The sequence below is a fragment of the Microbacterium sp. GXF0217 genome (assembly GCF_054798195.1).
Map to the genome: position 1 here is coordinate 447,217 of NZ_JBSJZG010000004.1, position 57,671 is coordinate 504,887.

The 57,671-nt window shown below is 68.5% G+C and carries 45 protein-coding genes (2 of these 45 only partly in view); 36 read left to right on the forward strand and 9 right to left on the reverse strand.

The window, feature by feature from the left end; all coding sequences use genetic code 11:
• The 25 genes from ACWAT3_RS11255 to ACWAT3_RS11375 all read left to right on the forward strand — a co-directional run.
• A protein-coding gene (locus ACWAT3_RS11255; protein WP_460798464.1) for an Ig-like domain-containing protein crosses the window boundary here: on the forward strand, positions 1 to 1,801 show its end. The gene continues 4,391 nt to the left of window position 1, outside the view; 1,801 of the gene's 6,192 nt are visible here — the last part of the coding sequence; its start codon lies off the left edge, out of view; its stop codon occupies positions 1,799 to 1,801.
• Positions 1,802 to 1,940: 139 nt separating this feature from the next.
• Positions 1,941 to 8,039, forward strand: coding sequence for an Ig-like domain-containing protein (locus tag ACWAT3_RS11260; protein ID WP_460798465.1), 6,099 nt, complete (start codon positions 1,941 to 1,943; stop codon positions 8,037 to 8,039).
• Between the two features lie 58 nt (positions 8,040 to 8,097).
• Positions 8,098 to 9,069 carry an AAA family ATPase gene (locus ACWAT3_RS11265; RefSeq protein ID WP_460798466.1) on the forward strand — a complete coding sequence of 324 codons (972 nt, stop codon included), beginning with the start codon at positions 8,098 to 8,100 and terminating at the stop codon, positions 9,067 to 9,069.
• Positions 9,069 to 10,331: a DUF58 domain-containing protein gene (locus tag ACWAT3_RS11270; protein ID WP_460798468.1), complete on the forward strand. Its 1,263-nt coding sequence runs from the start codon at positions 9,069 to 9,071 to the stop codon at positions 10,329 to 10,331. The genes ACWAT3_RS11265 and ACWAT3_RS11270 overlap by 1 nt, the downstream gene beginning before the upstream one ends.
• Positions 10,328 to 12,709 (forward strand): transglutaminase-like domain-containing protein, encoded by a 2,382-nt coding sequence (locus ACWAT3_RS11275; RefSeq protein WP_460798469.1) that lies wholly within the window; start codon positions 10,328 to 10,330, stop codon positions 12,707 to 12,709. Before ACWAT3_RS11270 ends, ACWAT3_RS11275 begins: the two co-directional genes overlap by 4 nt.
• Positions 12,706 to 14,073, forward strand: a complete 1,368-nt coding sequence (locus ACWAT3_RS11280; protein WP_460798470.1) for an RDD family protein — start codon at positions 12,706 to 12,708, stop codon at positions 14,071 to 14,073. The genes ACWAT3_RS11275 and ACWAT3_RS11280 overlap by 4 nt, the downstream gene beginning before the upstream one ends.
• A complete protein-coding gene (locus tag ACWAT3_RS11285; protein ID WP_460798472.1) occupies positions 14,070 to 14,885 on the forward strand; it encodes a PP2C family protein-serine/threonine phosphatase in 816 nt (271 codons plus the stop codon). The genes ACWAT3_RS11280 and ACWAT3_RS11285 overlap by 4 nt, the downstream gene beginning before the upstream one ends.
• On the forward strand, positions 14,882 to 16,426 hold the full coding sequence (locus tag ACWAT3_RS11290) for an FHA domain-containing protein (protein WP_460798473.1): 1,545 nt from the start codon (positions 14,882 to 14,884) through the stop codon (positions 16,424 to 16,426). Before ACWAT3_RS11285 ends, ACWAT3_RS11290 begins: the two co-directional genes overlap by 4 nt.
• A complete protein-coding gene (locus ACWAT3_RS11295) occupies positions 16,423 to 18,060 on the forward strand; it encodes a serine/threonine-protein kinase (protein ID WP_460798475.1) in 1,638 nt (545 codons plus the stop codon). Before ACWAT3_RS11290 ends, ACWAT3_RS11295 begins: the two co-directional genes overlap by 4 nt.
• 19 nt (positions 18,061 to 18,079) lie before the next feature.
• Positions 18,080 to 19,474, forward strand: a complete 1,395-nt coding sequence (locus tag ACWAT3_RS11300) for an RDD family protein (RefSeq protein WP_460798476.1) — start codon at positions 18,080 to 18,082, stop codon at positions 19,472 to 19,474.
• Between the two features lie 52 nt (positions 19,475 to 19,526).
• Complete coding sequence (locus ACWAT3_RS11305) at positions 19,527 to 24,044, forward strand: FtsK/SpoIIIE domain-containing protein (protein ID WP_460798477.1); 4,518 nt, start codon at positions 19,527 to 19,529, stop codon at positions 24,042 to 24,044.
• A 118-nt stretch (positions 24,045 to 24,162) separates the two neighbouring features.
• Positions 24,163 to 24,456 carry a WXG100 family type VII secretion target gene (locus ACWAT3_RS11310; protein ID WP_376178963.1) on the forward strand — a complete coding sequence of 98 codons (294 nt, stop codon included), beginning with the start codon at positions 24,163 to 24,165 and terminating at the stop codon, positions 24,454 to 24,456.
• A gap of 97 nt (positions 24,457 to 24,553) precedes the next feature.
• Positions 24,554 to 24,778, forward strand: coding sequence for a hypothetical protein (locus ACWAT3_RS11315; RefSeq protein ID WP_460798479.1), 225 nt, complete (start codon positions 24,554 to 24,556; stop codon positions 24,776 to 24,778).
• A gap of 10 nt (positions 24,779 to 24,788) precedes the next feature.
• Positions 24,789 to 26,492: a periplasmic substrate-binding domain-containing protein gene (locus ACWAT3_RS11320; protein ID WP_460798480.1), complete on the forward strand. Its 1,704-nt coding sequence runs from the start codon at positions 24,789 to 24,791 to the stop codon at positions 26,490 to 26,492.
• Entirely contained in the window at positions 26,489 to 26,920 is a 432-nt protein-coding gene (locus ACWAT3_RS11325) for a DUF6630 family protein (protein ID WP_460798481.1), read from the forward strand. The genes ACWAT3_RS11320 and ACWAT3_RS11325 overlap by 4 nt, the downstream gene beginning before the upstream one ends.
• A gap of 69 nt (positions 26,921 to 26,989) precedes the next feature.
• Entirely contained in the window at positions 26,990 to 27,694 is a 705-nt protein-coding gene (locus ACWAT3_RS11330; RefSeq protein ID WP_460798483.1) for a WXG100-like domain-containing protein, read from the forward strand.
• A gap of 2 nt (positions 27,695 to 27,696) precedes the next feature.
• Complete coding sequence (locus tag ACWAT3_RS11335) at positions 27,697 to 28,404, forward strand: hypothetical protein (RefSeq protein ID WP_460798484.1); 708 nt, start codon at positions 27,697 to 27,699, stop codon at positions 28,402 to 28,404.
• Entirely contained in the window at positions 28,401 to 29,582 is a 1,182-nt protein-coding gene (locus ACWAT3_RS11340; RefSeq protein WP_460798485.1) for a hypothetical protein, read from the forward strand. The genes ACWAT3_RS11335 and ACWAT3_RS11340 overlap by 4 nt, the downstream gene beginning before the upstream one ends.
• A 40-nt stretch (positions 29,583 to 29,622) precedes the next feature.
• Positions 29,623 to 30,489, forward strand: a complete 867-nt coding sequence (locus tag ACWAT3_RS11345) for a DUF1444 domain-containing protein (protein ID WP_460798486.1) — start codon at positions 29,623 to 29,625, stop codon at positions 30,487 to 30,489.
• Positions 30,490 to 30,575: 86 nt separating this feature from the next.
• A complete protein-coding gene (locus ACWAT3_RS11350) occupies positions 30,576 to 31,277 on the forward strand; it encodes a WXG100-like domain-containing protein (RefSeq protein ID WP_460798589.1) in 702 nt (233 codons plus the stop codon).
• Positions 31,278 to 31,280: 3 nt separating this feature from the next.
• Entirely contained in the window at positions 31,281 to 31,919 is a 639-nt protein-coding gene (locus ACWAT3_RS11355; RefSeq protein ID WP_460798488.1) for a hypothetical protein, read from the forward strand.
• Positions 31,920 to 32,013: 94 nt separating this feature from the next.
• Positions 32,014 to 32,712, forward strand: a complete 699-nt coding sequence (locus tag ACWAT3_RS11360) for a hypothetical protein (RefSeq protein ID WP_460798590.1) — start codon at positions 32,014 to 32,016, stop codon at positions 32,710 to 32,712.
• Positions 32,713 to 32,714: 2 nt separating this feature from the next.
• Positions 32,715 to 33,356: a DNA/RNA non-specific endonuclease gene (locus tag ACWAT3_RS11365; protein ID WP_460798489.1), complete on the forward strand. Its 642-nt coding sequence runs from the start codon at positions 32,715 to 32,717 to the stop codon at positions 33,354 to 33,356.
• A gap of 9 nt (positions 33,357 to 33,365) precedes the next feature.
• Positions 33,366 to 33,746: a hypothetical protein gene (locus ACWAT3_RS11370; protein WP_460798490.1), complete on the forward strand. Its 381-nt coding sequence runs from the start codon at positions 33,366 to 33,368 to the stop codon at positions 33,744 to 33,746.
• Between the two features lie 106 nt (positions 33,747 to 33,852).
• Complete coding sequence (locus ACWAT3_RS11375) at positions 33,853 to 34,572, forward strand: FHA domain-containing protein (protein WP_460798592.1); 720 nt, start codon at positions 33,853 to 33,855, stop codon at positions 34,570 to 34,572.
• A 22-nt stretch (positions 34,573 to 34,594) separates the two neighbouring features.
• Here ACWAT3_RS11375 and ACWAT3_RS11380 read toward each other — a convergent pair whose 3' ends face one another.
• Both ACWAT3_RS11380 and ACWAT3_RS11385 read right to left on the reverse strand, forming a co-directional pair.
• On the reverse strand, positions 34,595 to 35,065 hold the full coding sequence (locus tag ACWAT3_RS11380; RefSeq protein ID WP_460798492.1) for a recombinase family protein: 471 nt from the start codon (positions 35,063 to 35,065) through the stop codon (positions 34,595 to 34,597).
• A 43-nt stretch (positions 35,066 to 35,108) separates the two neighbouring features.
• Positions 35,109 to 36,098 carry a malate dehydrogenase gene (locus ACWAT3_RS11385; RefSeq protein ID WP_460798494.1) on the reverse strand — a complete coding sequence of 330 codons (990 nt, stop codon included), beginning with the start codon at positions 36,096 to 36,098 and terminating at the stop codon, positions 35,109 to 35,111.
• A 35-nt stretch (positions 36,099 to 36,133) separates the two neighbouring features.
• Here ACWAT3_RS11385 and ypfJ point away from each other — a divergent pair, with 35 nt between their 5' ends.
• Positions 36,134 to 37,021: a KPN_02809 family neutral zinc metallopeptidase gene (gene ypfJ / locus ACWAT3_RS11390; protein WP_460798495.1), complete on the forward strand. Its 888-nt coding sequence runs from the start codon at positions 36,134 to 36,136 to the stop codon at positions 37,019 to 37,021.
• Positions 37,022 to 37,076: 55 nt separating this feature from the next.
• Entirely contained in the window at positions 37,077 to 38,042 is a 966-nt protein-coding gene (gene pip, locus ACWAT3_RS11395; protein WP_460798497.1) for a prolyl aminopeptidase, read from the forward strand.
• 40 nt (positions 38,043 to 38,082) lie between these two features.
• Here pip and ACWAT3_RS11400 read toward each other — a convergent pair whose 3' ends face one another.
• Positions 38,083 to 39,819 (reverse strand): aldehyde dehydrogenase family protein, encoded by a 1,737-nt coding sequence (locus tag ACWAT3_RS11400; protein ID WP_460798498.1) that lies wholly within the window; start codon positions 39,817 to 39,819, stop codon positions 38,083 to 38,085.
• A 65-nt stretch (positions 39,820 to 39,884) separates the two neighbouring features.
• On the reverse strand, positions 39,885 to 40,151 hold the full coding sequence (locus tag ACWAT3_RS11405; RefSeq protein WP_460798500.1) for a glutaredoxin family protein: 267 nt from the start codon (positions 40,149 to 40,151) through the stop codon (positions 39,885 to 39,887).
• 81 nt (positions 40,152 to 40,232) lie between these two features.
• Between ACWAT3_RS11405 and ACWAT3_RS11410 the strand changes: the two genes are divergently transcribed.
• Positions 40,233 to 40,640: an SIP domain-containing protein gene (locus tag ACWAT3_RS11410; RefSeq protein ID WP_460798502.1), complete on the forward strand. Its 408-nt coding sequence runs from the start codon at positions 40,233 to 40,235 to the stop codon at positions 40,638 to 40,640.
• Between the two features lie 4 nt (positions 40,641 to 40,644).
• On the opposite strand, the gene ACWAT3_RS11415 is transcribed toward ACWAT3_RS11410, so the two are convergent.
• Positions 40,645 to 41,097, reverse strand: coding sequence for an adenylyltransferase/cytidyltransferase family protein (locus ACWAT3_RS11415; protein ID WP_460798503.1), 453 nt, complete (start codon positions 41,095 to 41,097; stop codon positions 40,645 to 40,647).
• Positions 41,098 to 41,247: 150 nt separating this feature from the next.
• Here ACWAT3_RS11415 and ACWAT3_RS11420 point away from each other — a divergent pair, with 150 nt between their 5' ends.
• Positions 41,248 to 42,486, forward strand: coding sequence for a glycosyltransferase (locus tag ACWAT3_RS11420; RefSeq protein ID WP_460798504.1), 1,239 nt, complete (start codon positions 41,248 to 41,250; stop codon positions 42,484 to 42,486).
• A gap of 181 nt (positions 42,487 to 42,667) precedes the next feature.
• The gene (locus ACWAT3_RS11425) at positions 42,668 to 44,185 is read left to right on the forward strand and encodes a hypothetical protein (protein ID WP_460798506.1); all 1,518 of its coding nucleotides are present in this window, start codon (positions 42,668 to 42,670) and stop codon (positions 44,183 to 44,185) included.
• Positions 44,186 to 44,232: 47 nt separating this feature from the next.
• Here the strand turns inward: ACWAT3_RS11425 and ACWAT3_RS11430 are convergent, their stop codons facing one another.
• Positions 44,233 to 45,165 carry a glycosyltransferase family 2 protein gene (locus tag ACWAT3_RS11430; protein WP_460798508.1) on the reverse strand — a complete coding sequence of 311 codons (933 nt, stop codon included), beginning with the start codon at positions 45,163 to 45,165 and terminating at the stop codon, positions 44,233 to 44,235.
• Complete coding sequence (locus ACWAT3_RS11435) at positions 45,162 to 46,181, reverse strand: glycosyltransferase family protein (protein ID WP_460798509.1); 1,020 nt, start codon at positions 46,179 to 46,181, stop codon at positions 45,162 to 45,164. The genes ACWAT3_RS11430 and ACWAT3_RS11435 overlap by 4 nt, the downstream gene beginning before the upstream one ends.
• 238 nt (positions 46,182 to 46,419) lie before the next feature.
• Here ACWAT3_RS11435 and ACWAT3_RS11440 point away from each other — a divergent pair, with 238 nt between their 5' ends.
• From ACWAT3_RS11440 to ACWAT3_RS11465, 6 genes are all read left to right on the forward strand, one after another.
• Positions 46,420 to 47,022: a CDP-alcohol phosphatidyltransferase family protein gene (locus ACWAT3_RS11440; protein ID WP_460798510.1), complete on the forward strand. Its 603-nt coding sequence runs from the start codon at positions 46,420 to 46,422 to the stop codon at positions 47,020 to 47,022.
• A complete protein-coding gene (locus tag ACWAT3_RS11445) occupies positions 47,019 to 47,933 on the forward strand; it encodes a glycosyltransferase family 2 protein (RefSeq protein ID WP_460798512.1) in 915 nt (304 codons plus the stop codon). Before ACWAT3_RS11440 ends, ACWAT3_RS11445 begins: the two co-directional genes overlap by 4 nt.
• Positions 47,926 to 48,789, forward strand: a complete 864-nt coding sequence (locus ACWAT3_RS11450) for an O-fucosyltransferase family protein (protein WP_460798513.1) — start codon at positions 47,926 to 47,928, stop codon at positions 48,787 to 48,789. Before ACWAT3_RS11445 ends, ACWAT3_RS11450 begins: the two co-directional genes overlap by 8 nt.
• Positions 48,786 to 49,739, forward strand: coding sequence for a DUF6492 family protein (locus tag ACWAT3_RS11455; RefSeq protein ID WP_460798514.1), 954 nt, complete (start codon positions 48,786 to 48,788; stop codon positions 49,737 to 49,739). Before ACWAT3_RS11450 ends, ACWAT3_RS11455 begins: the two co-directional genes overlap by 4 nt.
• Before the next feature lie 365 nt (positions 49,740 to 50,104).
• On the forward strand, positions 50,105 to 50,530 hold the full coding sequence (locus tag ACWAT3_RS11460; protein ID WP_460798516.1) for a DUF4352 domain-containing protein: 426 nt from the start codon (positions 50,105 to 50,107) through the stop codon (positions 50,528 to 50,530).
• Positions 50,531 to 50,542: 12 nt separating this feature from the next.
• Positions 50,543 to 55,210 (forward strand): PKD domain-containing protein, encoded by a 4,668-nt coding sequence (locus ACWAT3_RS11465; RefSeq protein WP_460798517.1) that lies wholly within the window; start codon positions 50,543 to 50,545, stop codon positions 55,208 to 55,210.
• A gap of 10 nt (positions 55,211 to 55,220) precedes the next feature.
• Here the strand turns inward: ACWAT3_RS11465 and ACWAT3_RS11470 are convergent, their stop codons facing one another.
• Together ACWAT3_RS11470 and ACWAT3_RS11475 are read right to left on the reverse strand one after the other, a co-directional pair.
• Positions 55,221 to 56,672: a lipopolysaccharide biosynthesis protein gene (locus ACWAT3_RS11470; RefSeq protein ID WP_460798519.1), complete on the reverse strand. Its 1,452-nt coding sequence runs from the start codon at positions 56,670 to 56,672 to the stop codon at positions 55,221 to 55,223.
• A protein-coding gene (locus tag ACWAT3_RS11475) for a Coenzyme F420 hydrogenase/dehydrogenase, beta subunit C-terminal domain (RefSeq protein ID WP_460798520.1) crosses the window boundary here: on the reverse strand, positions 56,669 to 57,671 show its 3' portion. It continues 200 nt past the right edge of the window; the window shows 1,003 of its 1,203 coding nt (coding positions 201-1,203); its start codon lies off the right edge, out of view; its stop codon occupies positions 56,669 to 56,671. Before ACWAT3_RS11475 ends, ACWAT3_RS11470 begins: the two co-directional genes overlap by 4 nt.

Genomic DNA, 57,671 nt, shown 5'->3' on the forward strand with positions numbered 1-57,671 from the left:
GGTCCGCTACCGCATCGGAGACGTGACCGAGGACCCCGATCGCGAGGTCGACGGTCAGATCGTGCTGAAGGTGCAGGGCGTTCCGGACGCTCCTGGCAAGCCGACGGTGTCCAGCGTCCAGGACCGCAAGGTCGTGCTGTCGTGGTCGCCCCCGGCGGACAACGGAGCGAAGATCACCGGGTACACCGTGCGCTCCGTGCAGGGGGATGCGTACGAGAAGCAGTGCTCCTCGACAACCTGCACCCTGGACGGGCTCACGAACAACGTGAAGTACCAGTTCGCGGTGACCGCCGCCAACCGGGTCGGCGACTCGGACCCGTCGCCGACGTCGGCCGAGGCGCGGCCCGACGCGCGTCCGGACACGCCGATCGCTCCCACGTTGACCTACGGCGACAAGCAGCTGAAGATCGCGTGGAAGACGCCGTCGACACCCGGCTCGCCGGTGCAGTACTACACGCTCGAACTCTCGGGCGGCATCGGCGCCGGGCAGAAGACCAACATCACCGGCAACTCGTACACCTGGACAGGGCTGGAGAACGGGTCGTCGTACACAGTGCGCGTCCAGGCGCACAATCTGGCTCCCGAGCCGTCGAGCTGGAGTCAGGATTCCCTTCCCGAGATCCCGTCTGGCCCGCCGTTCGCCCCGGCGGCACCGAACACGGCCGAACTCGAACCGGTCGGCGACCGCGCGCAGATGCAGGTGTCGTGGGTCGCGCCGAACAACAACGGTGACTCGATCGACAGCTATCAGCTACAGGTGCGCAACGGCACGAGCGTCGTGCAGACCATCGCCGTCGCCGCGGGCAAGACATCGCAGGCGGTCGTGGTCGATACATCCACAACGGCGTACACGTTCACGGTGCGTGCGGAGAACCGGTCGAGCTGGGGTGCGTGGAGCGAGGCATCGGCCCCGCGCCGCGCCGCGATCAAACCCGGCACTCCCGGCACTCCCGTGGTGACAGCCGGGGATTCGATCCTCACCGTTGACCCGACTTCGTATCGGCTCGCGGCGTCCGATCTGAACGGTGCCAGCGAGTCGGAGATGCGTTACCAGTACAGCCTCAACGGCGGCGGTTGGCAGGGAGACGTCAACGTCGATGCGGGGTTCCGCTGGAACGGTACGGAAATCCGCGGGCTGAGCAACGGCACGTCTTATACGCTACGAGTCCGTGCGGTCGCAGTGGTCGACGGCAAGAACTACGTCTCCGATCCTTCCGGGGCATCGGCCGGCGCGACGCCGTACGGCATCCCGCCGAAGCCGAATGCCTCGGCGAGCCGCAACGCCACATCGGTCACGGTGAGCTGGAGCGGCAACGGCAACAACGGCAGCGCTCTGGACGGCGCCAGGATCCGGATCGACGGCGGCGCGTGGCAGTCGGTCGGCGTCAGCGGCTCGAGGACCGTGGGCAACGGCTACTCCGAATCGCACAGCATCGAGGTCCAGGTGCACAACGCAGCCGGTTGGTCGGCGTCGGCGACGGCATCCGCGTCCTCGGGTGAGGCGCCGAAGCCGACCGCGCAGACCGTTCGCGGAACGCCGGGGTACTGGCCGGTGGGCTGGGGCGGCGACGGATCGTGCACGTCCGGCTCCTGCGCGTACATGGCCGTCAAGGTCGCGAACTTCCCCGCGGGCGACTACGCGCTGGTCTGTCATGACTCCGGCGGCAGCTGGGGCGGCAGCGTCAAGGTGCGCGTCGGGGCCAACGGCACGTTCGACGCCAAGTGCTTCTACGGCGTCCCGGGCAACAGGGTATGGGTGACCATCAAGGGCTGGGGGGATGCGGCCGCGACGAACTGGTAGTTGTGCACGCGCGCGCTGGGCACTTCTCCCCATCGAGCGCGTCCAGCATGCGCAGTTAGGATGTCCCGGTGCGACCTGTGGGCTGAGAACGGCCTCGCGCACCACGAGGTCTGATGCTGTCCCAGGGGGGGAACCGAGTATGAAGGTGCTGAGCTGGGTACGAGCGCGTCCGAAGACGCTTGCCTCAGCCGCCGCGGTCACCGCCGGTGTCGTGACGATCACGACGCTCGCCTTCGCCTATGACGGCAACCCGACGACCGAGGTCGATCTGAACGACGGCGGCGTATGGGTCACGAAGTCGTCGAACCTGCTCGTCGGGCACTTCAACAATGAGTCGACGGTGCTGGACGGCGGGCTGCGCACGACGGCGGAGAACTTCGACATCCTGCAGGACGAGTCCCACGTCATCGTGGTCAATCGCGAGGAGTCCACGGCTACCGCCGTCGACCCGGCGCACGTCGTTCTCGGTGACAGCACCGCGATTCCCGGTGGCGGCAAGGTCGACCTCGGCGCGAAGACCGTGGCGATCCTCGACCGCGATTCCGGTGACCTCTGGGTGGAACCTGTCGGCAGTCTCGCGGGTTTCGAGTTCGTCAGCGCGGACCCGGTGCTCGAGCTGGGACGTAACGCGGATGTCGTGGTCGGCGATGACGGCACGGTGTACGCGGTCGCGCCCGCGGATGCCAGCCTCTACACGGTTCCCGTCGATGCGCAGGGAGAAGCGCTCGAGCCGACGACCCAGTCCGTCGAGGGGCTGAAGAAGGACAGCACGCCGACGATCACCGCGGTCGGCGATGTGCCGATCATCCTCGATCCGCTGGAGGGCGTCATCACGACGCCCGGTGCATTCCGAACTCCGATCGAGGGGGCGGACACCGCGGTGCTGCAACAGGCGTCGCGAGCGGCCGAGACCGTGACGGTCGCGACCAGCACTGCTCTGCTCCAGGCACCGTTGGACGGCTCCGAGGTGCAGGTGGTCGAGGCGGGTGCCGAGGGCGAGCCTTCGGCGCCGGTGTCGTTGCTGGGGTGCTCGTACGGGGCGTGGTCGGGGTCCGGCGCCTTCGTGCGCGAGTGCCCGGGGGATTCCTCCGATCTGGTCGAGGGCATCCCGGATGTGAAGCCGGGGGCGAATCTCGCGTTCCGGGTGAATCGGGATGTCATCGTGCTGAACGACGCGGTCCAGGGTGCGGCGTGGGTCGTGACGGACAGCCTGCAGCAGGTGGACAACTGGAACGACATCACGCCGCCGGAGGGCGAGACCGAGGAGGAGGAGAACACCACCGAGGAGACGGTGGAGACCTCCCTGCCGGAGCGGAGCGAGCAGAACACGGTTCCGGTCGCCGAGGACGATTCGTTCGGGGTGCGTCCTGGTGGGACGACGTTCCTGCCGGTGCTGGACAACGACACGGATGCCGATGGGGATGTCCTCGTCGCGGCGGTGAAGGGCGATCAACCGTCGATCGGGGATGTGCAGCCGATCAACAACGGCAGCGCGCTGCAGATGGCGGTGCCGGAGGATGCGTCTGGGTCGGCGTCGTTCGTGTACGAGGTCGATGACGGTCGTGACGGCAAGGATACGGCGAGCGTGTCGGTGTCGGTGCACGACTGGAGTGTGAACTCTGCGCCGGAGCCGAAGCGGAAGAGCACGCTGGCGGTCGAGGCGGGCGGCACGGTGTCGTACAACGTGCTGCCGGACTGGATCGATCCGGACGGCGACGACGTCTACCTCCAGGAAGTCGTGCCGGCGAGCGGCGACGAGGTCGACTACACCACGGACGGCCAGATCACCTATCGGGCGGTGGCGTCCCCACCAGGACGCTACGAGGTCCAGGTCATCGTGGCCGACGGCTCGGGGGAGCAGGCCACCGGGACGCTCCAATTGGACGTGCGCCCGGTCGGCTCGACTCTGCCGAAGACCAACGCCGATCACATCGTGACGACCGTCGGTTCGCAGGTCACCGTCGCGCCGCTCAGCAACGACACCAGCTCCAGCCGCGAGCCGCTGCGCCTCACCCGTGTCGAAGAGCGCGCGGGCACGACGATCGTGCCCGACTACCCGAACAAGACCTTCACGTTCTCGGCACCCGCCGTCGGCGTGTACTACGTGCAGTACCACGTCACCGCCGGAGTTCCCGCGGCCGTCGGCATCGTGCGCATCGATGTCCGGGAACCCACGCAGGAGGACCTCGCTCCGATCGCCGTCCGCGATGTCGCCCTGCTGCCGACCGGTGGCGAAGCGCTGGTCGGCGTGCTGAACAACGACACGGACCCCGGTGGCGGCGTCCTCGTCGTGCAGTCGGTGACGGTCGAGCCTGGTAGCGGAGTCTCGGTCTCGGTCCTCAACCACGAGACCCTGCGCATCGGCGATCAGGGCGGGCTGGATGATCAGGTCCGCATCAAGTACCGCATCTCGAACGGCACGAAGACCGCCGAAGGTGACGTCGTCGTCATCCCCATTCCCGCACCGGACAAGCTGCTCCCGCCTGTGGCGAACGACGACACCGTGGTCGTCCGCGCCGGCGACGTGGTGACGATCCCGGTGCTCGACAACGACACGCACCCCAACGACCTCGCGATGCACGTCGAGCCGGAGCTGGTCGAGCCGTTCATCGATCCGGAGGACGGTGAGGCGTTCGTCTCGCAGGATGCGGTCCGCTTCCGGGCGGGGCCGGAGGCGAAGACGGTCTACGCCACGTACAACGTCGTGGATGAGAACGGTCAGGTCGATGCCGGATACATCACGATCCAGATCCTCGCCGTCGACGAGGAGACCAATGCGGCTCCGCGGCCGAGGGACGTCACGGCGCGCACGCTGAGCGGGACGACCGCGAACATCGCGATCCCGCTGGACGGCATCGACGCCGACGGCGACTCGGTGGAGCTGCTGGGTCTGGACTCGAATCCGAAGAAGGGTCTCGTCACGGTCGAGGCGAACTACCTCGTCTACGAGGCCTTCGAGGATTCCACCGGCGTCGACACCTTCACCTACAAGGTCCGCGACAAGCTCGGCAAGGAAGGCACGGCGACCGTCCACGTGGGCATCGCGCCCAGCGAAGAGGTCAATCAGTCGCCGTATGCGGTGAAGGATGCCGTGGTCGTCCGCCCCGGGCGTGAAGTGGCCGTGCCGGTGCTGGCGAACGACTCGGACCCGGAGGGCGACAAGGTCGCACTGGTGAAGAACGGCCTGACGCTGCCGGACAACGTGCCCGGGCTCGAAGCCAGGGTGTCGGGTGATCGCGTGCTCGTTCAGGCTCCGGATGCCGAGGTGGAGACGTCTCTGCAGTACACGATCGTCGACGAGCGCGGTGCCGAGGCCAAGGCCGTGGTCCAGATCACCGTGGACGAGGACGTCCCGCTGCTGTTCCCGATCGCTCGCGACGATCGCGTGAAGTCCACCGACATCACCGAGGAGGCGACGTTCGACGTCGATGTCCTCGCGAACGACGAGGATCCCGACGGCACGACGGATGCTCTGGATCTGGAGGTCGAGTCCGGCGCGACGGTGCTCGACGACCGCACGGTGCAGGTGACGATCGGCGAGTCGGCGCAGGTGATTCGATACACGATCACGGATGAGGACGGCCAGGAGAACGCGGCGTTCATCTTCGTGCCCGCGCGGTCCGAGGTTCCTCCCGTGATCGAGGCGGGCAAGGCGATCGAGGTCGTCAGCGGCGAGACCGTCGAGATCCCGCTGGCCGAGTACGTGACGGTGTCCGACGGTGGTCAGGTGGTGATCACGGAAGCGGAGAAGGTGAGTGCCGCCCACGCGAACGGTGCCAGCCTGATCAAGGACGAGCGGACGCTGGTCTATACGTCGGCGGACCGGTACTTCGGTTCAGATGCATTGTCGTTCGAAGTCACGGACGGCACAGGTCCCGATGATCCGGAGGGGACGAAGGCGACGCTGTCGATCCCGATCACGGTGCTGCCCCCGGCGAACCAGCCGCCGACGTTCACCGGCGGACAGCTCAACGTCGCCCCGGGTGAGTCCGCCGCAGAGATCGATCTCGCGGAGCTCGCCGATGACCCGGACCCGGAGGATCAGGGCAAGCTCTCGTTCGACTACGTGAGCGGCGCGACCGAGGGCATCTCGGCGCGCATGGAGGGCACGAAGCTGCTCGTCGAAGCATCCTCCAACACCCCCAAGGGCACCGTCGCATCCCTCGAGCTGCGGATCACGGACGGGAACACCGACCCGATCGACGGCGTCGTGAACGTGACCGTCACGGCGTCGACCCGCGACCTGCCGACCGCTGTCACCGATACGTTCGACGAGGTCGATCAAGGCGAGACGATCACCGTCCCTGTGCTGCAGAACGACTTCAACCCCTTCGCCGGAGAAGGAGACCTTCGACTCATCGCCGCCCTGCCGGAGAGCGGACAGGGACAGGCGGAGGTCGTCGGGGACGCCGTTGAGGTCACGGCGGACCCGGATTTCGTGGGGACGCTCACGGTCCGCTACCGCATCGGCGACATCACGGAGGATCCGGATCGTGAGGTCGACGGCAAGATCGTCCTCAAGGTGCAGGGCGTTCCGGACGCCCCCGGCAAGCCGACGGTGTCGAGCGTGCAGGACCGCAAGGTCGTGCTGTCGTGGTCGCCGCCGGCGAACAACGGCGCGAAGATCGACGGATACACGGTGCGCTCGGTGCAGGGCGATGCGTATGAGAAGCAGTGCTCCTCGACGACGTGCACGCTGGACGGTCTGACGAACAACGTGAAGTACCTGTTCCAGGTGACGGCGACGAACCGGGTCGGCGATTCCGATCCGTCTCCGTCGTCGGCGGAAGCGCGTCCGGATGCGCGGCCGGATACCCCGACGGCACCGACGCTCGTGTTCGGCGACAAGGAGCTGAAGATCGCGTGGAAGACGCCGTCGACGCCCGGGTCTCCGGTGCAGTACTACACGCTGGAGCTGTCGGGCGGTGTGGGTGCCGGTCAGAAGACCAACATCACGGGCAACAGCTACACGTGGACGGGGCTGGAGAACGGGTCGGAGTACACGGTCCGCATCCGCGCTCACAACCTGGCTCCTGAGCCGTCGAGTTGGAGCGGGTACTCGCTGGGCGAGATCCCGGCAGGCCCCCCACTGGCAGCAGCCGCACCCACGACGAGCCTGCTCTCGCCGGTGCCGCCTCGGGCGCAGATGCAGGTGGCGTGGGTCGCGCCGAACAACAACGGCGACGCGATCGACGGCTACCAGGTGCAGGTCATCCGCGGCACCGAGATCGTGCAGACGATCGCCGTCGGGGCGGGCAAGACGACGCAGGCTCTGCCGGTCGACACCTCGACGACGGCGTACACCTACAAGGTCCGAGCCCAGAACAAGGCGGGCTGGGGCGCGTGGTCGGATGCTTCGGCTCCGCGTCGGGCGGCGATCAAGCCGGACACCCCGCCGACGCCGAACGTGATCGACTACGGCGACTCGTACCTCGCCGTGGACCCGAACTCGTACCGCTTGGGCGAGGGCGGCCTCAACGGCGCCTCGACCTCGGAGACCGTCTACCAGTTCAACGTCAACGGCACCGGCTGGCAGAGCAACGCCAGCTGGGACGGCTCGAGAGTTTCCGGGCTCAACAACGGGACGGCCTATTCGATTCAGGTACGCGCTGTCGCGACCGTCGACGGTCAGGACTACGTCAGTGACCCGTCGGCGGCCTCGGCGGGCGTGACACCCTTCGGGCTTCCGCCGCAGCCGAACGCCGGCGCGCGGAACAACGGCACCACGGTGACCCTGAGCTGGAGCTCCAACGGCGACAACGGTGCAGCGATCACGACCGAGATCCGCGTCGACGGCGGCGGCTGGCAGTCGGTGGCGAACAGTGGCGAGACGACCACAGGCAGCGCCTACGCGACGACGCACTCGATCGACGTCCGCGTGACGAACAAGGCCGGGACATCTCCGGTCGCCTCGGCGTCTGCGCGCACGAATGACCCGCCGCCTCCGCCGAAGCCGGAAGCGTGGCTGTCGGCGGGTGCAACGGTGTCCGGATGCACCGCGGTGGGTGGCGGCTCGTGCCACAGATACACCCTCACGACCAACCAGCACTTCAAGGCGGGCGACTATAAGTTCGAATGCTGGGCGGGCGGCAAGTACTCGTCGAACAACAAGGGATTCTCGAAGTACATCCCGTCCGGCGGCAGCGTCGATCTCGTCTGCTACTCCGGGTTCTACTCCGACAAGTCAGTCAAGATCATCGGCGGCGACCCGCAGTGGGCCTACGGGACCTTCTGGTAGCCGCCGCAGCGCGACTCGCGATCCGACTTCATCACACAAACGAAAGAACCATTGACTCATGACGATGACCCCCGAACAGGCGGCCTGGTTCCAGGGCACCTTCCACCGCCTCGTCGACAACATCGACAAGGCGCTGCAGGGCAAGCGCGAGATCGTGAGCCTGGTGCTCGCCTCGATGCTCGCGGAGGGACACGTCCTCCTCGAGGACGCCCCTGGCACCGGCAAGACCAGCCTCGCCAAGGCCCTCGCGGCAACAGTGCAGGGCACGAGCGCGCGCATCCAGTTCACGCCGGACCTGCTGCCCTCCGACGTCACCGGCGTCACGATCTACGACCAGCAGGCGCACCGCTTCGAGTTCCACAAGGGCCCGATCTTCGCGTCGATCGTCCTGGCCGACGAGATCAACCGCGCGTCGCCCAAGACCCAGTCCGCCCTGCTGGAGGTCATGGAGGAGTCGCGGGTCACGGTCGACGGCGTCACCCACGAAGCCGGTCGTCCGTTCCTCGTGATCGCGACCCAGAACCCGGTCGAGCAGGCCGGAACCTACAAGCTCCCCGAGGCGCAGCTGGACCGCTTCCTCATCAAGACGTCGATCGGCTACCCCGACCTCGCGGTGACCGAGAGCATCCTGGCCGGGGCATCCGATCGCAACCCGTCTGCGAGCCTGTCGGCGATCATCACGACGAGCGCGGTGGCCGACATGGCGGACCTCGCCGCCACCGCCCACGTCGAGCCTGCGGTGCTGCGCTACGTCGCCGAGCTCACCGAGGCGACCCGCGATGACAAGAGCGTCCGCCTCGGCGTCTCGGTCCGCGGCGCGATCGCGATGGTCCGCATCGCGAAGGTGTGGGCCGCTGCTCACGGGCGCCACTACGTGCTTCCCGACGACATCAAGGCGCTCGCGCACGCGGTCTGGCAGCACCGTCTGCTGCTGGATGCCGAGGCCGAGTTCGCCGGCACGACCGCCGACGTCGTGGTCGCCCGCGCCCTCGAGTCGGTCGCCGCCCCGCAGGCGCGAACGGCGGCGTGATGACCGCGGAGACCCTCCCCGTCGACCCTTCGACGACCGCACGCGATGCCGGCTGGCGCGACATCGCGGCGATCGTCGGCGCGCGCGCGTGGACGCGTCTCCGCTTGATCCTCTCCGCCATCCGCCCGCTCGCCTGGGTGCTCATCGGCCTCGCGATCGGGCTCTGGATCATCGGCCAGACGTTCGGCTGGTGGGAGCTCACGGTCGCCGCGGTGATCATCGCCGTCACGGTGGCGCTGTGCGCGCTGTTCCTCATCGGGCGCACCGAGTACGACGTTGCTCTCGACCTCGCCCGCACCCGTGTCGTGGTGGGCGAGCGCGCCGTGGGTGCGCTGACGCTTGCGAACAACAGCGAACGCGCCATCCTCCCGTCGCGCGTGGTGCTGCCCGTCGGCTCCGGGCGCGGTGAGTTCGGCATCCAGCGCCTCGCGCCGGGGGAGCAGGCCGAAGAGCTCTTCGCGATCCCGACGCAGAAGCGCAGCGTCGTCGAGGTCGGCCCGGTCAGCGTCGTCCGCGGCGACCCGCTCGGCCTGTTCGAGCGCGCGCACAACCGCGACCAGCCGGTCGACCTGTACGTGCACCCGAAGACCGTGCTGTTCGACGGTCAGTCGCTCGGCTTCCTGCGCGACCTCGAGGGGATGCCGGCATCCGATCTGTCCCGCGACGACGTGTCCTTCCACGCGCTGCTGGAGTACCAGCCCGGTGACGACCTGCGTCACGTGCACTGGCGCTCCACGGCCCGCACCGGCGTCATGATGGTGCGCCAGTTCGAAGAGACCCGGCGATCGCACTTCGTGATCGGTCTGTCGTGCAACGCCGCGGAGTACGCCGAGGAGGAGGAGTTCGAGCGCGCCGTCTCGATGGCGGGGTCGGTGGGACTGCGCGCCCTGCGCGACTCGCAGCGCGTCGACCTGCGGGTGCAGGGCCGCGAGCTGCCAGCGGGCACCGGCAAGCAGCTCCTGGACTCCCTCTCGACCGTCGAGCAGTCCAAGCCCAAGGACGGCGGCATCACCCAGCTCGCCGGAGTCCTGTCCGCGACCATGGCGCTCGCAAGCTTCGTCGTGCTCGTCACGGGCTCGAAGACGCGCACCGAGGACCTCCGCGCGGCCTGCGCCCGCGTCCCGTTCGGTGCCCGCTCCCTGGCCATCGTGGTGGATCTCAAGGCCGAGACCCCGACCCTGAGGCGCATCGGCGATGCGGATGTCGTGACGGTCGCAGCGCTCGATCAGCTGCCCATCGCGCTGCAGAAGGTGCTCGCATGACCGCTCCCGAACCCCTCGCGCCCCGACGGCTGATCGTCGATCTCACGGCGTCCGCGCTCCTCCTCGGCGTCGCCGTCGTGGGGTTCTGGCCCACGTTCGCCGGACCCAGCTACCTCCCGGCGGCCATCGGCGCGGTTCTCATCGGCCTCGGCATCGCGGCTGTCAGCGCATGGCGCCGCTGGGGCATCCTGATCATCGCCGGCCTGACGCTCGCGGCGTACTTCGTCTTCGGCGGCGCGCTCGCACTGCCGTACACGACGATCGCCGGATTCATCCCGACCATCGACACGCTGCAGCGCCTCGCGGTCGGCACGATCACCTCGTGGAAGCAGCTGCTGACCACGGTCGCTCCGGTGGCGGCATCCGACGGGCACCTGATCGTGCCGTTCCTCCTGCTGCTGGTCACGAGCGTGCTCACCGGCTCGCTCGCCCTGCGGCTGCGCCACGGCGGCTGGGCGCTGATCCCGGCCGGCGTCGCGGTGATCTTCGGCATCGCGCTGGGCGTGCCGTCGCCGGCTGCCCCGGTCGCGCAGGGCGCCGTGTTCGCCCTCGTCAGCGTCGGCTGGCTGTCGCTGCGCCAGATCTGGTCCCCGCAGAACGCCGCGGTGTCCGTGAGCGAGATCGATCCGGCGCGCGCATCGCACATGCGCTGGCGTCGGGTCGGTGCCGGAGCAGCGGTCCTCGTCGTCGCCGCGGGTGCGGGTGTCGCGACGAGCGCGATCGCCCAGCCGTACGAGCCACGGCACGTCTTCCGCGACACGATCATCCCGCCGTTCGACATCCGCGAGTACCCCAGCCCGCTGCAGTCCTACCGGAAGGTCGTCCGCGACGACAGCGAGCACACGCTCTTCACCGTCCAGGGGCTGCCGGAGGGGTCACGGGTCCGGCTCGCCGCCATGGACGACTTCAACGGCCAGGTCTACAACGTCTCGGACGCCGGGAACGGTTCGTCCGGTGCGTTCACTCCGCTGCGCGGCAACATGTCGGTGGATGCCGAGGGCGACCGCGTCACGGTGCAGGTCGAGATCGGCGAGTACGACGACGTCTGGATCCCGATCACCGGCCAGGTCAACGAGTTCACCTACACGGGCGACCGCGCGGACGAACTGCGCCGCTCGACGTACTTCAACGAGTCCAGCGCCACGGCGATCAGCACGATCCCGCTCGCGAAGGGCGACACCTACACGCTCGAGACGACCGTCCCCGCCGAGCGCGATGACGAGAATCTCGGCGAGGCCGAGTTCGGTTCGGTCACGATGCCCAAGCAGAGCAACGTTCCGGAAGAGCTCGCCTCGCTCGCGGCCGAGCAGACCGAGGATGCCGAGACGCCGATCGAGAAGGTCGCAGCGCTGGAGACCTTCCTCGCCGAGGGCGGGTTCTTCAGCCACGGACTGCAGAACGAGGTCATCTCGCGCGCCGGCCACACCTCCGAGCGCATCACGACCCTGATCGGCGGCGACCAGATGATCGGCGACGACGAGCAGTACGCCGTCGCCATGACGCTGCTCGCCCGCGAGCTCGACATCCCGGCCAGGGTCGTCATGGGCTTCTACCCGGATGAGGAGGAGGCCGCGAACACGACGTTCGCCGCATCCGGCGACGACGTGCACGCCTGGGTCGAGGTGAATTTCGAGGGCCACGGCTGGGTCGCGTTCGATCCAACGCCGCCGGAGGACAAGGTCCCCAACGACCAGAACACGAAGCCGCGGGCGGATCCGAAGCCGCAGGTGCTGCAGCCACCGCCCCCGCCGCAGGAGCCGGTCGATCTCCCGCCGACGCTTCCCGATGACCGCGAGGCAGAGGAGGACGACTTCAACCTCGCAGGCCTCATCGGCACGATCCTCACGATCGGCGGCATCTCGCTGGGCGTCCTCCTGCTGCTCGCCTCGCCGTTCATCGTGATCGGCGCGTGGAAGGCGGCCCGTCGCCGTTCGCGCCGCGCCGCCGAGCGCACGAGCGACCGGATCAGCGGTGGCTGGGACGAGCTCACCGATCGCGCCGTGGACTACGGAGCCCGGATCACCCCTGGGGCCACGCGCGCCGAGGAGGCCGGTCAGGTCGTCGAGAAGATCCCGGTGCCTGCCGTGACGGTGCTCGCTCAGCGTGCGGATGCCGAGGTGTTCGGCCCGAACGACCCGACGCCGGAGCAGGTCGATGCCTTCTGGAAGGAGGTCGACGAGATCGTCGTCGGCCTCAACAAAGATGCCGGTTTCTTCACCCGGCTCAAGGCGCGCCTGAGCCTGCGCTCGCTGCTCAAGGATTCGACCGTCACGGCCCGTTTCCGGGGCCTGAAGGATGCGGCGACCGCGCGCAAACGGCTCGAACCTGGCACCATCGACAAGAACAGTTCACCCACATCCGAGAGCGAGAGCGCATGACGATGCTTCCCTTCGGGCAGATCGCCCCGATTCCCCGTCGTGCGATCGCGTACGTGATCGACGCGCTGATCGCCGGCGGCCTCGGCGTCGTGCTCAGCGGCATCGTCGTGATGATCGCCGTGCTCACCGGATCGCCCGAGGGCATGCTGCTCGTGCTCGCGATCGGCATTCCGATCGTCGTCGCCCTCGAACTCGCCTGGCTGCTGGTCTACACCTACATGCAGGTCGGCGCGGGGTCCATCGGCATGCGCGTGCAGGGCGTCCGGCTCGTGGATGCCGAGAACGGCGATGCGATCGGCTTCTGGCGCGCGCTGCTGCGCAACGTGATCTTCTGGCTGGCCGGCTCGATCGTGGTCGGCTACTTCTCGCCGCTGTTCGACGGCTCCGGCCGCTTCCAGGGGTGGCACGACAAGGTCGCGAAGTCGCTCATGATCGACGCGCGCACGGCCGCACCAGTGGCGCCGCTGACCCAGGCGATGCCCATCGTGCAGCCGCTCGCCCAGGGGTTCGGGGGGCAGCCGCTGGCGACGCCCGACTCCGCTGCACCGGTCGGACCGCCGACGCCGCACGGTGTGATTCCGGCTCCGCCGCTTCCGTTCGGCGGCCAGGCGCCTGCTCAGCCGACGTTCGCGCAGCCGGCTCCGGCAGCCGACCCGTACGCCGGGCCCGCTCCACAGGCTCCGGTTCCGCAGGCCGCGGCTCCGCTCGCGCCCGACGCCACCGAGTACCTGGATGAGACCATCGTGCCGCCGCGTCCTCCGCTGCCGGTGACGCCGGCCCCGGCGGCTCCGCTGCCCGCGGATTCGTCGTTGATCGCGTTCGTGCCCGGGATCACGCAGGATGCACCGGTGCGTCCGGCGGTGGAGCCCGAGCCCGAGCCCGCGCCCGTCGCACCTGCGCTGGCCGCGCCCGAGCCCGTCAGGGCCGAGGGCGAGGCGCCGACCGCGGAGAACACCGCCGTGCCGGCATCCTTCGTCCCCTCCGCTGCGGAGGACGCCGGTCAGGACGACGAGCTGGAGCAGACCCGCATCAGCGTGCCCGGTCACCGGCTCGTCTTCGCGTGGGACGACGGCACCCGCGTCTCGGTGTCGCGGCGCACGATCTTCGGTCGGAACCCGGCCGCAGAGGACGGTGCCGTCACAGTTCCGGTGCGCGACGAGACCCTCTCGCTCTCGAAGACGCACTTCGAGGCGGCGACCGAGGCCGTCGGTGGCTGGATCATGGACCGCAGCTCGACCAACGGCACGACGATCATCCGCGACGGCGTGCAGATCCCGTGCCCTCCAGGTGAGCGCGTCGGCATCAAACTCGGCGACGTGATCTCGATCGGCGACCGCATCGTCACCGTCGGAGGCTACGAATGATCCCCGCCATGATCGTGTCGACCGGGTCGGCCACGCACGCCGGCAACCGGCGGCCGCTCAACGAGGACTCGCTTCTGGCGAGCACGCCGGTGTTCCTCGTGGCCGACGGCATGGGGGGCCACGAGGCTGGCGAGTGCGCCAGCGCCGCCGTCGTCGAGCAGTTCGCCCGGTTCATCGGCCGACCGGACCTGACGCTCGACGATGTCCGCACCGCGCTCAGCCGCGCCCGCACCGCGGTCGATGCGCTGTCCTCGACGGGCAACGGCCGCGCGGGGACGACGCTCAGTGGTGCCGTGATCGCATCGGTCGACGGCATGGGCTACTGGCTCACCTTCAACATCGGCGACTCGCGCACCTACCGGCTCGCCGGTGGAGAGCTCGAGCAGATCAGCGTCGACCACTCGGTCGTGCAGGAGCTCATCGACTCCGGCGAGCTGTCGGTCGCGGATGCCGCGTCGGATCACCGTCGCAACATCATCACGCGAGCCATCGGTGCTGGAAGCACCGGTGAAGCCGACTACTGGATGTTCCCCGCCGAGCTCGGGGATCGGATGCTGATCTGCTCCGACGGGCTCTCGTCCGAGCTGGACGATCAGCGCATCCGCGACATCCTCATGACCGAACCGGACCCGCAGACCGCCGCTGACGTGCTCGTCGACGAGGCCGTCAAGGCCGGTGGGCGTGACAACGTGACGGTCGTCATCGCCGACGCTGTGCTCGTCGCGTCCAAGCCCGGTCGTCCGCTGCAGGCGGACGACGACATCGATGCGGATACGCGACCGAGAGAAGCCGCCGCAGGAGGGATGCGATGATGCACACGATCTATCGACCTGGCCAGTGGAACACCCTGGTCGCGCCCGGCGCCCTGGTGGCTCTGCCGTCCGACGCCTCCGAGGCGCTTGTCTCGACTCTGTGGGAGCGGCTGAAAGCCGAACGCACTCTCGCGGTCGTCGTGGACGCGATCACCGACAGCGTCGGCGGATCGTTCTCGGCGATGCCGCCGTTCGTCGCCGTGGTCGTCGAGGGCGCGAACGCACGCGTCGCGCTGCGCGGCGACCTCACAGCGGACGTCACCGGAACCGAGGGCGTCCAGTCGCTCTCCGGTGCCGACGTCCTGACCTGGAATGAGCGCTACATCCCCGGCGCCTCGCGGATCGTGCTGCGGCTGGGGGATGCCGTCGGCGCCCCGGAGCTGCCCGTGATCGGCGGTGTCGTCCGTGCCGCCGAGGTGGTCGCCGACGTCGAGGCCGCGGATGCTGAGGCTGCCGGTGTCGAGGCTGCTGGTGTCGAGTCCGCAGATGGGGAGTCCGCAGATGGTGCGGCCGCCGTCATCGGCGCTGCGGGTGTCGCTGCCGCCGGTATCGCGGCCGCTCCGGCGATCGCGGCCGGCGGTGAACCTGCTGGTGCTGACGCGTCGCCGGCCGAGTCCGCTCCGGTTGCGGATGCTCAGGATACGGATGCGCCGTCGTCGGACGCACCGGACACCGCTGCGCCGTCGTCGGACGCACCGGCTGTGAGCTTCGATGACCTGGTCTGGCCGCCGACCGAAGCCGACGCCGCGGAGGCGCAGAACTCCGAGTCAGAGTCCGAACCAGCAGCCGAGCCCGTCCCGGCCGCCGGGTCAGACGCTCCGACCGAGGCCATCGCCGTCGACTCATCGACGGACGATCAGCCGGAACCCTCCGCATCGCCTGAGCCCGCAGCACCTGCGCCGCTCGCCGCCGAGCCCTCCGCCGACGCAGCCCAGGATCCGCAGGCGGAGGACATCAGCGGCGAGACGCTCGTTCCCGCCGAGCAGACCATCGGGTCGGACTTCGACGAGTTCGAGCAACTGTTCGGCGACACCGTGCACTCCGTCCCGTCGACCGCGCCGACCCCGCCGGCCGCGCCGATCGCCGGCGACCACGACGGCGCGACGATCTCGGTGGCCGAGGCCCGCGCGCTCCGACGCGACCTGCCCCCGGTGCCGCAGCTCGAGCCGGAGGCCCCGACCGCGCTGCTGCCCACCGTCGGAGGAGGACGGATCCGCGTCTCCACCGGTCAGGTCGTCGCCCTCGATCGCACGGTCGTGATCGGCCGCCGCCCGCGTGCACCGCGGGCATCCGGGGCGAGCCTGCCGCACCTGATCGCCGTGGAGAGCCCGCAGCAGGACATCTCGCGCAGCCACCTCGAGGTGCGCCCGGAGGGTGACACCGTCGTGGTGATCGACCTGCACACCACGAACGGCTCGACGCTGCTGCGCCCCGGGGCCGACCCGGTGCGCCTGCACCCCGGCGAGCAGACCCTGGTGCTCAGCGGTGATGTGATCGATCTCGGCGACGGCGTCACAGTCGCCTTCGAGGACCTCCCGTGAATCGACCTCCCTCGACGCCGCCGGAGCTCCCCGGCTTCACCTATGTGGAGCCGCTGGGCACGGGTGGCTTCGCGGACGTCTTTCTGTACGAGCAGCAGCTGCCGCGTCGACGCGTCGCCGTCAAGGTGCTGCTCGCCGACCGCATCGCGAGCGCATCGGCGCAGGAGTTCACCGATGAGGCGAACGTCATGGCGATGCTCTCGACGCATCCCGCGATCGTCACGATCTACCAGGCCGGGGTCGCCGGCGACGGCCGGCCCTACCTCGTCATGGAGTACTGCCCGCGGCCGAACCTGCAGCTGCGCGCCCGCCGCGAGTCGTTCTCGGTCGCGGAGGCGCTGCGCATCGGCATCCAGGTCGCCGGTGCCGTGGAGACCGCGCACCGTGCCGGTGTGCTGCACCGCGACATCAAGCCGGCCAACATCCTCGTCACCGAGTACAACCGGCCTGCGCTGACCGACTTCGGCATCGCCTCGACGACCGCCGCCATGTCGGAGGCCACCGGGATGTCGATCCCGTGGTCGCCCCCTGAGTCGTTCGGCGACCCGCCGCAGAGCGGCACCCGCTCGGACGTGTGGGCGCTCGGCGCGACGCTCTACACGCTGCTCGCCGGCCGCTCGCCGTTCGAGCGCGCGGGGGAGCGCAACTCCAGCGCCGACCTGATCGAGCGCATCGAGCGCGCTCCGCTGCCGCCGCTGGCCCGCCCGGATTCCCCGGCGAGCCTGCAGCGGGTCCTCGAGCGCGCGATGGCCAAGAACCCCGCCGACCGGTACCCCAGCGCGGTCGCGCTGGCGCGCTCGCTGCAGAAGGTGCAGATCGAGCTCTCGCACTCGGTGACGCCCGTCGACATCGTCGACGACCATCCGGTCGAGCAGATCGAGGACGACGATGATGGACTCACCCGGGTCCGTCAGGTCGTCAGCATCGATCCGGATGCCGGATCCACCCGCCCCTCCGCTCTGACCCAGCCGTTCGCGGCCGGTCCACTGGGAACCCCGGCGCCGACGGCAGCCGCCATGCCGGTGTTCGACCCGCCGGCCGCGGCATCCGGTTCCGACGCGACCGTGGTCCGAGGGCCGGCCACGATCTCGCCCCAGCCGATGCCGGCACCGGCGTCCGCGGACGATCGGACGCTGGTGCGTCCGCCGCGCGTGGTGAGCGCGCAGGCCCCGCTAGCCGCCGCTCCTCCCGTGCCGACGGATGCCGAGGCGAAGCCGCGGCGCCGCACCGGAGTGATCATCGGCGGGATCCTCGGCGCGCTGGTGCTCGTCGCCGGCGCTGCCGTCGGGATTACTCTCGTCGCGAACAGCCTGAACGCCGCACCGGATCCGCTGGAGACCGAAGACGTCGTGGACCCGAAGGACGTGATCACAGCGGGAACCCCCGAGGTCACCGAGCTCGCGGGTGCGCGCAGCGGGGATCAGGTCACGTTCACATGGACCAACCCGGACCCGCAGGACGGCGACTACTTCATCTGGGAGCAGGTGGTTCTGTCCGGGGAGTCGAAGAGCGAGAAGGTGAATGAGGCGACGGTGACGTTCACCCCGCAGGGGGCCGGCCAGGTGTGCGTCGAGGTGTCGCTGGTGCGCGCAGACGGAGACTTCGCCGAACCCGTGCGCGGGTGCGTGGACTGATGGGACGGTATCCGAAGGCATGATCTGGGAGATCGACGACAGCGGACCCGCGATCGAGGGGCTCGACTCCGTAGGGCGGCCCGATCCCGCGTACGCCGCGGCGCTCGGCCTGCTGCGCGCGCCGTTCGGTCGGCGCAGCCTCGCCCTGGTGTGCGACGTCGTCCTCTGGATGCTGCTGCAGCTGCCGATGTGGCTCGGAGCGGTGCCGCTGCTGCTGAAGCTCGCAACCGGCTCGATCTCGCCGTACGGCTTCCTGAATCATCCGAGCTTCCTCCTGGCGGTCGTGATGGCGAGCGTCTCGACCGTGCTGTCACTCGTCTTCCTGATCGTTCAGCTCGTGCTGCACGGGCGGCAGGGACGCACGATCGGCAAGGCGATCGCCGGCATCCGCAGCGTCAACGTGCGCACGCTCGAACGCCCGGGCGTCGGGGCGGTGCTGCTGCGTTTCCTGATCTTCAGCGCCTCGGGGATCGTCCCGGTGCTGGGGCCTGCGCTGCTGCTGAGCACGCCGACGTTCGACCCGGAGGGCCGCGGACGCGGATGGCACGACAAAGCCACCGGCGTCTGGCTGGTGGACGCGCGTCGCGGGCTGAACCCCTACGACGAGAAGCGCATGCGCGTCGCACGCAAGATGGTCAAGGCGGAGCCGACGAAGGGCCGCACGACCCTGCCCTCGCTGGCGACGCACGCGGCGGCGGATGCCCGGTCCGCCTACCGTCCGGGCAACCGGATCAGCGCCGGCGTGCTCGGCGTCGCCCGACCGTACGCGGCGAACGAGCGCCCGGAGGTCGGCCTCGCGCCGGCGTCGTCCGAGTCCGTGCAGATCGAGACGGGCAAGCCGGTGCTCGGCGGCTACCGCGGCGAGCCGGCGTCCGCGCCGGCGCCGCTGCTCCCGCAGACCGGGATGCCGTCGTCCTCGCCGCGTCCCCCGTCGACGCCCGCGCCCGCGCCCGCACCCGCACCGCAGGCTGCGCCGCAGTCGGCCACGGGCGCCCCACCTGCACCGGCTGCGCAACCCGCCGCCCCCGCGGCCCAGCCCGCCCAGCCCGCCCCTGAGTCGCCGTCCGCTCCCGCGCACCGCATGCCCGCGGCGCGCTTCGGGCTGCGGCTCGACACCGGCGAGAGCATCCTGGTGTCCGAGCCGGTCCTGCTCGGACGCAACCCGGACGCGGCAGGGCATCCGGGCGCCCGACCGATCGCGCTGGCGGACGACAGCCGTTCCTTGTCCAAGACGCACCTGCTGGTGCGTCCCGTCGACGGCGGGCTCGAGATCGTCGACTGCCGCTCGACCAACGGATCCGGGCTCGTCAGAGCCGGTGTCGAGTACGCCGTCGCCGCCGGCATCCCGGTCCTGACGACGGATGGCGACGTGATCCGGCTCGGCGACCGTGTCGCGTCCGTCGTACGGGTGTGACCGTGAGCGAACAGATGTGCGCTGGCGAGCCCAGCGGGATTGAGGAATACGCATGAGGCTCAAGCTGACGCTGCACCGCCCGACCGGTGGTGACCCCGTCGACATCGTGATCACGACCGACTCCACCGCGACGGCCGGCGATGTCGCCCGCCACGTCGCGGCCGCCGACCCGGCGCGCTCGACCCCGGTCGCCGACGGCGACGTGCTCACGCTGGCCGTCGCTCCTCCGACGGGTGAGCGGCTGGTCCCGCTGCAGCCCGACGTCCCGATCGGCGAGGCCGCAGTCGGCTCCGGCTTCGCGGCATCCATCCTCAACTACGGGCCCGACTTCGCCGGCGCGAATCGGCGCGAGAGCGCCGGCGTCCTCGTGGCGACGGCCGGAGCGCTCGCCGGCCAGGAGTTCCCGATCAGCACCGGACACGTGTTCCTCGGCCGTGACGTCGACAACGACGTCGTGCTGGCCGATCCGATGGTGTCCAAGCGGCACGCGCGTCTCGAGGTCGGTACGCACATCGAGGTCGTCGACCTGAACTCGGCGAACGGGGTGCTGGTCGACGGCGTCGCCGTGCAGCGCGTGCGCGTCGAAGAGGGCGAGCCCTTCGTGATCGGCGGCACCACGCTCGTGCTCCGCCTCGCGCGATCGTTCGACGGATCGACGACCGAGGATCCGATCATCGAACGCGGCGGCGGCCTGCTGTTCAACCGCAGCCCTCGCGTCGAGGTGCGCTACCCCGGGACCCTGTTCAAGCCGCCGCGGCTGCCCACCGAGAAGATCGGCAAGATGTTCCCGTGGCCGATCCTCGTCGCGCCGATCCTCATGGGCGTGGCGCTGTACACCATGACGGAGAACCCCCGCACGCTGCTCATGATCGTCATGACGCCGCTGATGGCGCTGGGCAACATCATCAACCAGTCGGTGCAGAGTAAGAAGAGCACCAACCACGAGTTCCTGCTCTTCGAGCGGCAGCACGAGCAGCTCGAGGAGGACTTCTTCCGCGGCAAGCCCGAAGAGGAGCTGGCGCGCAACGCCGAAGCGCCGCCCGTGGCCGAGGTCTTCGATCACGCCATGAGGCTCGGCCCGCTGCTGTGGACCAGACGTCCGGAGCACTGGAACTTCCTGGGCCTGCGGCTCGGCGCGAGCCGGCTGCCCGCACGCAACCGGATCGACGACGCGGATGCCCCGGAGGGCCTGCCCGAGTTCATCGACCGCATCGACCGGCTGCGGGACCGCTACGCCTTCGTGGACGACGTGCCGGTGTACGACGCGCTTGCCGACGCCGGTTCGATCGGCATCGCCGGACCGCAGGCGCCAGTCGCCGACACCATGCGCGGGATCGCGGTGCAGCTGTTCGGTCTGCACGCCCCGAACGACGTCGTCGCCGTCGCCTTCGCCGACTCCGCCTGGACGCCGGAGCTGGACTGGCTGAAGTGGATGCCGCACACCTCCAGCGAGCGCAGCCCGTTTCGTGACGTCGCTCTCGCCGACTCGGCGCCCACCGGCGCGGCGCTGCTGAGCACGCTCGAGGAGTACGTCGCTCGTGCCGCCGCGGCCGAGGGCGTGGGCGAACCGCGCGGCCCGTTCAAGGAGGACTGGAACCCGATCCTGTACGGCACGGACGTGTCGCGCGCGGCCGGCGAGCACAAGAGCACGCCGACGGTGTCCGTCATCGTGTTCGTGACGAGCGACGCCCCGGTCGATCGAGGGCGCCTGACCGACGTGCTCGAGCGCGGCGCGGATCACGGCGTGCACGCGGTGTTCGTCTCGCCCACCGTCGAATCGCTGCCCGCGGTGTGCCGCAGCTACATCGACGTCACCACCGGGCTCGAGGATGCCGCCGTCGGGCTCGTCCGCAACGGCGAGAACTTCGAGCACGTCCGCGTGGAGGGCGTGTCGAACGCCTACATGCACATGCTCGCGCGACGCCTCGCGCCGGTGGTCGATGCGAGCACGGTCGTGCACGACTCGTCCGACATCCCGACCGCGGTCATGTTCCTGCAGCTCGTGGATCCGGCGATCGCCGAGGACCCGCGCGTCGTGATCGAGCGCTGGCGGCAGAACAACACGATCCTGGACCGCTCGGCGAATCCGCGCCCGCGCATGAAGAAGTCTGGGACGCTGCGCGCGATCATCGGACAGGGACCGAGCGACGCGATGGCACTCGATCTGCGCACGCACGGACCGCACGCGCTCGTGGGCGGCACCACGGGTGCCGGCAAGTCGGAGTTCCTGCAGGCCTGGGTGCTCGGCATGGCCGCAGCGCACAGCCCCGACCGCGTCACGTTCCTGTTCGTCGACTACAAGGGCGGGTCCGCGTTCGCGGACTGCGTCGAGCTGCCGCACTGCGTCGGACTCGTCACCGACCTCAGTCCGCACCTGGTGCGGCGTGCGCTGACGAGCCTGCGGGCCGAGCTGCAGCACCGCGAGCACCTGCTCAACCGCAAGAAGGCCAAGGACCTCCTCGAGCTCGAGAAGCGCCAGGACCCGGAGACCCCTCCCGCCCTCGTGCTCGTGATCGACGAGTTCGCGGCGCTGGCATCCGAGATGCCGGACTTCGTCGACGGCGTGGTGGACATCGCCCAGCGCGGACGCTCGCTCGGCATCCACCTCATCATGGCGACCCAGCGCCCGGCCGGCGTCATCAAGGACAACCTGCGGGCGAACACCAACCTGCGCATCGCGCTGCGCATGGCCGACGAGTCCGATTCGCGCGATGTCGTGGACGACCCGATCGCGGCGAGCTTCTCGCCAGCGCTGCCCGGCCGTGCGATCGCGAAGACCGGCCCTGGGCGCCTGGTCCCGTTCCAGTCCGCCTACGCGGGCGGGTGGACGACCGAGGACGACGCGGCCGTCGCAGAGGTGCGGGTCGCCGAGCTCCGCTTCGGCGCGACCAGCGAGTGGGAGGCCGACGGCCTCGCCGAGTCCGACGTGCACGAGGAGGATCTCGGCCCGAACGACCAGAAGCGCATCGTCTCGACGCTGATCAAGGCCAGCGCCGCCGCCGGGCTGCCCCGTCCGCGGCGCCCCTGGCTCGACGACCTGTCGCCGCTCGTCGACCTGAGCGATCTGCCCAACGAGGGCGACACGCGCATCCCGATCGCGCTCGTCGACGTCCCGGAGAAGCAGCTGCAGCAGCCCGCGGTGTTCTCGCCGGACCGCGACGGCTCGCTGGTGATCTACGGCACCTCCGGGTCGGGCAAGTCGACGCTGCTCAAGACGATCGGCACCGCCGCAGGCATGCGGCCGGACAAGGGCAGGGTGCAGGTGTACTGCCTCGACTTCGCCTCCGGAGCGCTGTCCGCGCTGTCCGCGCTTCCGCACGTCGGCTCGGTGGTGGACGGAGCGGATGCCGAACGCATCCAGCGCCTGTTCCGCACGCTCGATCGTGAGATGGACCGCCGCTCCGCCGCCTTCGCCTCGGCCAGCGCGGGCTCCGTCCAGGAGTACCGAGAGCTCGCCGACGCGAACATGCCGCGCATCGTGCTGCTCATCGACAACTATCCCGAGTTCAAGAAGGACTGGGAGATGGCGCCGGGACGCGGGCCGTTCTACCGGATCTTCATGCGGATCCTCGGTGAGGGCCGCACCCTCGGCCTGCACGTGGTCATGACCGCTGACCGCGGCAACGCGGTGCCGAGCGCCGTGGCGTCGAACATCTCGCGCCGCGTCGTGCTGCGCATGGGCGACCCCAGCCAGTACATGCTGCTCGGCGTGCCGCGCGACGTGCTCGACGAGCAGTCGGCGCCCGGGCGTGCGGTCATCGACGGACACGAGGCGCAGATCGCCGTGCTCGGCGGCACCTCGAACGCCGTCGAGCAGACGAAGGCGCTCGCCGCCCTCGGCGATCGCCTGCGCGAGGCCGGCGTGCGGGACCTGCCCGAGATCGGTGCGCTTCCGACCATGGTCCCGGTGGCGGACATGCCCGCCCAGGTCGACCGGATGCCGGTGTTCGGCGTCGCGGACGACACGCTCGCCCCTCGTGGCTTCGAGCCGATCGGATCGTTCGTGGTGTCCGGACCCCCGGCATCCGGCAAGACGAACGCGCTCAAGGCGCTCGTCGTCGCGATGGAGCGCTTCGATCCGAACGTGCAGCTGTATCACTTCGGCAGCCGGAGGGCCGAGCTCAAGGACTTCCGCCCCTGGGTGCGCAGCGCCACGAAGGCCGAGGACGAGAAGGAGCTCGCGGCCGAGCTCGCGGAGCTGGTCGTGAGCGACGCGCAGCGGCAGCGGATCATGATCGTGATCGAGGACATCCCGCACCTCGCGGACGGGCCGGCTGATCGGCCGATGCGCGCGCTGCTGCAGGCGATGAACAACAGCGACCACCTGCTCGTCGGCGAAGCCGAGATCACCAGAGCCAGCGGCAGCATCGGTGTACTGGGCGAATGGAAGAGCGGACGTCAGGGCATCGTGCTGAAGCCGGACACATACGACGGCGAGTCGATCTTCAAGTCGCCGTTCGGCCGCGTCAAGCGGAGCGACTTCCCCGTTGGCCGCGGAATCTTCGTGCAGGCGGGCCGCGCGGTCACCATGCAGATGCCGTTCGTCGCGGACACGACGCCCCGCAGCTGACGGCATGGGGAGAACTCCCATGGGTAGTTCTCCCCGTATGCCCCTCGGCGTTCATTGGCTAACCTCGACGTAAGAGGCCGCAGGGCCTGAAGACGACGAACGCTGGGAGGCGGTTCTCATGGCCGGACATGATTTCGGGGCAACATACAGCGAGATGGAGAGCGCGGCTTCGCGCCTCCGCGACGGCCGCAGCACCGTCACCGACACGCTGAAGGAGCTGCAGGCGGTCATCGACGACCTCGTGCAGGACGGGTTCAAGACCGAGAACGCGTCCGACGCGTACTCGACCGCGTACAACGAGCTGACCTCGTCGCTGGACGACGCCGCCGAGGCCGTCAACGACATGGCCGACGCGCTCGACCGCATGGCGGACTCGATCCGCGACAAGGACGCGGAGCTCGCCGGCGGCTGAGCCGCACCGCTGTCAGGGAGGTCGTGGCGACTGTTCGGGGGGACAGGCGCCACGACCTTTCGCATAGAATCACCAAGACGAGCGGAGGAGAGCGCTGATGAGCGGTTCGCAGCCCTACTGGTACAACCTGAGCACTCAGACCGTCGTGCGCGCCGACGAGCGCCCGTCGGAGGACACCCTCGGGCCGTTCGGCTCGGCGCAGGAGGCCGAGGAGTCTCCCGCCGTTCTGCTGGAGCACGCGCGTGCGTGGCTGGAGAGCGAAGAGAGCGAGCCGTACCGCGAGATGGCCGCCGAAGCCGACGACGGCACCGACTACGCGTGACGGCGAGGTCATGAGGGCGCATCGCCGGATCGCGGCATCCCTCATCGTGCTGCTCGCGGCAGGTCTCGCCGCCTGCGCGCCCGCGCTGCCGGCGACCGTGGTGCCCGGATCAGCGATCACGGTGGGCTGGGCCGGCGAGGTCACGTCGACCAACGCGGCGGCTGCTCCGACATCCGGGAACGTCGACGTCGCCGAGATGATCCGCGCCGGCTTCGGCGACGTGGTCGACGGCGAGTTCGTCCCCGATGAGAGCTTCGGCACGGCGAGCATCGTCAGCGACGACCCGTTCACGGTCCGCTACGACCTCGCGGAGCCCGCCTGGTCGGACGGCATCCCGCTCGACGCCGCCGATCTGCTGCTCGGCTGGGCCGGAGCATCCGGGTACTTCCCGACGCAGCCGGAGGATGCCGAGGCTCCCGTCGAGCCGCAGCTCGCCGAGGAGACGCCTGCCGTCGACGAGTTCGCCCGCGCGATCGACGTGACCTTCCCGCAGCCGGACATCGACTGGCAGCAGGCGGTCCCTGTGCCCGTCCCCGCGCACGTCGTCGGCCAGCGCGCGTTCGGCATCGACGACGCAATGGAGGCGAAGCAGGCGGTCATCGAGGCGATCGAGGACGCCGACACCGCAGCGCTGGAGAAGATCGCCGAGGTGTGGAACACCGGCTTCGCCTTCACGGATCCGTCCGACATCCCCGTCGATCTGCTGATCTCGAGCGGCCCGTTCACGATCGACGAGATCGTCAACGAGGACACGGGGCAGAGCGTGACGCTCGTACCCAACGCGGCCTATCGCGGCGCGATCACGCCGCAGATCGCCCGGATCGACCTCGTGCCGCCGGGGGACGACCCGGTGGGAGCGATCGGTCAGGTGCTCGACGTCGCGCAGGTCGCGCCCACCTCGTCCAACAGGGCCCCGATCCACGAGCTCGAGCGCAAGGACTTCACGGTCACCACGAACCACGACGGCACGCTCTGGAGCGTGCTGCTGAAGCCCGCCGGCGTCTTCGCCGAGGAGCGGGCGAGGATCGCTTTCATCCACGCGGTGCCGGTGCGCCCGATGGTCGATCGGGGGGCAGGGGAGTGGGCGTCGGCCTACACCGCGAGCACCGCGATGGTCGCGGCCCCCGGCTCGCGCGCGTACGACATCCTCAACGAGGATTCCGGGTTCGCAGAGCTGCTCGGCGACCCCGGAGACGATCCGGCGCAGCAGCGCCAGTTCGCCGGCGTCCCCGATGGCGCAGCCGTCTGCGTGCTGTACGACCGGCGCAGCGAGTTCGCGACCGGCGCGTTCGCGGCGATGCGGGAGAGCGCGGCGGAGTCGGGCTGGAACGCGATCGACTGCGGCAGCGACGACTACAGCGCGGCGCTCGCTCAGGGGCGATGGGATGCCGTGATCGCGCGGGTCCCGATCCCGCGGACGCCGGAGCAGATCGCCGTGCAGTGGGGAAGCGGCGGCTCGGCATCCCTCACCGGCAGTGCGGATGCGGATCGGGATGCCCTGATCACCGAGCTCGCGCAGACCACCGATGTCTACGAGGCGAGAGAAGTGCTCGCGCGCATCGAGGCCTCGATCGTCCGCGCGGCTGTCGCGCTGCCGATTGCGGTGAATCCGAGGATCACGATCGTCGACAAGGATGTGACCGGCATCGCGCCGCGCAACGGCGCTGCGGCACCGCTGACCTATGGCGCCGTGCAGTGGGCGGTCGTCCCGTGAGTGGCACAGTGCGGGACTGGGCCCGGCTGTGCCGGCTGCTCGACGACGACCCTGAGCTGCTCGCCGCGGTGGCGGATGCCGCGGACGAGCCCGACGGCGACCCGTGGCTCGCCGTCATCGACGGCCTGGACGACGCCGGAGCGCTCGCCTACCTGGACACGCAGGACCTCGGGTCCGAACTCGTGGATGCGCTGGCCGGCCTGCCGCGGGTGTTCCGCACGTCCGTCGACCTCGGGTCGGTCGCCGACATCGATGAGCTGCCGGCGGCGATCGCCGCCGCCGATCGGCTGCTCGCGCCGCACGACCTGCGCATCGTGTACCTCGAGGAGGATTCGGACGCGTTCCCTCTCGTCGTCGTGAAGCCCGGGGATGCCGTGGCCATCGTCGAGCTGGCCGCCCGACTCGGGCACGAGGCGCGCGTCTTCTGACCATGGGCTGTTCTCCCCATCGCGGCCGTCCAGCCACTGGCCGTAGAGTTCTCGAGGAGGTTGCGCCGTATGGGAATGATGTTGCCGAATGAGCTCATCTGGGTGATGGAGAAGCTCGGGTTCGAGTGGCCGGACATCGATGAGGACGAACTGCGTCGTGGCGGTGAGATCGTCCGCCTGTTCCGCGATGAGCTGGAGATGAAGATCCAGGTCATGGACAGGAAGGTCAACGGCGACCTCGCTGCCGCGATGCGCGGCCAGGCCGGCCCGGCGTACGTGAGCGCGTGGAACACGAACAGGTCCCAGAACCTGCAGAGCCTGCTGGACCTGCTCGGCCCGGTGCCGACAGGAGTCGACATCGCTGCGGGGGCGGTGCTCGCCATGAAGCTCAAGGTCATCGCGGACGTGACGACCACCATGATCACGCTGGTGGCGATGCTGACGAACCCGATCACCGCCGCCGGTGCGGGGCCGATGCTGATCATCAAGAAGAAGCTGCTGAACGCGGCAGTGGACATCGCCGTCGAGCAGGTGCTCAACCAGGTGCTTCCCATGGTGATCGAGCCGCTCGCCGAGCAGCTTCCCGGCGTGATCATGGCAGCTCTGGATTCGCCGGTGGTCGAGGCCGTCGCCGGTGATCCCGACGAGTTCTACGCGGACCTCCAGGCGCTCGAGCAGGCGGAGGGCGACATGGAGCAGCACGCGGCAGACGTCGAGAGCCTCACCGACCGCCTCATGGCGGATCTGGCAGGCCTGAACCTCGGAGGGGACTGAAGATGGGTATGGGACCGGTCGTTCGATCGCTGAAGGACTCGATGGACGGTGTGCCGGTGCACGTGCGGCAACTGGCGGAGATGTTCCGCAAGCACGGTTCGGCGCACAAGCGGAACACGAGCGAGGTGCAGAACCTCGACTCCGCCGATGTGACGCACCCCCTCCAGACGGCATGGCGCAACGACACCGACATCACTCCCGACAGCATCGTCGATACGCCCAAGGGGAGCAGGCCCGACCCGCAGGACTACCTGACGGGCGACTACATCGCACAACACAAGGAGCTCTTCAGTGAGGGCGGGGTTCGGTTCTACACGAACAAGAATCTCGACCGCTACGGGCCAGGGAACGCGGGGACCACGTTCGTGTTCCCGAAGTCCGAGGTCGATCGCATCATCGCCGAGGCGGAGACGCCGCAGCAGCTCGGCGTCATGCTCGGGCTCGGCGAGAACTTCTTCGTCGACGCGGACAACGTCCCCGTCGCTGTGACGCGGGCGGACTTCACCCTCGGAGAACTGCAGGCGGGCGGCTATGGCCTTCCCTCGGGCAACGAGGGCGGCGCGCACGAGGTGTACTGGATTCCTGGCGGCTACCTGCCCGACGGCATACCCGAAGTCGTGTTCACCACCCACCCGGGTGCAACGGCGGCCGACCCTTCGGCAGGCGGGAACTGGGGCCAATGGGATAACGCGTTCAGGTTCGGGTCGTGAGCGAGGGCGTCTCGCAGGTGTACCGCTATCCCAAGCACTTCGAGTACTACCGGCTGGAGGCATTCGGCGATCAGCCGGAGGACGAGGCCTATTACGACGTCGACATCGCGACGCGGCTCTACGATGAAGGACGCGGGATCTTCGTCATCCCTGCAGGCGAGCCGCCGTCGTGGGCCCTTTCCGTCTCTGCGGGCAGCCATCGGTTCTCGCTGACGTTCTACAACGAGCACAAGACGCCTCTTCGTCAGGTGACGTGGGAGCGGCAGGCCGACGGCGGGTTGTTCTGCCGCGAGACCATCGATCTGTTCTACCCGGACGGGGACCCCGGCGGCCGGGTGCCGTTCATCCGTCTGGTGACGGTGACGCAGGAGTTCTCGACGGATGGCGTGCTCGTGGTGACCGTGTCGTCTCCGGTTGCTGACGATGACGTCCGTGAGGTCACCGGCGTGCCGATCGCGGATATGCAGTCGCCCGTGCCGTCGTTCGGCGGCTGGGGCACGATCGTCGCCGCGTCGGCACCTGCGGACGTGGACAGGTTCGGTCCGGGGTCCGTCCAGGCGGCGCTTGCCCACGCGGACCGCTGCGCGGCGCAGGGCAACCGCTCGGAACCGGATCGATCGCCGGCTGACGGATGGCGGATCCCGCTCGCGGATCGGGGCGTGATGAAGGCCATCGATGCGATTCTCGACAGCAGTCAGGTTCAGGCCGGCATCCCGGTGATCGCACGCGGGCAGGCGCAGGTGCTGCCGCTGGTGCTGCAGCGCACCCCTGTCGCGCGGGGGCGGGACCCGCGTGAGGAGCAGCGGCGGATGCGGATCTTCGCCGACGGCATCCGATCCGAGTGCGAGCACGAACAGGGCCAGCAGATCGCCGTCGACCTGGAACGCCAGGGCAGCGATTCCGTCGCCTCCTACGCACGGGCACTGCGGGATGCCGGTGCCACCCGCGCTGTGTGGTGGGTGTTCAGGTCGACCTTCGGCGTCGTCCTGGTCTGGACCGGGGACGAGACCGTCGGGAACCTGACGTTGTCCCTGCACGTCGTCCCCGCGAGCTGGGTGTGGGAACGGCGGTCCGAGGCGGAGATCTCGGGCATCGATGTCGCCTGGACCGCGGACGACCTCGCCCGCGCGCTCGATCACGCGCGGCACCGCGGCGTTCGGGAACCGGACGACCGTTGAGAAGTAGCCTGGCAGAGCACAAGACGGAAGGTCGGGGATCGTGACGAGCGCGTTCGGGAATGTCGAGGCGAGCGGTACCGCTCGCGTGTACGGGGCGAGCGAGCTCGGGGTGCTGTCGATCACAGCGCCCGGCGAAGCGCATCCGCGCGTGGAGTACATCGGCGGCGAGGTGTTCGTCGGCCTGACGGCGACCGCCACCGGCGCTGCGGTCACCCAGGGCGAGGCGCAGGCGTGGTCTCGTCCGTTCGGCGACGCCGTCACCGCGGCGATCGCCTCGGCGGGCACGATTCCGGATGCCGTCGACGGCGTGGTCCTCGTCGCCGACGAGTCGCTGGCGGCCGCCGTGCTGGTGGACCCCGCGCGGTTGACCGCGGTGCCGTTGGACGGCGACCCTGTGGTGTTCGTGCTGTCGCGTGACCGGTTGGCGATCGTCGGAGCGGACGATGAGGCGGCCGTCGGACGCGTGCTGGATCTGGCCGAGGCGCTGTTCGAGGCGGAAGGACCGCTGGTGTCTGCGCATCCGATCGTCCTGACCGCGGACGGCTGGGCGCCGTTCGACTGGTTCGAGAGGTTCCCCGCCCTGGAGATGCGCATCGAGCGCGTGCTGCGGCTGTTCAGCGTGCGCGCGTACGAGGCGCAGACCGCGGCGCTGCAGCGGCCTGACGTGCGCTACATCGATCCGAAGATCCGGGTCCTCGAGAACGGGGCGACGACGACGTTCGCCGCGTGGCCGAAGGGCACGGCGTCCCTGCTTCCCGTGGTCGACAACGTGATCGTCGCCGACCCGTCCGGTGCGCTCAGCGTCGCCACCATGGATCAGTTCCTCGACGCGGGCGGCGACGCGATCATCCGCACCGGCCTGTCGCCGGCGCGATACTTCGTGCCGGGCGAGCCGCCGCGCGGCTGAGCCGCGGCGCGTCCATGGGCTGATCTCCCCATCGCGCCCTCGACGGGTCCTGGCTAGCGTCGAACCCGGAGGTGAACGCCGTGGGAATGATGCTGCCGAACGAACTCATCTGGATCATGGACAAGATGGGTCTGGAGTGGCCCGACATCGATGAGGATGAGGTGCAGAAGGCCGCCGTGCTCGTGCGGGGCTACCGCGACGACATGGAGACGCTCGTCCAGACCGCGGATCGTCGCATCAACGGCGACATCGCCGCGGCGATGCGGGGGCAGACCGGCGCGGCGCATGTGACGGCGTGGAACCGCACCCGCTCCGAGAACGTGCAGCAGCTTCTCGACGTGCTGGGGCCCGCGGCCGTCGGCATCGACATCGCCGCCGAGATCGTGCTCGCGTTGAAGGTCAAGGTGATCGCCGAGGTCACGCTCACTCTCGTCCAGCTGGTCCCGCTGCTCGCCGCTGGTCCTTTCGGCGCCGGCGGCGCAGCGCTGCTGATCCTGGCGCGCAAGAAGCTCTTCTCGATGCTCATGGAGGCGACGCTGGAGAAGGTCATCGGCGAAGTGCTGCCGCTCGCGGTCGAACCGCTCGTGGATCAGGTCCCCGGCCTCGCGATGGCGCTGCTGGACTCCCCGGTGGTCGAGGACAACATCGGAGACGTCGGCGAGCTCTTCGCCGATCTCGAGGCGCTGGATCAGGCCGCGGACGACATGGACGCGCACGCCGCGGACGTCGAGGACCTCACCGACCGGCTCCTGGCCGACCTCGCCAACCTGCAGATCTCGGGGGACTGACCCATGTCGATGAAGAAGGTCATGCGCGACATCATGGATGCCGTGGACGGCGCCGGTCACGAGTTCAAGAAGGGCTTCTCCGGCGCGTTCCGCAAGCGCGGCGGCAAGCACAGGGCGGACGCGGACGCCATCCGCGGCGTCGATCGCCGGGGAGCCGACCAGGTGCCGAAGCACCGGGCGGACGCACCGACGTCGCACGCCAAGAAGTACGACATGCTCGAGGACGTCACCCGCGGACGGGAGTACCAGCTGTCGGGCAAGACGCCACGGCATCGCGACCCGGACTACGACCCGGCGCGCGATCTCGGAGGGGCCGTCGGCCAGGCCGTCCGGGAGACTCCGGGGGACATCTGGGACGAGGTCAAGGGCATTCCCAAGAAGGCCGGGAAGCAGGCGGTCGAGGAGCTCTACGAGGATGCGATCGGGCAGGACGACCCGGACAAGTACGGCAGGACCGGCCAGGGGGATTCGCGGTTCCTCGCCCCGGCGAGCGAGACCGCCGTGCTGGAGGGCATGAGCAACGCCGAGATCGCCGCTCGGTTCGGGCTCGACGCGGGTTCGCTCGACGACGCGACCGTGAAGGTCACGCCGATACCGGGTTCCCGCTTCGTGAGCATCGAGATCGACGTCCCCGGCGAGTGAAGAACTGCATCCGGCGCGGGACATGGGGAGTCCTGCCCATGGTGTTGCCGTCATTACCTCCGTATCGTCATCGCAAGGGGGTGCGATCGTGGGAATGATGTTGCCGGACGAGCTGATCTGGGTGATGGAGAAGCTCGGCTTCGAGTGGCCAGATGTGGATGAGGACGAGCTGCGCCGAGGAGCGGAGATCGTACGGGTCTTCCGCGACGAACTCGAGCAGAAGCTCCTGGTCATGGATCGCAAGGTCAACGGCGATCTCGCGGCCGCGATGCGCGGGCAGGCCGGCCCGTCCTACGTCGCCGCGTGGAACGCGAATCGCTCTCAGAACCTCGACAGGCTCCTGGAGCTGCTCGGCCCGGTCCCGACAGGGATGGACGTCGGCGCCGATGTCGTCCTCGGGCTGAAGATCAAGGTGATCGCGGATGTGACGACGACCATGATCACGCTGGTCGGCATGCTGACGAACCCGATCACGGCCCTGGGAGCCGGTCCGATGCTGCTGCTCAAGAAGAAGCTGCTGAACGTCGCGGTCGACATCGCCATCGAGCAGGCGCTCGAGCAGATCCTCCCGATGGTGATCACCCCGCTCGCCGAGGAGATCCCCGGCGCCATCATGGCGGCGCTGGATGCTCCGATCGTCGAAGCGGTCGTCGGAGACGCTGACGAGTTCTACGCCGACCTGCAGGCGCTCGAGCAGGCGGAAGGCGAGATGGAGATGCACGCCAGCGATGTCGAGTCGCTGACGGATCGATTGTTCGCCGACCTCGGCGGCCTGAACCTGACGGGAGACTGATCATGGCCAAAGTGGGTGACGCGATCATCCGTCCGATGAAGGACTCCCTCGACGGGCTGCCCGTCCATGTCCGCCAGCTCGCCGACATGTTCCGCGGGCACGGCAAGCGCCAGACGCGCAACCGGAACGGCACGAACGACGTCGACCGGTTCGATGACGGTGTGGTCACCACCCGAGGCGGCAATTCGAAGGCGACGCACTTCGCCGACAACGGTCGCCCGATCTCCGAACGCGGAACGATCACCGAGGACTTCGGTGGCGGCGATCGCGGCGACAATGCGACGGACGTCGGCAATCTCGGTCACAGCACCGATGACGGCGGGCATCTCGGCGCGCATCGTTTCTACGGCGACACACCGGATGAGGGGATCGCCCCGCAGGCGTCGAACCTCAACCGCGGCCCGTGGAAGACCATGGAGAACGAATGGGCGGACTGGGTGAACAAGGGCTACGAGGTCAACTACGACATCGGAGTCCACCCGCCCGGTGCCGTGCGTCCGGACAAGTTCGAGGTCGAGTACACGGTCACCAACCCGAACACGGGTGAAGTGGTACGCGACCACGCGCACGTGTTCCGGAACGACCACGAGCAGAGCTTCCCGCGCATCCCCAACCGGGACATCCCGCAAGCACCGAACGAATAGGATCGACTCATGTCAGTGGAACCCGTTGTCGGCCTCGTCCGCTCCCTCGTTGAGAACATGCGAAGAGTCGGTGATGACTGGACGTCGTTCGCCATGGTCCTGGAGTTCGGTGGCGGCGAGCTGAGCGGCTCCTACGGCTACGTGTACTCGGCCGAGGGTGCACCGTCCGCAACATCGGCGCGACCGACGCGCATCGAGCCGGCGGTCACCGCGTACCTCGAGTCGTATTTCCAGCCTGATGATGCGCTTCCGGTGAAGATCCTGATTCAGTTCGATCGCGCCACCGGGAACTACGAGGTCACGTTCGAGGACACCGATGTCACTCGCTGGCAGGTCACGCCCTCGAACATCGATGCGATCCGCGAGGAACTGCGCCCCCGGTTCACCTGAACACGGCCCCGTGGCAGGATAGGTGCCGAGGGGGCCTCACGTGACTGAAACGACACCTGCGCCGGAGACCGATCAGGTCGACCGGGTGGCGGACGATCGGCAGCCGGTGCCGTTGCGTCTGGAGTTCGCCGGCGAATGGCACGACATCCCGGCGGACCGCTCCTTCATCATCGGTCGCGACGGCGACCTCGACATCGACGACAACCCGTATCTGCATCGGCACTTTCTCGAACTCCAGTACCGCCACGGGCTGTGGTGGCTCGCGAACATCGGGGTACGCCTGGCGGCCACTGTCTCGAGTGCGGGTGGTGCCGTTCAGTCCTGGCTGTCGCCAGGGGCGCGGATGCCGCTCGTCTTCGAACGCAGCGTGATCGTGTTCACCGCAGGACCCGTGACCTACGAACTCAACCTGCACACCGAGCAGGCTCCCTACGAGGTGTCACGTCAGGTCGAGGCGTCCATGAGCGGCGAGACGACGGTCATGCCCGCCCACTTCACCCCGCTGCAGAAGCAGCTCATCCTCTCGCTCGCCGAGCCGATGCTGCGACGGGAGGGGGTCAGCATGAACGAGCTCCCCTCGTCGAGCGCGGCGGCCAAGCGCCTCGGCTGGACCATCAGCAAGTTCAACCGCAAGCTCGACAACGTGTGCGACAAGCTCGATCGGATGGGTGTGCAGGGGCTGCGCGGCGGCCCGGGCAAGCTGGCGTCCAACCGCCGAGCACGCCTGGTCGAATACGCCGTCACGAGTCAGGTCGTCACGCGTGCCGACCTGCCCCTGCTGGACGACGAGACCCTCCGCGACCAGCCCGACCCGGACGGGGACTGACCCCGACGGGACTGACCGGCGATCAGCGCATCGCGTCGGCGAGGTGCCGGGAATCCTGACTCAGCACCTTCACCATGATGCCGCGCTGGCGCAGCTCGGCGACCGTGCGGGTCTCTTCGTCCCGGTCGCGACCGAGCGCGTGCACGTTCGCGACGACGAGGACGTCGCCCTTGTTCAGCGTCGAGATGAAGCGGGCGAGCCGGTCGCTCCAGGTCTCCAGGATCTCCGGAGCCGGATGCCGGAATCCCTCGATCGGGACACCGAAGCGGGTCAGCTCTTCGCGCTGGGTCACCACGGACGGCATGCCGTCGCGGGCCACGACCAGTCCGACCAGGCGTGATCCGCTCGGACGCGCGTGCCACCAGTCGTGGTTCTGCTGCAGCTCGGTGAAGCACTTCGGGCACTCGGCCGCCGCGTGCGGCAGATGCACCGGACTCGTCAGTGTGCCGCCGATGTGCATGGCACCCGTCGTCAGGTCTGTCGTCTCGCGCATCGGTGCACCTCCGCGTCCCATTCTGCCCTGCTCGCGGGCGTCGTCACACCAATCCGAGGGCGCGGACCGCCTCCCGCTCGTCGGCGAGCTCCGCGACGGATGCCGAGATGCGCGCCTGCGCCCAGGCATCCGGTTCCAGACCTTCCACGATCTGCCATGCGCCGTCGACGGAGCGCACGGGGAACGAGCAGATCAGACCCTCGGGGACCCCGTACTCGCCGTGCGAGACGACTCCGGCGCTGGTCCAGTCGTCGGTGCCGTGCACCCAGTCCCGCACGTGGTCGATCGCGGCGTTCGCCGCGGAGGCCACCGACGACGAACCGCGCACCTCGATGATCTCTGCTCCGCGTTTCGCGACCCGCGGGATGAACGTCGATTCCAGCCACGCGGTCACGTCGCCGACGCGTTCGGCCAGGGCATCGGATGCCGGGCGGCCGTCCACGGTGGCGTGCGAGACATCCGGGAACTGAGTGGCCGAGTGGTTGCCCCAGATCGGCACCCGGCGGACGGACGCGACCGGCGCATCGAGCGCGAGAGCGAGCTGCGCTCGCGCGCGGTTCTCGTCGAGCCGGGTCAGAGCGCTGAATCGCTCCGCCGGTACGCCGTCTGCGGATGCCGCGGCGATCAGCGCATTCGTGTTCGCCGGGTTGCCGACCACGGTGACGCGCACGCCGGGCGCCGCGTTCTCGGCGATGGCCGCGCCTTGCGGGCCGAAGATGCCGCCGTTCGCCGCGAGCAGGTCGCCGCGCTCCATTCCAGGCCCGCGCGGACGCGCCCCCACCAGGAGGGCGAGGTCGGAGCCCGCGAAGGCGGTGGCCGCGGCATCCGTGACCTCGACATCCTCGAGGAGTCCGAACGCGCCGTCCTGCAGCTCGAGGGCCGCGCCCTCGGCGGACTTCAGCCCCTGCGGGATCTCGAGCAGCCGCAGCCGCACCTTCTCGTCCGGGCCGAGCAGATCTCCGGCGGCGATGCGGAACAGCAGGGCGTAGCCGATCTGTCCGCCAGCGCCCGTGATGGTGATCGTGGTGGTCATGCCCCGAGACTACGCCGCGCGCTACCCTCGGTTCCATGACGTTCAACCCCGATGCGGACATCTCCGGTCACCGCACCAGGCGCCGCGGCCGCACGGCGGCGATCGCCGGCGGCGGAGCGGTGGGCCTCGGCGCGATCGCCGTGCTCGTGGTCAGCCTGCTCTCCGGTGGCGAGATCGACCTCTCCCCGTTCCTGGGCGGCGGAACGGGGGATCAGGGCTCGTCCTCGTCGGAGGGGACGCTCGACGAATGCGACACGGGGGCGGATGCCAACGCCAAGGTCGAATGTCGCATCGCCGGATCGCAGGTGGCGCTCGACGAGTACTGGGCAGAGCACGTGAACGGGTACACCGAGCCGGGCATGATCGTCGTGGACGGCCAGACCTCCACGGCGTGCGGCACGGCATCCAACGCGGTCGGGCCCTTCTACTGCCCCGCCGATGCCACGGTCTACATCGACCCGACCTTCTTCGACGTCATGCAGCAGCAGTTCGGCGCCTCGGCGGGCGACCTGGCCCAGTTGTACATCATCGGGCACGAGTGGGGTCACCACATCCAGAACATCACCGGGGTCATGGCGGAGTACCCGAACAACGGCACAGGTCCCGCGAGCAACGGCGTGCGCACCGAGCTGCAGGCGGACTGCTACGCCGGCGCATGGATCGGGGAGATGACGCAGGCGACCGACGCCGACGGCGACCCGTACCTGCAGGCCCCGACCGAGACGCAGCTGGAGGACGCGCTCAACGCCGCGCTCGTGGTCGGCGACGATCACATCCAGGAGATGTCGGGCTTCTCGAACCCCGAGTCGTTCACGCACGGGTCCAGTGCGCAGCGCCAGTTCTGGTTCGCGAACGGCTACCAGAACGGCCTCGGCGTCTGCGACACGTTCGCCGTGCCGGACAGCCAGCTCGAAGCCGGGTGATCCACGCGGTAGCGTGAATCGACGTCGTACGCACGAGACCCGGGGGGCGAAGACGATGAACCTGGAGGCGCTGTATCCGCCCATCGAGCCGCACGACAGCGGCGTGCTGCTGGTCGGCGACGGTCAGCGCGTCGCGTGGGAGGTCAGCGGCAACCCGGAGGGCAAGCCCGTCGTCTTCCTGCACGGCGGACCCGGCGGCGGCACTGCGGCATGGCACCGCCGGTTCTTCGACCCGGAGAAATACCGCATCGTGCTGTTCGACCAGCGCGGCTGCGGGCGCAGCACGCCGCACGCGAGCACTCCCGGCGTCGACATGCGGTTCAACACGACCGCGCATCTCATCGCCGACATCGAGCTGCTGCGCAGGAACCTGGGCATCGACCGGTGGCAGGTGTTCGGCGGATCGTGGGGCAGTGCGCTCGCGCTCGCGTATGCGCAGAAGCATCCGGATGCCGTGACCGAGCTGATCCTCCGCGGAATCTTCACGCTGCGTCGCGCCGAGCTCGAATGGTTCTACGAGGGCGGGGCTGCCGCGCTCTTCCCCGACTTCTGGGAGGCCTACCTCGCGCCGATCCCCGTGCTCGAACGCAATCGGATGATCGAGGCCTATCACCGCAGGCTCACCGACCCAGACCCGGCGGTGCACGTTCCGGCCGCCGTCGCCTGGAGCACGTGGGAGGCGTCGACCATCACGCTGCACCCGGATGCCGACACGGTCGATCGCATGACGGAGCCGGATGCCGCGGTCGCGTTCGCCCGGATCGAGAACCACTTCTTCGTGAACCGGGGGTGGTTCGCCGAAGGGCAGCTGATCGGTGGCGTCGACGCCATCCGGCACATCCCCGCCGTCATCGTGCAGGGGCGCTACGACGTGTGCACGCCGATGATGACCGCGTGGGACCTGCACAGGGCGTGGCCCGAGGCGGAGTTCGTGATCGTCGAGGATGCCGGGCACGCGGCATCCGAACCGGGGATCCAGCGCGCGCTCCGCGACGCGACGGATCTCTTCGCCGACGACTGACGGGGTGCTCGGCCGTCTTCGCTCCGCGGGCGGCCGTGGATCAGGCGCGCAGCGCCGCGAGGAGAGTCTTCGCGAGGACCGCGATGGATCCGGTCGCGCGGAAGCGCGTCAGGCCCTCGGAGACCTGGGCGCCGGTACGGGACGTGACGAACCACGGCGGCTTCGGCAGGATCGTGAAGCGTCCGCCTCCGTTCGCTCCGGGCAGTGACCGCGGGAACGGGCGGAACGGGCCGCGGACGATCGAGCGCTCCACGCGGTCGAGCAGCAGCGCGTTATGGACGACGCCGATGCCGCTGCCGACGTCCTGGATGGTGCCGCCGGGGAAGGCGCCCCAGGTCAGAGTGGGGGTGATGAATCCGAACGCGGTCCACGCGTTCACGGCGATCGAGCCGTAGCGCAGTGCCGTGAGGGCGCGCTCGAAACCGGCGCCGAGGGCGCGCTCGGCCGCCGGGTCGATGAGCAGATTCGCGCCGAGCGTGCCCTGCATCTTCTCGTTCGCGTGCTGCACCGCTGCATCCAGGAAGTCCTGACCGCTGCCGGGCAGGTCGACGACGCCGAGCACCGGGGCGAAGTACTCCGTCGTCTCGAGCGCTTCTGCATCGTCGGTGTCGCCGATCTCGACGAGCACCCGGTCGCCGAGGGCGAGGGCGTTCGGGTAGTCGGTGCCGGCCTGCGCCATGCGGGCGTCCGCGCCGGGGTACCAGACGGGCCGCTCCGGGGCCTTGGCATACGCGTGGCGCAGGGCGATGAGGAACTGCTCGCGCTGCGCCCAATCGCGCGACAGGATCACGACCTGGCCGGCGATGCAGTTGTGCCCGCTGTTCTGCAGGCGCATGGTCGCGATGTGCTCGGCGTGGAACGCGAGATCGGCATCCGTCCATTCGCCGGGCACGACGATGATGGGCGAGACGCCGCCGAGCTCGGCCGTGATGGGCTTCTTCAGGAGCGGGCGGTTCTCGCGGCGGCGGCGCCTGCCCGCGGCATCGGTGCCCCAGACGATCGCGTCGAACGTCGCGGCCGAGCCGGTGATGTGGACGTGCTCGAGGCTCTCGTGCGCCGTGAGGTAGCGGCCGACGTCAGGGCCTCCGCGTACGATCCGCAGGAAGCCCGGTTCGATGAGCGGTGCCAGCGCGTGCTCGAAGACCGGCACGAGCGGGTCCTGCGTCGGGTTCACTTTGAGCAGCGAGACGCGGTTATGAGCGAGGAGTTCGTACAGCACGTCCAGCACGGGGATGGACGAGACGTTGCCCGCGCCGAGCACGAGTCCGACGCCGCCGGTCTCGTGCGGGGCGCGCTGCCCGAGTCCAGCGCCCGCGCGGACCTGTCGCGGAGTGACGCCAGGCTCGAGCCAGACCTCGCCGGTGAATCCGGAGAGCAGCAGCCTGTCGGTGCCGGTCAGCGGGAACGCGTGGACGCGCGTGCGTCCGCCGGGGGCGCGGTCGATGCGCACGCCCTCGAGCGGGTTGCGTCCGTCGGCGATGCGCGAGAGCGTCTCGATGCAGGCATCCAGAGCGCCGAGCGTGCTGTACGGGCCGCTCAGCCATTCCTCGCCGCGCAGCGGGTGCCCGCCGGGGAGCCCTTTGGAGTCGGCTGCCGTGTTCGCCCACTCGTCGGCGGATGCCGCGACGGAGGCGCGCAGGGCGCGCAGGAGCGTGACGCGCTGCGCGACGGACAGATGCGACCAGGTGCGCGCGCCGTCGGCGAGCTCGGTGATCGTGGAATCCAGCTCGGTGCGCTCGTCTTCATCGAGCGCGTGAGCGGTCGTCGTCGAAGCCATCGTCGCCTCCCCTGTCGCGTGTTCTCAGCCTAGGGGCCGGGTGTCCAGCGCGTCTGCGACCGCGGTCAGATCAGCGCGAGTTCGCGCAGCTTGGACTCGACGTCCGCGTTCGATGGCTCGACGTGGTGCGAAGCATCCGGGTAGACGACGACGGGGATGTTCGTGCGGCCGGAGATCTCCTTGGCGACGTCGGCCGCAGACGGGTCGGCGACGAGATCGACGTACGTGTAGGCGATGCCGAGTTCGTCGAGCTGCTTCTTGGTGCGGATGCAGTCGCGGCACCAGTCGGCGCCGAACAGGGTGATCGAATCAGCTTCGGGAGAGGTGGTCATGAATCCAGGATATGACGCCGTCGCTGGGCGAGGGCCGACACGCTCTTGCGAAGTTAGGTAACCCTTACCTAGAGTCGAGGGGTGACTTCTGCATGCGAGCATCTGGACGACCCCGACTGGGAGAACCTCGAGGGCGCCGTGCTGATCGCGGGGGACGTCCACGACGTCGCAGGGATCCGCGGCATCTGCGCGCGGCTGCCGTGGGACGCGCACGGCGTCGTCATGATCGAGGCGGTCGCGCGGGTGCAGCAGCGGCACATCGACGTTCCGGAGGGGGTCTCGGTGCGCTGGCTGCTGCGCGGTGAGGACCTCACGTCGCGCACGCGCGGCGAGCGGCTCGCCGCCGCTGTGCACGCCTGGTGCGTGGAGTGGACGTGCAGCGACGAGCCGGCGGCGGGGTGGACGCTCTGGCTCGGGCCGCACACGCCGCCCCGGGTCGCGCAGATGGCACGCAGCCTGCTCGATGTGAGCGGCCCGCCGGAGGGGTGAGCGGCTAGCGCTGCGCCGCCCGCGCCGGCACTGCTCCCGCGGTGAGGGCGTCCAGCGCTCGCCGCAGCGCGGTGCTCGAGGTGTGCGCGGTGTACGGGAAGTACACGACCTCCACTCCGACGGAGGAGAACTCGCTCTCCAGGCGCATTCCCTTCTCGGTGCCGCGCCAGTCGTCGCCCTTGAAGAAGTGCGTGAACCCGACGTCGCGCCAGGCATCCATCTTCGACGGGGTCGTCTCGATGTGCACCTGATCGACGAACGAGATGTGGCGCACGATCTCCACGCGCTCGGCTGTGGGGATCAGCGCTTCGATCCCCTTCACCTCGCGCAGCATCTCGTCGCTGACAACGCCGGCGACGAGGATGTCGCAGTGCTGTTTGGCGTGACGGAGCAGATTCAGATGCCCGACATGGAACAGGTCGAAAGCCCCAGCGGCATAGCCGATACGCGTCCCCATGATCTCCCCAGATCAGATTCCCCAGAAGGACGGCCCCCACGGCCGTCAGCAGCTCCCACAGCCGCATCCGCTCAGTGTAGCGACCAGCGTCCGTGCGCGCACCCCTTCGATGCGAACTGATGGCGCGCGCACATAGGCGGACATGAAACGATGGATGCCGACATCCATCATCCGGGGGAGGGACCCGTGGTACTCGACGTCACCGTGATCGTCCCGACCTTCAACGAGCGGGACAACATCGCCGAACTCGTCGGACGCGTGGGGGCGGCCCTCGCCGGGCGTCGCGCGGAGATCCTGGTCGTCGATGACAGCACGGACGACACTGCGTCCGAGGTCGAGCGGGTCGCGGCATCCGCGGCGCTCCGCGTGCGGGTGATCCACCGTGAACACAACACCGGAGGCCTGGGCGGTGCCGTCGTGCGCGGCCTGTCGGAGGCCGCGGCGGACATCTGCGTCGTGATGGACGGGGATCTGCAGCATCCGCCCGAGCTCATCCCGGTGATGCTCGACCGGCATGCCGCCGGTGGTGCGGACGTCGTGGCGGCGTCGCGGTACATCGGTGGTGGGGATTCGCAGGGACTCGGCACGGCGGTGCGCTTCGGCGTCTCGCGGGCTGCGACCTGGTTGACGAAGGCGATGTTCCCTCGGCGGCTCTCGCGCAGCACCGACCCGATGACGGGGTTCTTCCTGGTGGATCGTCGATGCGTCGACCTGGCAGGGCTCCAGCCGCAGGGGTTCAAGATCCTGCTCGAGATCCTCGCGCGATCCGACGTGCGCATCGCCGAGGTGCCGATGGAGTTCGCCGAACGCCGACACGGCACGTCCAAGGCCAGCTTGCGTCAGGGGGCGACGTTCGTCGCGCACCTGACCAGACTGCGGTTCGGGAAGATGTCGCTGTTCGCCCTCATCGGGTTGTTCGGCGCCGTCGCGAACCTCGCCATCATGTGGCTGCTGACGACCGCAGGGATGCCCTATGTCTGGGCGGCGATCATCGGAGCCGAGGCGACGATCATCGGCAATTTCCTGCTGCAGGAGCGCTTCGTCTTCGCGGACATGCGCTCGGATGCCCGGGGGATCGGCACGCGCTTCGCGGCGTCGTTCGCGTTCAACAACGTCGAGGCGGCGCTGCGGATCCCGATCATGGCGCTCATGGTGGAGACGTGGCACATCTCCAGCGTCTTCGCCACCGCGATTTCGCTCGTGGTCGCGTTCTTCGCCCGGTTCCTGTTCCACTCGCTGGTCGTGTACGCACCGAAGCGCTCGCGGGTGCGGCGGGAGGATGGCGAAGCCAGCGGAGCCGAGTCGGGAGCCGAGCCGAAGCCGGACACGGCGGCGCTGCGGATCATCCGGGCGATCGACGCTGAGGCGATGAAGCCGGGGGAGCTTTAGAGGCGCTGGCGCCGGCCATCAGGGCCCTTTCATCTCAGTACGGTATCGTTTCCGTTCGGGGAGGGACAGAACCTTGTTGGTTCCAGTATCTGCACGAGTCGACCCCATCGGCATCGTTCGGGCTGGACCATCGGGTTCGCAGCCAGAAGCAGTATCCCCGACGAGAAGGCCCGACTTCCCCATGCCCCAGCTTCATCTCGCCTCGCCTGCGCGGCACGCGCATCCCCCACATACCGCCCGGTCCCTCTGGATCGCGGTGGTCGTCATCGCGGTCGTGATCGGATCGCTGATGCTCCCCGCGCGTGCGGATGCCGCGCAGAGCGTCAGTATCCGCCCTGGATCGACCACATCTGTACCGATCAGCAATAAGGCCGCACTGGACGTCAAAGCCCAGGCGAAGCTCCGCTTGACCACGCTTCCAGCAGCGCAGAAGAGCGTATACGCCTCGACGCAGGTCAGGGTCGGATCGCAAGGTGCCTACGTCGCCCAGGCCCGCGTGCACTCGACGGGCATCGTCATGGTGACGATCAAACGAGCGAACGGCACCGGCACCGCTCAGACGCAGACTGCGCTCACGACGTCGAAGCAGATTCCAACCAAGCTCAAAGCCGGACAGACGCTGACCCTGTCCCTGACCGCGACCGGCACCTCCAAGGTCGCCCTCGCGGCAACCGTTCGGATCGGAACCGCGTCTGCGACGACGATCAAAGCCACTGATGCTTCGTCCAAGCGGCTGAAGTCCTCCGGGCGGAGCAGTCTCACCCTCTACACGCAGCAGTCGGCCAAAGCGCTGAAGGTGACGATCGACGAGGTCGCGGCTGTCGCCGCCGGTTCTGCCGCTCCGACACCTAGCCCCGCGCCTGTGCCGACGACGCCCGCCCCGAAGCCCGCCCCCGTGGCCCCCGTGACCCCCGCGATCACCGTGCCCGGCGCTGACACGACGGGCGTCCCCGACGGCACTACCCTCAAGATCCACAACGGCGATCTCGTCGTGACGAAGGCGAACACCGTCATCGACGGGCTCGAAGTACGGGGCTCGATCCGGATCGAAGCACCCGGCGTCGTGATCCAGAATTCGCGCATCGTCGGCGGGCAGACGCCCAGCAGCATCGGCCTCGTCTCGAATCTGGACTCGAACGAGCCGTTCATCATCCGGGATTCCGAGCTCTATGCGGCCTACGAGAACCCGAAATGGAATGGAATCTTCGGCTCGAACTTCACGGCCGCACGACTCGAGATCTATAACGTCGTCGACCCCATCCGCATCGTCGGGAACAATGTCACCGTTCGGGCGTCATGGCTCCACGACAATTCGCACTGGACGAGTGACCCTCTCCGAGGCGGAACGCCGACGCATGACGATTCCATTCAGATCGAGGCGGGCGGATCGATCGTCATCGAAGGCAACCGTCTCGAGGGAGCCCACAACGCCGCCGTTCAGATCACGCAGAACACGAGCAAGGCGCGGCTCGGTGCGATCACGATCCGGAACAACTTTATCCAGGGCGGTGCCTGCACGATCAACATCGCAGAGACCCCGCAGGCGCTGCATCCGAGCATCACCGGAAACGTGTTCGGTCCGGAGAGGGTGCACAGCACCTGCGCGGTGATCGCCCCGAAAGCCAATGCTCCGACCTTGAGTGGCAACGTCTGGCAGTCGTCCGGCGGGACGATGTCCTCGTACGTCGCTCTCGGCTAGGCCCCGCTCTGAGCCGATGCTCGCCGACTCGCTCGGCCGGCATCGGCTCAGTGGCTTCCCTGTGCCCGGCGGCGCCCGTACTCGTCGTGGGCGTACCCGACGGTGCCCGCGATCATGCCGGCTCCTCGGTACGCGGCGCGCAGGCCCCGCGCCCGATGCCGAACCGAACCCGAGAGGGCGCCGACCGCCCATCGTCCGCCGCCGCCGACGATGCGTGCTCCGCCGCGCAGGATCATTCTCACGCGCGCCCTGAGGCGGTCCATGGTGGTGGCGGCGAGCGCGAGATCGACGCGCGCGGCGGTGTTGCCGAACCGGAACGTGCGCATCAGCACCCAGCGCCGGGTGAACCGACCCGGATCCTCCTGCTCGACCACCACGGCATCCTCGGCCCAGCGGATGCTCCCGCCGCGTGCGATCAGCAATCGCGTGAACATGCTGTCGCTGCCCCCGGTCAACCCGAACCGAGCGTCGAATCGCAGGTCGAGGCGACGGACCTCGGCGACATCCAGGAGCAGATTGTTCGTCGCCGCTTCGGCGATCAGCTGCCCGTGCTGCCGCTGGGGTCGGATGAACGCTCCGCTGGAGCGAACCCATGCGTCGGCCGCGTCAGGGAACACGGTGATGACTTTGCCGGCGACGGCGGTCGGCGACGTGTCCGCGTACATGGTGAGGAGTGCGCTGAGCCAGCCGGGTTGAGGGACTTCGTCATCGTCGATGAAGATGACCGTGTCGGCATCCGTGCACTCGGACAGAGCGCGATTGCGCACCGCCGCGATGCCCGGTTCCGCTTCGATGACGTACCGGATGCCGTGGAGCTCGGCCGTCTGACGACCACTGCCCTCTGCATCGTTGTCGATCACGAGAATCGTGGCACTGTGCTGCGGTGCGATCCTCTCGATCTGATCCATGACCGCGACGAGTGCCGCCTCCAGTGCTGCCGGCCGTCTGAAGGTCGGGATGGCGATCACGTGACGGCTCATCGGTGCGTCCTTCGCTTCCGCTGCTCCGCCGTTGCGCGCAGATACGCGTCCGCATGCAATCGTCCGGCATCCGTCCACCCACGGTTTGACAGGTCGGGGTCAGCGGATCGTGTCGCCGACCGGAGGTCGGTGATCGCCGCGTCGAGGCTGTTCCCGTCGAGGTCTCCGGCGAACTGCTGGACCCAGCCCTCGCCCACCTCTTCCGCAAGCGCGGCGTTCGTCGGGTTCGCCGGGACGATGATGGGGCGGGAGAGCGAAAGCGCGGCAAGCGCGGCACCGGAGTTGTGCATTTGCCTGTACGGGAGCACGACGACCTCGCTGGAAGTCACGAGCGTGACCAGCTCTGCTTCGCTGATGTATCGCAGGTCGGCCTCGGCATTCGACAGGTCCGGTAGTCGGTCCGCGATGAGCGCGGAGGTCTCGGCGTCGGCCGGACGGCCGGCGAGGCGCAGCGACAGACCAGGGGTCGACGCGTCGCCGTATGCCGTGAGGAGATTATCGATGCCCTTGTAGGCCTTGAGCAGACCGACGTATCCGATGCGGCCGTCGACCATCTGCTCCTTCGCGAAGTCCGCGAACCAGTCGACGTAGTGACCGTGGGGGATCACGACGGACAGCGTTCCTGCTCGGGACGGAGTCGTCGACGTCAGATGGATGCGCAGTACTGCACGCTCTTCGAGACGACGGATGAGTGCGCCGTCGAGACGGTTCACGTCGCGGGACTCGATGTTGTGGACCGTGCGCACCACGGCGGTTCCGCGCACGGCGATGCGGCAGAGCAGCAGCGTCATGGCGAGCCGTTTCCCCCACCGATTGAGGGGATTACGGGCGGCGAGAAGAGTGTCGGCCCAGTGCACGTGGAGCACGTCGACGTGGCCGAACAGCGCCACACGCCAATCGAACGGAACATGCTCGATCCGCGGTTCCTCGGCCAAAGCCGCGGACAGCTGGACGATGTACGGATTCGTCGTCGCCCTCGGCGTGCCGAACGTCTGCATGACGCGAAGATTCCCCACGGCGTCCCCTTCCCCATGAGTCAATGTAGCGTCTGATCGCACGAAGCGGGCAGAGCAGTGCATACTGTCCCTCGTGGGAACGCAAGCTGAATCTGGGGAGTCCGGCGCGTCTGAATCGTTCGCGCAGACCTTGTCGCGTCTGCGGTCGGCGCAGAAGGGGCGGGCTGCTGGAGCGCCCGGGTACTCGATCTATGTGAATCGTCCGGTGGGTCGATTCCTTGCGGCGCTAGCTTTCCGGATGGGGGCGACCCCGAACCAGGTGACGCTCGTGAGCGCCGCATTCACGTTCACCGGAATCGCACTGATCGCAGTGGCGCCCGTCTCGCTCTGGACCGGAATCGGTATCTGGTTGCTGCTGGCCCTCGGATACGCCCTCGATTCGGCCGACGGTCAGGTCGCCCGTCTCCGTGGGGGCGGGTCGCTCGCTGGAGAGTGGCTCGATCACTTCATCGATGCGTTGAAGATCAGCAGCCTCCATCTCGCGGTGCTGGTCGGCCTGGCGCGGAACGACTCGGTCCCGACTGGGCTGCTCGCAATTCCGCTGGTGTTTGCGGTCGTGGCCAACACGACCTTTTTCGGCATGATCCTCAACGACCTGCTCAAGGGCAAGGCTGCCGTCGCGTCCTCTGCGGCTGTGGGCGGAGGCGGGAGCATCCGGTCGCTCGTACTGCTGCCGACCGACTATGGGATCCTGTGCGCTTCTTTCGTGATCTGGGGTTGGTCCGCGGGATTCATCGCCCTCTATGGCGCACTCGCCGCGGCCTGCCTGCTCTTTCTCGTCGCGGCCGCGATCAAGTGGTTCCGCGACATGGTCCGGATCGATCAGGAGAGGGCGCAGTGACCGCACGGGCCGCGCTGCTCGTCGTGAACTACGGTTCGCACTGTCTGATCGCAGAGAATTTGGCCAGGACGGCTCTGCCCGACGACGTGTCCGTCGTCATCGTGGACAATCTGACGACGCCAGCCGAGCGCACGGCGCTGGCAGCGCTGGGTGCGCGTTTCGGATGGACAGTGCTGAAGCCGGATACGAACCTCGGTTTCGGGGCGGGGATGAATCTCGCCGCCACCGCAGCCATCGACCAGGGCGCCGAAGTCCTCGTTCTGCTCAACCCTGATGCCTTCCTGCGTGAGGATGGCGTCGAGCGTCTGGTCGACGCGGTCGCGGACGCGAGCGGAGATGTTCTCGTCGCGCCGCTGGTCGTCCGTCCGGATGGCGGACACTTCTCCTCAACGATGGAAGTGAACCTCGCAGACGGGTCATTGCGGCGTCTCGTCGACGGACGCGCGTTCCCGGAATCGGCGACCTGGGTCAGTGGCGCGTGCTTCGCGGTCGGAGTCGACCTCTGGCAGAGGATCGGTGGTTTCGATGACGACTACTTCCTGTACTGGGAAGACGTGGATCTCTCAGTCAGGGTCGCGCGGTCCGGGGGGCGCATCGTATTCGATGAGTCGATCGTCGCGGTGCACAGCCCCGGGGGCACGCAGGGGGGAGGACGCGCGAAGTCACCGATCTACTACCGCTTCAACACGCGCAATCGCCTGGTGTTCGCGGCGAAGCACCTGTCGACCTCGCCGCAGCGGCGGTGGGTGCGGCGCGCGCCCAAGGCGGCATGGGAGATCCTTCTCAGAGGGGGGCGGCGGCAGTTCCTCCATCCGGCACGGACGTTCTGGCCCGCCTTGCGGGGGACATGGGAGGGATGGCGGTTCCTGCGGCGCGCAGGGGTGCGGAGGCAGGGCGTGAGACATGAATGATTCGGATGCGGGGAGCGTTGTCGCGTTCATCGGCAAGTACCATGGGCTCGGCAACCGGCTTCGCGTCGCGCTCGGCGCGCTCTCCCTGGCGCGGGCGACGGGGCGTTCCTTCCGATACACCTGGCCGACGGGAAGGCGATTCGGTGCGGAGCTGACGGATCTGTGGAGATTCGACGAGCGCAGGATCTCGGCGGCCCGCTCTCGCTTGCTCTCGCTGAAGCACCCGTACCGGGACCACACGCTCGACTGGATGGACGGCGCCGCGCGCGAGCGCGTTTGGCAGATCCGGACCCCGCACGCCCTGCGACTGCCGCCGACAGCCGAGCCGTGGGCTGCCCATCTGCAGCGACTCGAACTGGTATCTCCGCTCCGGGAACGCGTTCTCGCTCTGCATGCGCAGAATCTCCGCGGACGCCCTTATGTCGGTGTGATGGTCAGAACCCACGCGGTCTCGAACGCCCAGACGCTGGAGCATTCTCCGGTGGAATGGTACATAAGCCGTATGCAGGAGATCGCGACGAATCGCGATGTGAGCTTCTTCGTCTCCGCCGACACGCACGAGGCGCAGCAGAAGATCCAGGACGCCGTGCCGTCGACGTTCGCTCAGCAGGACAAGGGAGGCTACAACACGCGAAAAGCGCTGGAATCCTCCGTCGTGGATCTCTATCTGCTCGCGGGAGCCGGACATCTTCTGGGGCCGCACTATTCCAGTTTCCCCGAGGTGGCCCAGCAACTCGCAGGGCCGGGCCTCCGGCTCGAGACCAGCCGTTCCGATGCGGGAACCCGGCTGCTCGCGTCCGAAGGGCTGGACGTGGTGCGCGACCCGCTGCGGCCCTTCGAGAGGGACGCATCATGACTTCCACGCGCGGCCTGACCTTCGTCACAGTGACGTTTCGGGCGGAGGACTCGCTGCTGCGGCTTCAGGCTCGTTCCCTGGCCCGGTTCCTTGACGAGGATGCTGTCGAACGGATCCTCGTCGTGGACAACGGGCACCCCGCACTCGGGGCGCGGGATGCGCAGGCGTTGCGCGTGGAGTACGGGCGACTCGCACCCCGCGTGCAGATCGCCCGTGCCGAGGAGGTGACCGATCTTCCGTCGGCATCGGGATGGACGGTGCAGCAGGTGCTGAAGCTCGCCGTGTCGGCGAGCGTCGAGACGGCCGCGTACGTGCTGCTCGACGCTAAGAACCACCTGGTCCGGCCGGTGGGGTTCTCCGACTTCGTGTCCGCCGACGGGCTGCTCCGCGGCGGATTCCACAGCTATGCGGACCATCCTCTTCTGCCGCGACTGCGCACGACCTTGAAGTACCTGGATTTGGATGAGTCCCTCGCGGATCGGTACCCGCCGACCTCGACACCGTTCGTGATGCGCACGGCACGCGCTCGAGACGTCGTCTCCGGCATCGGCGCTCGATCGGGCCGCCCCTTCGCAACGGAGTTCGTGGAACAGGGGCTGTCCGAGTTCTTCCTCTACTCGGGTTGGGTCCACCGCAGCGACGGTTCCTGGTCGGAAGAGTATGACGGAGACGCGATCCAGTCGCCGACGGTGTGGGCGGGAGCATCCGACGGCGATGGCGTACGAGCCGCGCTGGCGGAGGTTGACCGCTGGGACGCGCCGTTCTTCGCCGTTCACCGTCGCGCGCTGGGCCGACTGGATTCGGCCGCGACAGCGGTGCTTTCCCAGTTCTGGACGCGACGGGGACTCTTTGTTGATGAGGGCGACGCACGTCGCTTCGTTCGCGCAGCGAAACGGGACCGTGTTCTCGACGCGGCGAGATCCCGGCTGCGGCCTCGATCCAACCGGTAGAGCGCACCGATGACCGCGCGAATATTGGCCTTCGCGCGAACCAGGATCCGTGATATTCTGACGCCGGAAAGCCGACTGCGAAGTTGGGGTGCAGCGCTTTCTCCCGCGGGGGGCGCGGGAAACACTGGGGAAGTATCTGCGTATTGACGCGTGGATGAACGTCGTCTGGGGAGATGACTATGGGGAATCGATCTTCGAGCGTATTCGGAGGTCAGCGGTTCGCGCTCGGAGTGAGCGCGGCTCTGATCGTCGGGATGCTGCTCACAGGGTGTGTGGCCGAGCCTGCCGCTGATGGGAAGCAGAACAGCGAACCGGTGCCGACGGCGACCATTCCGGCTCCCGACGGTGGGACCGTCGATGAAGTCGTGGTCGCCGAAGAGGATCTACCTGCAGATCCGGTGGATCCCGACCCCATCCCACTGGATGAGCCAGCCGAGCTCAAGACCGGCGTTGTGGTCACTGTCGGCAACGTCGATCGCGTCGAGACGAAGGCGGAGACCCCCGGCGAGGTCGCGGGACCTGCCGTCGCGGTGCATCTGACGATCACAAACGGCACCGGCGCCGCAGTAGACCTCAGCACCGTGATGGTGTCGTTGACCGGCGATGACGGCGCCTTCGGGCAGCCGACGACGTCCGCGCCCGCGGCGCCGTTCTCCGGTGAGCTTGCGGCAGGCAGCGAATCCGAGGGCGTCTACGTCTTCGGCCTGCCTGCTGAAGGACGGGACGGGCTGTCCATTCGTGTCGAGTATGTGGCGGGCGCACCCATCGCGCTGTTCGTCGGTGAGATCTAGGAGTAGCTGGAAATGAATCGCAATTCTCGTGTGCAGCGTCTCACCGCGATGATCGTGGCTTCGGCCGTCGTCGGCTTCGGACTAGCGGTCGGCATCGGCGCACCGGCATCCGCCGCCGACGGGCGAGCGCCGATCGAGCAGCGCAATGAGTCGACCGTGACGGCGGATCCGCTGCCCACGGTTCAGATCGATGCGGGCATCGTGTGGACCCAGGTCATCAACGGCGACACGGTCTATGCGGGCGGCAGCTTCTCGAACGCGCGCCCTGCAGGCGCGGCGCCGGGTGCAAATCTCATGCCGCGATCAAATCTGCTCGCGTACGACATCACGACCGGTGTCGCGACGTCATTTGCGCCGCAGATCAACGGCACCGTGCGATCGCTCGCCGTATCGCCAGACGGTTCGCGCCTTTACGTCGGTGGGTCTTTCAACAACGTGAACGGCCAGACGCGCTTCAACTTCGCTGCCTTCGACACTGCAACAGGCAACCTGCTCACGACCTTCAAGCCCGCGATCGGCGGATCGTATGTGAATGCGATCGTGGCCACAGACACCACCGTCTACGTCGGAGGGCTCATCGGTGCAGCAGGTGGCGTCACACGCAAGAACCTCGCCGCGGTCAGCACGGCAGGAGCGGTTCTGGGCTGGGCGCCCACGACGGACCTGCAGGTCGACACGATGGTGATGGATCCGACGCAGGAGAAGGTGATCATCGGCGGTCGCTTCTCGCTCGTCAACGGTGCCTCTCAGCGCGGGCTGGCGGCCTTGGACGTCAACAACGGTTCCGTCCTTCCCTGGGCGGTAACCGCGACGGTCAGGAACGGCTGGGGCGAGGGCGGCAATACGGGCAAGGCGGGCATCTCGACGTTGACCACCGACGGTGACGCCGTCTTCGGCACCGGGTGGGTCTTCGCCAATAAGGAGGTTGGAAACCTCGAAGGACTCTTCGCCGCAGAGGCCGGCACCGGCAACGTCCGCTGGATCGCTGACTGCCATGGCGACCACTACGGCGTGTACTCGGACGGTACGAACGTGTACAGCACCGGCCACGAGCACGACTGCCAGACGGCTGGCGGTCTGCCTCAAGCGAACCCAGCGCCCGGAAACCTTCGGCATGCGACGATCTACACGGCGGCGCGCAAGGGAACTCTGACCACTTCCCCGTACGTCAATTCCATCTACGCCGACTGGGGTGGCTATCCAGCTCCCGCGGCCGTGAACTGGTACCCGGACTGGACCACCGGTACCGTGTCGGGATCAGGGCAGGCTGGTTGGACCGTGACCGGAAACGGTGAGTACGTCGTCGTCGGCGGCGAGTTCCCATACGTCAATGGTCAGCGCAACCAGGGGATCGCTCGTTTCTCGAACGATCCGGCGGGCGGACCCAAGCAGGCCCCACGGCTCGCCGGCGCAGCATGGCAGCCGACGGCGAAGTCGGTGCAGGCCGAGACCGTCCGCGTGTCGATCCCCGCCAACTGGGACCGCGACGACCTCAACATCACGTATGAACTCCGTCGAGACGGCGTCGCGACTCCCGTGGCGACGAAGACTGTCAGTTCGACGTTCTGGAAGATGCCGACAGTGACCCTGACGGATACAGGCTTGCAGCCGGGATCATCGCAGACCTATCGAGTGATCGCACGAGACGGCGACGGAAACAGCGCGACGAGCAACCCAGTGGTTGCCACGGTGAGTTCGACGCCGGCATCCGCTTACGCCACGGCAGTGCTCGACACCGGGGCGAATCAGTACTGGCGCCTCGGCAGCCGGGACGGTGCCGCCGATTGGGCAGGGACGAACGACGGGGTGGTGAGATCCGGTGCCTCTTGGTCATCGAGCAACGCCATCGCCGGTGATTCCGGCGGAGGGGCCGTGTCGCTCAATGGTTCCTCGACTGGCCTGGTCTCGTCCACCTCGAGCATGGCATCTCCTCGGGAATACTCGGTTGAGCTCTGGTTCAATACGACGACTTCCAGCGGCGGCAAGCTGGTCGGCTTTGGGTCTTCCGCATCTGGGAACTCGAGCAACTACGACCGTCATCTCTACATGCGCAACGACGGACGCATCATCTTCGGTTCGTATTCCGGGGTGACGAACACGGTGACGTCGCCCGCCGCCTACCGCGATGGAGCTTGGCATCACGCCGTGGCCACACAGGGAGCCAACGGGATCGAGCTCTACGTGGACGGGACACGCGTCGCCTCCAACGCGGCGGCGCCGGCCGCGAACGACTATGTCGGCTACTGGCGTGTCGGTGGAGACAACCTCGGCGGGTGGCCGAACCAGCCCAGTTCGTCCTACTTCAACGGCCGCGTCGATGAGGTGGCGGTGTACCCCACCGCCCTCAGCTCGGATCAGATCTCTGCCCACTACGCGATCGGCGCCGGTCTCGCGCGGCCGACCGCCGTCGCGGCGGCAACAGGAGCGGAGCTGAGCTGGCAATTGAGCGGTGCGGGATCCACGGCGCCGGCGGGTCGAACGATCTCGTCGTACACCTGGGACTTCGGCGACGGGAAGGTCGCGACCGGTGTCACCGCTTCGCACACCTATGAAGCCCCCGGCACCTACACCGTCACCCTTACCGTGCGCGACAGCGCGAACATGACGGCGACGGCGACGACCTCGGTCGTCGCAACCCCGCCGCACGTGCCGCCGACCGCGGCGATCACGTCCACGCCGACCGGACTCTCTGTCGCGTTCGATGCCTCGGCGTCGACGACCAGCGGCAGCGCCACCCTCAGCGGCTACGCATGGGACTTCGGCGACGGATCCACTTCCAACGAAGCGGCGGTGACGCATGCGTACGCGGCTGCGGGTACGTACACCGTGTCGCTGTCTGTCACCGACAGTACGGGGGCGGTGAGCGAGCCAGTGACCGCCGAGGTTGCCGTCTCTCACGCGGCGCCGGAGGGTGCATTCACGTCGTCTACGAGCGGTCTCATGGCCTCGTTCGACGCATCGGGTTCGATGGCACACGACGGGGCGACCCTCGAGTACAACTGGGACTTCGGAGACGGAACCGCGGGAACCGGGGTCGCACCCACGCACACCTACGAGACCAACGGCACCTTCGACGTGACGCTCACGGTGAGCGACAGCCTCGGTGCGACCGGGGATGTGATCGTGAAGAGCGTCACGGTGGCGAGCGTGAACTTCGTGGCGAGGGACGACTTCGAGAGGACCTCCGCGACGGGCTGGGGGACTGCCCCCGTGGGCGGAACGTGGAGCGGCGCAGCCGGATTCGGAGTCTCGGACGGGGCGGGCAGGATCACCCTGTCTGCGAGCCAGACCAGGAGCGCTTTCCTCGACGGCGCTCTCGCGGCCGACGTCGATGCGACAGTTCAGGTCGCGACGGACAAGGTCGCCAACGGTGGAGGCATCCACTTCAATCTCGTCGCGCACAAGAGCGCGGCCGGTGACTACCGCGCCAAACTGCGGATCTCGGCCTCCGGCGTCGTGACCGTGAGCCTGGCGCGACTCGTGGGCACGGCGGAGACTCAGCTCGTCAGCAAGGTTCTGTCGGGGTACACACACGTCGCGGGTGCTCCGCTGAACGTGCGACTCGAAACGGTGACCACGTCGGGGACCACCGCGCTCAAGGTCAAGGTGTGGGCCGTGGGCAGTGAAGAGCCGGCTGACTGGTTCATCACGGCATCCGACGCCACGGCCGCGTTGCAGACGGCAGGGCAGGTGGGCGTGCTCTCATACCTGTCCGGCAGCACGTCGAACGCGCCGGTCGCGGTGAGTGTGGACAACCTGTCGGTGATCGGTGCCGCTGTCGCACCGCCGCACGCGGCGCCGGTGGCATCATTCACGGCCGACGCCGCCGACCTGTCCGTCGCCTTCGATTCCTCTGCTTCGACCGCGTCCGACGGCGCGTCGATCGCAGGGTACTCGTGGGACCTCGGCGACGGGAACGTGTCCACCGAAGCCCACCCGACGCACGATTACGGCGCAGCCGGCGTCTACCCCGTCAGCCTGACGGTCACCGACAGCGAGGGGGCGGTGAGCCAGCCCGTCGTTCAGAACGTCACCGTGACGGCTCCGCCGGCTCCTGATGACCCGATCGCACAGGACGACTTCGCACGCGACGTCGCCGGAGGCCTCGGGACGGCGCCGATCGGAGGGGCCTGGACCGGCACAGCGGGGCTCAGTGCAACCGGGGGTGGCGCCCGATTCGACATGTCCGCCGGTCAGACGCGGTGGGCGGCGCTTTCGGGCGTGAATGTGCTCGACTCCGACATGCGCATGGTCGTCTCGACCGACAAGGTCGCGAACGGCGGCGGGGCACACATCAATTTGACGTCGCGCAAGACCGCGGCCGGTGAGTACCGGTTGAAGCTGCGCGTCGCCGCCAGCGGGAGCGTCACTGTGAGCATCGCCAAAGTCGTCGCAGGTACGGAGACGACGATCGCGAGCAGGGCGCTCGGGGGATACACGCACACCGCCGGTGCCGCGTTGAACGTGCGGCTGCAGCTCACTACTGCGGACGGCACGACGGAGCTCAAGGGGGCGGCGTGGCCGGTGGGTACGGAACAACCGGCAGCCTGGACGGTCACGGCCGCTGATGCGCAGAGCGAACTGCAGCAGCCGGGTCAGGTCGGAATGCTGACCTATCTGTCCGGCAGCGCGACCAACGCACCGCTGGCCGTGGTCTTCGACGATCTGTTGGTGAAGTAGCAGCCGGCGGTCAGCGTTCGCGCGTGAGCATCAGCTTCACGAACTCGATGAGGCTGCGCAGATCGCGGCGGTACACCGGCAGAGCGATGAACAGACCGACCACGAGCGCTCCGGCGAGGAACCCGAGACCGATCGAGGCGACAGGGGTCAGGTCTGCGGCGTTCACGGCATACCCGGCGAGGCCCACGCCGAGCGTCACCAGCAGGACCCTCGACGCACCGGCGTAGAGTCGCCGCACGGGCATCGGCGTAATCCGCGCGAGCCAGGCGATCGACAGAGGCCACGCGATAGCAGGCGCGATCGCGAAGGCGATCGCGACGCCCAGCAGGCCGAACATCGAGCCGACCACGATGCACGCGGCCTTGATGAGGGTTGTGACGATCGTGTAGCGGAACAGCTGGGTCCCCAGCCCCCGGGAAAGGTACACCCAGTACCCCACGTAGGACAGCGTCGTCAGCAGGCCGGCTATCGCGAAGCACCGCACGATCGGAGCGGCTTCGCCCCACTGTGCGCCCAGCAGCAGCGCCACGACGGGCTCGGCGAGCCCGGCCAGAAGTGCGAGTGGGATACCGAGGGCGTAGCCCAGGGCGAGCTGTGCAGATGTGATGTAGGTGTTGAAGCGCGCGGAGTCCTCCTGTACGCGCGACAGCACGGGCAGTGCGACCCCTTTCATGGGTGCGCGCACCTGGCCGAGCGGGGTCATGACGAGCTGGAACGCGCGGTTGTACAGGCCGAGTTGCGTCGTGCCGAAACGCAGCCCGATGATCACGGTGTCGATCTGCGACCCCGCGTAGATCAGCATGTTCGTGGCTACGATGTTCCAGCCGAAATGGATCATGCTGCGGATGCTGTGCCGACGTGAGGGCAGTCCGGGAAGCCAGCGTCCGGCGATCACGGACCCGGCGAGCAGCATCGTCCCCAGCACGAGCTGCTGAGTCACGAGCGCCCAGTACTCGGCACCGAGGAGGGCTGCGGCGATGCCGGCTCCCAGCGCAACGGCGGTGGCCGCGACCTCGGTGATCGCTAGTGCCCTGAACTTGAGCTCACGGGAGAGATTCGCGCGGTGCTGGGTCGCCAGTCCGTTGAGGAGAAACAGGGGAGAGAGCCATTGGACGACGCCGAGGATCTCCGCCTCCCCGGTGATCGCCTGGATCGGCCAGGAGAGCAGGAACAGGACCACCGAGAGGGATGCGCCGATCGCCGTGTTCACCCAGAACAGATTGTCGCGTTGTCCGCTGGACAGCTGCGGCGCCTGGATGGACGCGGACGTCAGCCCGAAATCTCGGAAGATCTCGCCGACGCCGACGACCACCAGCACGATCGCGAGAAGCCCGTAGTCGTGGGGCGAGAGCAGGCGCGACAGGATCACGACCGAGAGCAGCTGCAGCAGGATCTTCGCGATCTGCGCGAGCAGGGTGAAGAAGGCGCCCCGTGCCGCGGTATGGGCGAGTGAGGGGCTCATGATCGTCTGATGGCAGCGAGCACGCGCCGGCGAGTGCCGCGCAGCACGCGAATGAATGTACGCGGATGCCGCAAGCCCAATGCCATCAACCCGAATCCTCGGTACCGGGGAGGCCGTCGTCCGGCGAGGCACGATCCGAGCAGACGTGCAAGGAGGAAACGACGCCGATTCGTCTGCAATGGCTGCGCGTCGGCCAGCCGACGCATATCCAGCGGACGGACGGCGATCACCCCTTCGGCGATCGCCTCGAGAATCGTAGCTCGGCCGCGCGGCGTGCGCGCGATCAGGGCGCTGACGCCTTCGGCTTCGAGGAACTGGGGATAACCGCGCTCGTCGGTGGCCCACGAATCCGCTGAGACGATATCCGCCGCGCCGCCCACGCCGTCGACGCAGACCTTGCAGCGCCATTGGGTCGTCGGCCCGAGTGTGCTTCCCCACGAGCTCTCGTACTCGGCGTCCACGGTCTTGTCGGCCGCGATCGCGGTGAAGCGTCCTGGCCATCCACGGCCGCGGTACCAGAGGTCTTCGACGGCGACATCCGGCTCGACCCCCAATGACGCGAGGAGTGTGTCGGTCGCGTGTTGGCTCGGTGTGCCTGCGCAGAAGAACGAAAGAATGAGGGGGGCAGAGCCGTCGGTCGCGCTGACCGCACGCAGCGCCGAAGCCTCGCACGGCTTCGCGGTCACGGCTGACGCCGTGAGGGCGTTCGGGTGAGAGAGCGTCGCCAGCGGTGCGTATCGGGAGCCTGCGGCGGCGATCGCCTGCTCTCGAGACATGATCTGCACGGGGACAGACCGGCGCGGCGCGGCGTTGTCCTTCGCTCCACCGATGATCTCACTGGCACGCCCGGATGCGAGAAGCCAGCTGTGGATCGCGGTGAGCGCTCCACCGCTGCTACCGGCGAATCGCAGCTCGGTATCGACGGACCATGCTTCCCAGGCCTCTAGGTAGTCGCCGAGGATCTTGTCGCGGCGGCCACCCTCCGGCGAGGACGCTCGG

Bases quoted from the DNA above. Each gene is read 5' to 3' on its own strand.
- ACWAT3_RS11260 (WP_460798465.1), top strand. From the start codon at position 1,941: ATGAAGGTGCTGAGCTGGGTACGAGCGCGTCCGAAGACGCTTGCCTCA.
- ACWAT3_RS11265 (WP_460798466.1), top strand. From the start codon at position 8,098: ATGACGATGACCCCCGAACAGGCGGCCTGGTTCCAGGGCACCTTCCAC.
- ACWAT3_RS11270 (WP_460798468.1), top strand. From the start codon at position 9,069: ATGACCGCGGAGACCCTCCCCGTCGACCCTTCGACGACCGCACGCGAT.
- ACWAT3_RS11275 (WP_460798469.1), top strand. From the start codon at position 10,328: ATGACCGCTCCCGAACCCCTCGCGCCCCGACGGCTGATCGTCGATCTC.
- ACWAT3_RS11280 (WP_460798470.1), top strand. From the start codon at position 12,706: ATGACGATGCTTCCCTTCGGGCAGATCGCCCCGATTCCCCGTCGTGCG.
- ACWAT3_RS11285 (WP_460798472.1), top strand. From the start codon at position 14,070: ATGATCCCCGCCATGATCGTGTCGACCGGGTCGGCCACGCACGCCGGC.
- ACWAT3_RS11290 (WP_460798473.1), top strand. From the start codon at position 14,882: ATGATGCACACGATCTATCGACCTGGCCAGTGGAACACCCTGGTCGCG.
- ACWAT3_RS11300 (WP_460798476.1), top strand. From the start codon at position 18,080: ATGATCTGGGAGATCGACGACAGCGGACCCGCGATCGAGGGGCTCGAC.
- ACWAT3_RS11305 (WP_460798477.1), top strand. From the start codon at position 19,527: ATGAGGCTCAAGCTGACGCTGCACCGCCCGACCGGTGGTGACCCCGTC.
- ACWAT3_RS11310 (WP_376178963.1), top strand. From the start codon at position 24,163: ATGGCCGGACATGATTTCGGGGCAACATACAGCGAGATGGAGAGCGCG.
- ACWAT3_RS11315 (WP_460798479.1), top strand. From the start codon at position 24,554: ATGAGCGGTTCGCAGCCCTACTGGTACAACCTGAGCACTCAGACCGTC.
- ACWAT3_RS11320 (WP_460798480.1), top strand. From the start codon at position 24,789: ATGAGGGCGCATCGCCGGATCGCGGCATCCCTCATCGTGCTGCTCGCG.
- ACWAT3_RS11330 (WP_460798483.1), top strand. From the start codon at position 26,990: ATGGGAATGATGTTGCCGAATGAGCTCATCTGGGTGATGGAGAAGCTC.
- ACWAT3_RS11335 (WP_460798484.1), top strand. From the start codon at position 27,697: ATGGGTATGGGACCGGTCGTTCGATCGCTGAAGGACTCGATGGACGGT.
- ACWAT3_RS11350 (WP_460798589.1), top strand. From the start codon at position 30,576: ATGATGCTGCCGAACGAACTCATCTGGATCATGGACAAGATGGGTCTG.
- ACWAT3_RS11355 (WP_460798488.1), top strand. From the start codon at position 31,281: ATGTCGATGAAGAAGGTCATGCGCGACATCATGGATGCCGTGGACGGC.
- ACWAT3_RS11360 (WP_460798590.1), top strand. From the start codon at position 32,014: ATGATGTTGCCGGACGAGCTGATCTGGGTGATGGAGAAGCTCGGCTTC.
- ACWAT3_RS11365 (WP_460798489.1), top strand. From the start codon at position 32,715: ATGGCCAAAGTGGGTGACGCGATCATCCGTCCGATGAAGGACTCCCTC.
- ACWAT3_RS11370 (WP_460798490.1), top strand. From the start codon at position 33,366: ATGTCAGTGGAACCCGTTGTCGGCCTCGTCCGCTCCCTCGTTGAGAAC.
- ACWAT3_RS11380 (WP_460798492.1), bottom strand. From the start codon at position 35,065: ATGCGCGAGACGACAGACCTGACGACGGGTGCCATGCACATCGGCGGC.
- ACWAT3_RS11385 (WP_460798494.1), bottom strand. From the start codon at position 36,098: ATGACCACCACGATCACCATCACGGGCGCTGGCGGACAGATCGGCTAC.
- ypfJ (WP_460798495.1), top strand. From the start codon at position 36,134: ATGACGTTCAACCCCGATGCGGACATCTCCGGTCACCGCACCAGGCGC.
- pip (WP_460798497.1), top strand. From the start codon at position 37,077: ATGAACCTGGAGGCGCTGTATCCGCCCATCGAGCCGCACGACAGCGGC.
- ACWAT3_RS11400 (WP_460798498.1), bottom strand. From the start codon at position 39,819: ATGGCTTCGACGACGACCGCTCACGCGCTCGATGAAGACGAGCGCACC.
- ACWAT3_RS11405 (WP_460798500.1), bottom strand. From the start codon at position 40,151: ATGACCACCTCTCCCGAAGCTGATTCGATCACCCTGTTCGGCGCCGAC.
- ACWAT3_RS11415 (WP_460798503.1), bottom strand. From the start codon at position 41,097: ATGGGGACGCGTATCGGCTATGCCGCTGGGGCTTTCGACCTGTTCCAT.
- ACWAT3_RS11420 (WP_460798504.1), top strand. From the start codon at position 41,248: ATGGATGCCGACATCCATCATCCGGGGGAGGGACCCGTGGTACTCGAC.
- ACWAT3_RS11425 (WP_460798506.1), top strand. From the start codon at position 42,668: ATGCCCCAGCTTCATCTCGCCTCGCCTGCGCGGCACGCGCATCCCCCA.
- ACWAT3_RS11430 (WP_460798508.1), bottom strand. From the start codon at position 45,165: ATGAGCCGTCACGTGATCGCCATCCCGACCTTCAGACGGCCGGCAGCA.
- ACWAT3_RS11440 (WP_460798510.1), top strand. From the start codon at position 46,420: ATGGGGGCGACCCCGAACCAGGTGACGCTCGTGAGCGCCGCATTCACG.
- ACWAT3_RS11450 (WP_460798513.1), top strand. From the start codon at position 47,926: ATGAATGATTCGGATGCGGGGAGCGTTGTCGCGTTCATCGGCAAGTAC.
- ACWAT3_RS11455 (WP_460798514.1), top strand. From the start codon at position 48,786: ATGACTTCCACGCGCGGCCTGACCTTCGTCACAGTGACGTTTCGGGCG.
- ACWAT3_RS11465 (WP_460798517.1), top strand. From the start codon at position 50,543: ATGAATCGCAATTCTCGTGTGCAGCGTCTCACCGCGATGATCGTGGCT.
- ACWAT3_RS11470 (WP_460798519.1), bottom strand. From the start codon at position 56,672: ATGAGCCCCTCACTCGCCCATACCGCGGCACGGGGCGCCTTCTTCACC.